The organism is Sphingomonas sp., from assembly GCF_017304635.1.
Lineage (GTDB): Bacteria > Pseudomonadota > Alphaproteobacteria > Sphingomonadales > Sphingomonadaceae > Sphingomonas.
The window spans coordinates 168,450-222,778 of sequence record NZ_JAFKMA010000004.1 but is presented as its reverse complement, the minus strand read 5'-3'; the positions used below and the strand labels follow the sequence as shown (position 1 = coordinate 222,778).

Annotated in this window: 62 protein-coding genes and 1 tRNA gene (2 of these 63 cut by a window edge); 35 read left to right on the top strand and 28 right to left on the bottom strand. The window is 67.5% G+C overall.

The genetic code is table 11. The features are described from left to right. Both J0I47_RS12865 and J0I47_RS12860 read left to right on the top strand, forming a co-directional pair. A protein-coding gene (locus tag J0I47_RS12865; RefSeq protein WP_294047384.1) for a uroporphyrinogen-III synthase crosses the window boundary here: on the top strand, positions 1–273 show its end. 402 nt of this gene lie to the left of the window's left edge; the window shows 273 of its 675 coding nt (coding positions 403–675); its start codon lies beyond the left edge, outside the window; its stop codon occupies positions 271–273. A gap of 31 nt (positions 274–304) precedes the next feature. Next, on the top strand, positions 305–1,150 hold the full coding sequence (locus tag J0I47_RS12860; protein WP_294047383.1) for a hypothetical protein: 846 nt from the start codon (positions 305–307) through the stop codon (positions 1,148–1,150). On the opposite strand, the gene J0I47_RS12855 is transcribed toward J0I47_RS12860, so the two are convergent. From J0I47_RS12855 to J0I47_RS12845, 3 genes are all read right to left on the bottom strand, one after another. After that, positions 1,151–1,954 carry a DUF72 domain-containing protein gene (locus tag J0I47_RS12855; RefSeq protein WP_294047382.1) on the bottom strand — a complete coding sequence of 268 codons (804 nt, stop codon included), beginning with the start codon at positions 1,952–1,954 and terminating at the stop codon, positions 1,151–1,153. Positions 1,955–1,969: 15 nt separating this feature from the next. After that, complete coding sequence (locus tag J0I47_RS12850; RefSeq protein WP_294047381.1) at positions 1,970–2,164, bottom strand: KTSC domain-containing protein; 195 nt, start codon at positions 2,162–2,164, stop codon at positions 1,970–1,972. A gap of 308 nt (positions 2,165–2,472) precedes the next feature. Next, positions 2,473–2,547: transfer RNA gene (locus J0I47_RS12845), tRNA-Gly, on the bottom strand. Positions 2,548–2,718: 171 nt separating this feature from the next. Here J0I47_RS12845 and J0I47_RS12840 point away from each other — a divergent pair. Further along, positions 2,719–3,615 carry a tetratricopeptide repeat protein gene (locus J0I47_RS12840; RefSeq protein ID WP_294047380.1) on the top strand — a complete coding sequence of 299 codons (897 nt, stop codon included), beginning with the start codon at positions 2,719–2,721 and terminating at the stop codon, positions 3,613–3,615. A 13-nt stretch (positions 3,616–3,628) separates the two neighbouring features. Then, positions 3,629–4,252: an LON peptidase substrate-binding domain-containing protein gene (locus J0I47_RS12835; RefSeq protein WP_294047379.1), complete on the top strand. Its 624-nt coding sequence runs from the start codon at positions 3,629–3,631 to the stop codon at positions 4,250–4,252. 105 nt (positions 4,253–4,357) lie between these two features. Here the strand turns inward: J0I47_RS12835 and J0I47_RS12830 are convergent, their stop codons facing one another. Continuing rightward, complete coding sequence (locus J0I47_RS12830) at positions 4,358–5,338, bottom strand: agmatine deiminase family protein (RefSeq protein ID WP_294047378.1); 981 nt, start codon at positions 5,336–5,338, stop codon at positions 4,358–4,360. An 85-nt stretch (positions 5,339–5,423) separates the two neighbouring features. On the opposite strand from J0I47_RS12830, the gene J0I47_RS12825 reads away from it, so the two are divergent. Continuing rightward, positions 5,424–5,591, top strand: a complete 168-nt coding sequence (locus J0I47_RS12825) for a hypothetical protein (RefSeq protein WP_294047377.1) — start codon at positions 5,424–5,426, stop codon at positions 5,589–5,591. Positions 5,592–5,604: 13 nt separating this feature from the next. Here the strand turns inward: J0I47_RS12825 and J0I47_RS12820 are convergent, their stop codons facing one another. Beyond that, positions 5,605–7,242, bottom strand: a complete 1,638-nt coding sequence (locus J0I47_RS12820) for a M28 family metallopeptidase (RefSeq protein ID WP_294047376.1) — start codon at positions 7,240–7,242, stop codon at positions 5,605–5,607. Between the two features lie 124 nt (positions 7,243–7,366). On the opposite strand from J0I47_RS12820, the gene J0I47_RS12815 reads away from it, so the two are divergent. Further along, positions 7,367–9,349: a S9 family peptidase gene (locus J0I47_RS12815; RefSeq protein WP_294047375.1), complete on the top strand. Its 1,983-nt coding sequence runs from the start codon at positions 7,367–7,369 to the stop codon at positions 9,347–9,349. Between the two features lie 141 nt (positions 9,350–9,490). Here J0I47_RS12815 and rpsD read toward each other — a convergent pair whose 3' ends face one another. The 4 genes from rpsD to J0I47_RS12795 all read right to left on the bottom strand — a co-directional run bounded on the left by rpsD (position 9,491) and on the right by J0I47_RS12795 (position 12,944). After that, positions 9,491–10,105, bottom strand: coding sequence for a 30S ribosomal protein S4 (gene rpsD / locus J0I47_RS12810; RefSeq protein ID WP_294047374.1), 615 nt, complete (start codon positions 10,103–10,105; stop codon positions 9,491–9,493). A 141-nt stretch (positions 10,106–10,246) separates the two neighbouring features. After that, a complete protein-coding gene (locus J0I47_RS12805; protein WP_294047373.1) occupies positions 10,247–11,011 on the bottom strand; it encodes an RNA methyltransferase in 765 nt (254 codons plus the stop codon). Further along, positions 10,974–11,618 carry a class I SAM-dependent methyltransferase gene (locus tag J0I47_RS12800; protein ID WP_294047372.1) on the bottom strand — a complete coding sequence of 215 codons (645 nt, stop codon included), beginning with the start codon at positions 11,616–11,618 and terminating at the stop codon, positions 10,974–10,976. The genes J0I47_RS12805 and J0I47_RS12800 overlap by 38 nt, the downstream gene beginning before the upstream one ends. A gap of 96 nt (positions 11,619–11,714) precedes the next feature. Further along, positions 11,715–12,944, bottom strand: coding sequence for a DUF3419 family protein (locus J0I47_RS12795; RefSeq protein WP_294047371.1), 1,230 nt, complete (start codon positions 12,942–12,944; stop codon positions 11,715–11,717). Between the two features lie 172 nt (positions 12,945–13,116). On the opposite strand from J0I47_RS12795, the gene rpiB reads away from it, so the two are divergent. From rpiB to J0I47_RS12770, 5 genes are read left to right on the top strand one after another with little or no spacing between them, the layout of a single operon-like run. After that, positions 13,117–13,569 carry a ribose 5-phosphate isomerase B gene (gene rpiB, locus J0I47_RS12790; RefSeq protein ID WP_294047370.1) on the top strand — a complete coding sequence of 151 codons (453 nt, stop codon included), beginning with the start codon at positions 13,117–13,119 and terminating at the stop codon, positions 13,567–13,569. Next, on the top strand, positions 13,566–14,876 hold the full coding sequence (gene glyA / locus J0I47_RS12785) for a serine hydroxymethyltransferase (protein WP_294047369.1): 1,311 nt from the start codon (positions 13,566–13,568) through the stop codon (positions 14,874–14,876). Before rpiB ends, glyA begins: the two co-directional genes overlap by 4 nt. 1 nt (position 14,877) lies before the next feature. Then, positions 14,878–15,126, top strand: coding sequence for a hypothetical protein (locus J0I47_RS12780; protein ID WP_294047368.1), 249 nt, complete (start codon positions 14,878–14,880; stop codon positions 15,124–15,126). Positions 15,127–15,129: 3 nt separating this feature from the next. After that, entirely contained in the window at positions 15,130–15,591 is a 462-nt protein-coding gene (gene nrdR / locus J0I47_RS12775) for a transcriptional regulator NrdR (protein WP_294047367.1), read from the top strand. 39 nt (positions 15,592–15,630) lie between these two features. After that, positions 15,631–15,939, top strand: a complete 309-nt coding sequence (locus J0I47_RS12770; RefSeq protein ID WP_294047534.1) for a GIY-YIG nuclease family protein — start codon at positions 15,631–15,633, stop codon at positions 15,937–15,939. Between the two features lie 66 nt (positions 15,940–16,005). On the opposite strand, the gene hemA is transcribed toward J0I47_RS12770, so the two are convergent. Beyond that, positions 16,006–17,247 (bottom strand): 5-aminolevulinate synthase, encoded by a 1,242-nt coding sequence (hemA, locus tag J0I47_RS12765; protein WP_294047366.1) that lies wholly within the window; start codon positions 17,245–17,247, stop codon positions 16,006–16,008. Between the two features lie 43 nt (positions 17,248–17,290). After that, positions 17,291–18,082 carry a glutamate racemase gene (murI, locus tag J0I47_RS12760; RefSeq protein ID WP_294047365.1) on the bottom strand — a complete coding sequence of 264 codons (792 nt, stop codon included), beginning with the start codon at positions 18,080–18,082 and terminating at the stop codon, positions 17,291–17,293. 99 nt (positions 18,083–18,181) lie between these two features. Between murI and plsY the strand changes: the two genes are divergently transcribed. From plsY to topA, 3 genes are all read left to right on the top strand, one after another. After that, on the top strand, positions 18,182–18,787 hold the full coding sequence (plsY, locus tag J0I47_RS12755) for a glycerol-3-phosphate 1-O-acyltransferase PlsY (RefSeq protein ID WP_294047364.1): 606 nt from the start codon (positions 18,182–18,184) through the stop codon (positions 18,785–18,787). Continuing rightward, positions 18,784–19,863, top strand: coding sequence for a DNA-processing protein DprA (dprA, locus tag J0I47_RS12750; RefSeq protein WP_294047363.1), 1,080 nt, complete (start codon positions 18,784–18,786; stop codon positions 19,861–19,863). Before plsY ends, dprA begins: the two co-directional genes overlap by 4 nt. A 61-nt stretch (positions 19,864–19,924) precedes the next feature. Beyond that, positions 19,925–22,492: a type I DNA topoisomerase gene (gene topA, locus J0I47_RS12745; RefSeq protein ID WP_294047362.1), complete on the top strand. Its 2,568-nt coding sequence runs from the start codon at positions 19,925–19,927 to the stop codon at positions 22,490–22,492. Positions 22,493–22,622: 130 nt separating this feature from the next. Here the strand turns inward: topA and J0I47_RS12740 are convergent, their stop codons facing one another. Together J0I47_RS12740 and panC are read right to left on the bottom strand one after the other, a co-directional pair. After that, complete coding sequence (locus tag J0I47_RS12740; RefSeq protein WP_294047361.1) at positions 22,623–22,922, bottom strand: hypothetical protein; 300 nt, start codon at positions 22,920–22,922, stop codon at positions 22,623–22,625. A gap of 93 nt (positions 22,923–23,015) precedes the next feature. Next, entirely contained in the window at positions 23,016–23,858 is an 843-nt protein-coding gene (panC, locus tag J0I47_RS12735) for a pantoate--beta-alanine ligase (protein WP_294047360.1), read from the bottom strand. 76 nt (positions 23,859–23,934) lie between these two features. Between panC and J0I47_RS12730 the strand changes: the two genes are divergently transcribed. The 7 genes from J0I47_RS12730 to J0I47_RS12700 all read left to right on the top strand — a co-directional run bounded on the left by J0I47_RS12730 (position 23,935) and on the right by J0I47_RS12700 (position 30,373). Further along, positions 23,935–24,726 (top strand): division plane positioning ATPase MipZ, encoded by a 792-nt coding sequence (locus tag J0I47_RS12730; protein WP_294047359.1) that lies wholly within the window; start codon positions 23,935–23,937, stop codon positions 24,724–24,726. 13 nt (positions 24,727–24,739) lie between these two features. Continuing rightward, positions 24,740–25,045 (top strand): DnaJ domain-containing protein, encoded by a 306-nt coding sequence (locus tag J0I47_RS12725; RefSeq protein ID WP_294047358.1) that lies wholly within the window; start codon positions 24,740–24,742, stop codon positions 25,043–25,045. 52 nt (positions 25,046–25,097) lie between these two features. Beyond that, on the top strand, positions 25,098–26,480 hold the full coding sequence (gene pgmG / locus J0I47_RS12720) for a phosphoglucomutase/phosphomannomutase PgmG (RefSeq protein WP_294047357.1): 1,383 nt from the start codon (positions 25,098–25,100) through the stop codon (positions 26,478–26,480). 75 nt (positions 26,481–26,555) lie between these two features. After that, the gene (locus J0I47_RS12715) at positions 26,556–27,314 is read left to right on the top strand and encodes an exonuclease domain-containing protein (protein WP_294047356.1); all 759 of its coding nucleotides are present in this window, start codon (positions 26,556–26,558) and stop codon (positions 27,312–27,314) included. A 67-nt stretch (positions 27,315–27,381) separates the two neighbouring features. Then, positions 27,382–28,890: a sensor histidine kinase gene (locus J0I47_RS12710; RefSeq protein WP_294047355.1), complete on the top strand. Its 1,509-nt coding sequence runs from the start codon at positions 27,382–27,384 to the stop codon at positions 28,888–28,890. Then, the gene (locus J0I47_RS12705; protein WP_294047354.1) at positions 28,887–29,333 is read left to right on the top strand and encodes a response regulator; all 447 of its coding nucleotides are present in this window, start codon (positions 28,887–28,889) and stop codon (positions 29,331–29,333) included. The genes J0I47_RS12710 and J0I47_RS12705 overlap by 4 nt, the downstream gene beginning before the upstream one ends. Next, entirely contained in the window at positions 29,333–30,373 is a 1,041-nt protein-coding gene (locus tag J0I47_RS12700; RefSeq protein WP_294047353.1) for a histidine kinase dimerization/phosphoacceptor domain -containing protein, read from the top strand. Before J0I47_RS12705 ends, J0I47_RS12700 begins: the two co-directional genes overlap by 1 nt. A gap of 36 nt (positions 30,374–30,409) precedes the next feature. Here the strand turns inward: J0I47_RS12700 and J0I47_RS12695 are convergent, their stop codons facing one another. Then, a complete protein-coding gene (locus J0I47_RS12695) occupies positions 30,410–30,568 on the bottom strand; it encodes a DUF1674 domain-containing protein (protein ID WP_294047352.1) in 159 nt (52 codons plus the stop codon). Between the two features lie 63 nt (positions 30,569–30,631). Between J0I47_RS12695 and J0I47_RS12690 the strand changes: the two genes are divergently transcribed. From J0I47_RS12690 to purH, 4 genes are read left to right on the top strand one after another with little or no spacing between them, the layout of a single operon-like run. Further along, positions 30,632–31,900, top strand: a complete 1,269-nt coding sequence (locus J0I47_RS12690; RefSeq protein WP_294047351.1) for an RsmB/NOP family class I SAM-dependent RNA methyltransferase — start codon at positions 30,632–30,634, stop codon at positions 31,898–31,900. Between the two features lie 10 nt (positions 31,901–31,910). Then, a complete protein-coding gene (rpe, locus tag J0I47_RS12685) occupies positions 31,911–32,573 on the top strand; it encodes a ribulose-phosphate 3-epimerase (RefSeq protein WP_294047350.1) in 663 nt (220 codons plus the stop codon). Then, a complete protein-coding gene (locus tag J0I47_RS12680) occupies positions 32,570–34,291 on the top strand; it encodes a heparinase II/III family protein (RefSeq protein WP_294047349.1) in 1,722 nt (573 codons plus the stop codon). The genes rpe and J0I47_RS12680 overlap by 4 nt, the downstream gene beginning before the upstream one ends. Before the next feature lie 46 nt (positions 34,292–34,337). Beyond that, complete coding sequence (gene purH, locus J0I47_RS12675) at positions 34,338–35,918, top strand: bifunctional phosphoribosylaminoimidazolecarboxamide formyltransferase/IMP cyclohydrolase (RefSeq protein ID WP_294047348.1); 1,581 nt, start codon at positions 34,338–34,340, stop codon at positions 35,916–35,918. Positions 35,919–36,008: 90 nt separating this feature from the next. Here the strand turns inward: purH and J0I47_RS12670 are convergent, their stop codons facing one another. The 11 genes from J0I47_RS12670 to J0I47_RS12620 form a co-directional block, all read right to left on the bottom strand. Next, the gene (locus tag J0I47_RS12670) at positions 36,009–36,509 is read right to left on the bottom strand and encodes an MmcB family DNA repair protein (protein WP_294047347.1); all 501 of its coding nucleotides are present in this window, start codon (positions 36,507–36,509) and stop codon (positions 36,009–36,011) included. Between the two features lie 90 nt (positions 36,510–36,599). Further along, positions 36,600–37,178 carry a cell wall hydrolase gene (locus J0I47_RS12665; RefSeq protein WP_294047346.1) on the bottom strand — a complete coding sequence of 193 codons (579 nt, stop codon included), beginning with the start codon at positions 37,176–37,178 and terminating at the stop codon, positions 36,600–36,602. 156 nt (positions 37,179–37,334) lie between these two features. Continuing rightward, positions 37,335–37,646 (bottom strand): DUF1491 family protein, encoded by a 312-nt coding sequence (locus J0I47_RS12660; protein WP_294047345.1) that lies wholly within the window; start codon positions 37,644–37,646, stop codon positions 37,335–37,337. A 20-nt stretch (positions 37,647–37,666) separates the two neighbouring features. Beyond that, positions 37,667–38,137, bottom strand: a complete 471-nt coding sequence (locus J0I47_RS12655) for a PaaI family thioesterase (protein WP_294047344.1) — start codon at positions 38,135–38,137, stop codon at positions 37,667–37,669. Further along, positions 38,127–38,594, bottom strand: a complete 468-nt coding sequence (locus J0I47_RS12650; protein WP_294047343.1) for a PTS sugar transporter subunit IIA — start codon at positions 38,592–38,594, stop codon at positions 38,127–38,129. Before J0I47_RS12650 ends, J0I47_RS12655 begins: the two co-directional genes overlap by 11 nt. 12 nt (positions 38,595–38,606) lie before the next feature. Then, the gene (gene raiA / locus J0I47_RS12645; protein WP_294047342.1) at positions 38,607–39,191 is read right to left on the bottom strand and encodes a ribosome-associated translation inhibitor RaiA; all 585 of its coding nucleotides are present in this window, start codon (positions 39,189–39,191) and stop codon (positions 38,607–38,609) included. Positions 39,192–39,247: 56 nt separating this feature from the next. After that, a complete protein-coding gene (dnaQ, locus tag J0I47_RS12640; RefSeq protein WP_294047341.1) occupies positions 39,248–39,940 on the bottom strand; it encodes a DNA polymerase III subunit epsilon in 693 nt (230 codons plus the stop codon). A 9-nt stretch (positions 39,941–39,949) separates the two neighbouring features. Then, on the bottom strand, positions 39,950–40,543 hold the full coding sequence (gene coaE, locus J0I47_RS12635) for a dephospho-CoA kinase (protein ID WP_294047340.1): 594 nt from the start codon (positions 40,541–40,543) through the stop codon (positions 39,950–39,952). Continuing rightward, complete coding sequence (locus tag J0I47_RS12630) at positions 40,540–41,349, bottom strand: shikimate dehydrogenase (RefSeq protein ID WP_294047339.1); 810 nt, start codon at positions 41,347–41,349, stop codon at positions 40,540–40,542. Before J0I47_RS12630 ends, coaE begins: the two co-directional genes overlap by 4 nt. After that, a complete protein-coding gene (locus J0I47_RS12625) occupies positions 41,346–41,936 on the bottom strand; it encodes a nucleoside triphosphate pyrophosphatase (RefSeq protein ID WP_294047338.1) in 591 nt (196 codons plus the stop codon). The genes J0I47_RS12630 and J0I47_RS12625 overlap by 4 nt, the downstream gene beginning before the upstream one ends. Continuing rightward, positions 41,933–42,745, bottom strand: coding sequence for a pyruvate, water dikinase regulatory protein (locus J0I47_RS12620; protein WP_294047337.1), 813 nt, complete (start codon positions 42,743–42,745; stop codon positions 41,933–41,935). The genes J0I47_RS12625 and J0I47_RS12620 overlap by 4 nt, the downstream gene beginning before the upstream one ends. Before the next feature lie 310 nt (positions 42,746–43,055). On the opposite strand from J0I47_RS12620, the gene hemE reads away from it, so the two are divergent. The 4 genes from hemE (at position 43,056) to J0I47_RS12600 (ending at position 46,799) form a co-directional block, all read left to right on the top strand. Next, the gene (gene hemE, locus J0I47_RS12615; protein ID WP_294047336.1) at positions 43,056–44,075 is read left to right on the top strand and encodes a uroporphyrinogen decarboxylase; all 1,020 of its coding nucleotides are present in this window, start codon (positions 43,056–43,058) and stop codon (positions 44,073–44,075) included. Continuing rightward, positions 44,075–44,512, top strand: a complete 438-nt coding sequence (locus J0I47_RS12610) for a CopD family protein (protein WP_294047335.1) — start codon at positions 44,075–44,077, stop codon at positions 44,510–44,512. The genes hemE and J0I47_RS12610 overlap by 1 nt, the downstream gene beginning before the upstream one ends. Positions 44,513–44,816: 304 nt before the next feature. Then, positions 44,817–46,073 (top strand): transcription termination factor Rho, encoded by a 1,257-nt coding sequence (gene rho / locus J0I47_RS12605; protein ID WP_294047334.1) that lies wholly within the window; start codon positions 44,817–44,819, stop codon positions 46,071–46,073. Between the two features lie 84 nt (positions 46,074–46,157). Continuing rightward, entirely contained in the window at positions 46,158–46,799 is a 642-nt protein-coding gene (locus J0I47_RS12600; protein WP_294047333.1) for a YjbE family putative metal transport protein, read from the top strand. 4 nt (positions 46,800–46,803) lie between these two features. Here J0I47_RS12600 and J0I47_RS12595 read toward each other — a convergent pair whose 3' ends face one another. Then, complete coding sequence (locus tag J0I47_RS12595) at positions 46,804–47,502, bottom strand: dienelactone hydrolase family protein (protein ID WP_294047332.1); 699 nt, start codon at positions 47,500–47,502, stop codon at positions 46,804–46,806. Between the two features lie 99 nt (positions 47,503–47,601). On the opposite strand from J0I47_RS12595, the gene J0I47_RS12590 reads away from it, so the two are divergent. Genes J0I47_RS12590 through J0I47_RS12565 form a run of 6 tightly spaced genes read left to right on the top strand, consistent with a single transcriptional unit; the run spans position 47,602 to position 53,268 of the window. Continuing rightward, on the top strand, positions 47,602–47,838 hold the full coding sequence (locus tag J0I47_RS12590; protein WP_294047331.1) for a DUF6489 family protein: 237 nt from the start codon (positions 47,602–47,604) through the stop codon (positions 47,836–47,838). 23 nt (positions 47,839–47,861) lie between these two features. After that, positions 47,862–49,142, top strand: coding sequence for a tRNA uridine-5-carboxymethylaminomethyl(34) synthesis GTPase MnmE (gene mnmE, locus J0I47_RS12585; RefSeq protein WP_294047330.1), 1,281 nt, complete (start codon positions 47,862–47,864; stop codon positions 49,140–49,142). A gap of 34 nt (positions 49,143–49,176) precedes the next feature. Then, a complete protein-coding gene (mnmG, locus tag J0I47_RS12580; RefSeq protein ID WP_294047329.1) occupies positions 49,177–51,009 on the top strand; it encodes a tRNA uridine-5-carboxymethylaminomethyl(34) synthesis enzyme MnmG in 1,833 nt (610 codons plus the stop codon). Then, positions 51,006–51,614, top strand: a complete 609-nt coding sequence (locus tag J0I47_RS12575; protein ID WP_294047328.1) for a 16S rRNA (guanine(527)-N(7))-methyltransferase RsmG — start codon at positions 51,006–51,008, stop codon at positions 51,612–51,614. Before mnmG ends, J0I47_RS12575 begins: the two co-directional genes overlap by 4 nt. Continuing rightward, on the top strand, positions 51,611–52,393 hold the full coding sequence (locus J0I47_RS12570; protein ID WP_294047327.1) for an AAA family ATPase: 783 nt from the start codon (positions 51,611–51,613) through the stop codon (positions 52,391–52,393). Before J0I47_RS12575 ends, J0I47_RS12570 begins: the two co-directional genes overlap by 4 nt. Next, on the top strand, positions 52,390–53,268 hold the full coding sequence (locus J0I47_RS12565) for a ParB/RepB/Spo0J family partition protein (protein WP_294047326.1): 879 nt from the start codon (positions 52,390–52,392) through the stop codon (positions 53,266–53,268). Before J0I47_RS12570 ends, J0I47_RS12565 begins: the two co-directional genes overlap by 4 nt. Position 53,269: 1 nt before the next feature. Here J0I47_RS12565 and holA read toward each other — a convergent pair whose 3' ends face one another. Next, the gene (holA, locus tag J0I47_RS12560) at positions 53,270–54,289 is read right to left on the bottom strand and encodes a DNA polymerase III subunit delta (RefSeq protein ID WP_294047325.1); all 1,020 of its coding nucleotides are present in this window, start codon (positions 54,287–54,289) and stop codon (positions 53,270–53,272) included. After that, positions 54,286–54,329, bottom strand: the end of a protein-coding gene (gene lptE, locus J0I47_RS12555) for an LPS assembly lipoprotein LptE (RefSeq protein WP_294047324.1). 448 nt of this gene lie beyond the right edge of the window; only the last 44 of its 492 coding nucleotides appear in the window; the start codon falls outside the window, past its right edge; its stop codon occupies positions 54,286–54,288. Before lptE ends, holA begins: the two co-directional genes overlap by 4 nt.

Sequence of the window (54,329 nt, the reverse complement as noted above, 5' to 3'; positions counted from 1 at the left end):
GCGGAGGCGGTCTATGCGAGCGAGCCGCTGCCCGTCGCGCCCGCCACCGTCGCGCGGCTCGATGGCGCCGTCGCCCTGCTTCACTCAGCCCGCGCCGCATCGCGCCTCGCCGAACTGATCGACGCCGCCGCGATCGACCGCGCCGCCCTCCGCCTCGCCGCGATCAGCCGAGCGGTGGCCGATGCCGCCGGCCCCGGCTGGGCCGACATCGCCACCGCCGACGTCCCGACCGACGACGCGCTCGTGGCGTGCGCCGCCGCGCTCGCCGATTGACGGTGCCCGCCGCGGCGCGGATAAGGACCGCATGAGCGACGTCGTCCCGTCCGCCCCGCTGCCGCCGCGCCGCATCTCGCTGACGGTGGGACTCGCGATCGCCTGCGCGGTCGCGGTGCTGAGCATCCTGCTGACCGTCTGGGCGATGAACCGCTTCCACGGCGATACCACGACGACGACTCAGCCCGCCGCCGCGCCGACCGCCGCCGCCCCGGCGACCAAGGTGATCGTCACCCCGCCGGTCGCGACCGATCCCGCGACATTGTCGGCGCGCGAGGAACTGCTCGGCGCGCAATTGACCGCGCTCGAACAGCGCACCTCGGCGGTAACCGGCGCCGCCGCCACCGCTTATGGCAATGCGACGCGCGCCGAAGCGCTGATGGTCGCGTTCGCCGCGCGCCGCGCGATCGATCGCGGGCTCGGGCTCGGCTATCTCGAACAGCAGTTGCGCGACCGTTTCGGCACCAGCCAGCCGAGCGAGGTCGCCGCGATCGTCGATGCCGGGCGCAACCCGCTGACGATCGAGGATCTGCGCGCCGGGATCGACCGGATCGGCCCACAACTGGCGCTCGGCCCGACCGACAGCGGCGGCTGGGGCGGTGCGGTGTGGCGGATGCTGACCAGCCTGATCGTGATCCACCCCAAGGACACGCCGTCGCCCGTTCCGGGCGAACGGCTGAACCGCGTCAAGCGGCTGCTCGATGCCGGGCAGGTCGAGGCCGCGGTGGAAGAACTCGCGCGCATGCCCGGTGCGAGCCAGGCCTCGTCGTGGCTGACCGGCGCGCGACGCTACGTGACGGCGCGGCGCGCGCTCGACACGTTGGATGCGGCGGCGATCGGCGGCCGCGCCGCCAACCCCGCGCCCGCGATCCGATAGTCAGCGCGTCCGCTCGATCAGCGCCATCGCCGCCACCGGCGCGCGCACCTTGGCGCCGTTTATCATGAACACGAACGTGTCGCGCGGGGTCGTCGGCGCGGGCGGCGCGACATAAGGCAGTCCCTCGGGGGGCAGTCCCTCGGGCGATCCGCCCGCCGCCCACTCCTTCGCCACGCCGGCCCAGCGATCGAGCGCGGCGGGCGGGTAGCCGAGCGGCTCGTCCTCCACCGCATTCTCCAGCCGGGCATAGACGAAATCGCCGCTCACATCGGCGATCGCCGGATAGTCCGCCGATTCGGCATAGACGATCGCCACCCCGGCGGCGCGGCACAAGGCGACGAACGCCGGCACATGAAAGCTGTCGTGCCGCACCTGCACCGCGTGGCGCAGCGGGACGCCGTCCTGGCTGGCAGGCAAGAGTTTCAGGAACGCCCCGAAATCGTCCGCGTCGAACTTCTTGGTCGCCATGAACTGCCACAGGATCGGCCCGAGCTTGGCGCCCAGTTCGACGATACCTTGCCCAACGAACCGCGCGACCGACTCGCCGGCCTCCGCCAGCACCTTGCGGTTGGTGCAGAAGCGCGAGGCCTTCAGCGTGAACACGAAGTCGTCTGGCACGACTTTCGCCCAGCCCGCGAAGGTCGCAGGCTTGAACCCCGAATAATAGGTGCCGTTGACCTCGATCGCGGTCAGCTTGCCCGCCGCATATTCGAGCTCGCGCTTGTGCGGCCATTTGTCGGGGAAGAACGACCCGCGCCACGGCTCGTACGTCCACCCCCCGATGCCGATTCGTATCGCTGCCATCGGGCGACGATAGCGTCAGCGGCGGACGAAGCGATAGCGGTTGCGGATGCGGCGATTGAAGAATCCGCCCTTCGACGCGGCGCGGTGCAACGCGGCGACCTCGTCTTCCGGCACATCGAGATAGGCGTAGCGGAGCCCAGAGACGAACTGGACGTCGAGCCGGTGCGCGGCGGGGTCGTAGGCGAAGGTGCGGATGACCGTGGAGGGCATGCGGTGGGAACGATCGGGGGAATCGTAGGGTCCGCTGTCGAAGCGCCGCGGCAAAGCCGCGTCGTCAGCCCTCGCTGCGCGAGGCTGGTCGGGTTTCTTGCTGTTCGTGAAATAGCGCCACTATTTCACGGCAAGAAACGGGAGCGGGCGAAGGGATTCGGACCCCGCGCGGAGCCCGGCAGGGCGGAGCGCCAACAAAGACTCGAGGGTTCCGACGCGGCAAAGCCGCGTCGTCGGTCATCGCCACGGGCGATGCCGTCCGAACTGCCGCTGAGCACGATTTAGCGCAGCTAAATCGCTGCGGCAGTTGGAGCGGGCGAAGGGATTCGAACCCTCGACCCCAACCTTGGCAAGGTTGTGCTCTACCCCTGAGCTACGCCCGCTCTGGCGCCGGCCCGCAACGTGTGCGGGCGGGTAAGGAGGGGCGCCACTAGCATCGCCGCTCGGGGTCCGCAACCCCCCGTTGCCATGCCGCGAAAAGCCTTGGCTTCCACGGGCCCGCGCCCACATAAGGGCGGCACCAATACGGAGTATCGGCTTTGGCCACGCTAGGAATGAGCCCCCAGGAAAAGGACGCCGTCGAGGCGTTCCGTCGCGACGTCGTCGAACCGTCGATGACGAAGCTGGTGATGATCGACTTCTGGGCCGAATGGTGCGGGCCGTGCAAGGCGCTGTCGCCGGTGATCGAGAAGGTCGCGGCGGATTATGCCGACAAGGGCGTCGTGCTGGCCAAGATCGACACCGACAAGAACCAGTTCATCGCCGCGCAATTCCAGATCAAGTCGATCCCGACCGTCTATGCGATGTTCCAGGGGCAACTGGTCGCCGACCTGACCAATGCGCGCACCGAATCGCAGCTGAAGAAGATGCTCGACCAGATCCTGGCGCAATTGCCGGTCGACAGCGCCGACGCGCGGACCGAGGCGGAGATCGAGCCGCTGATCGCGATGGGCGAGCAGGTGCTGGCCGAGGGCGATGCGGCGCGCGCGCTGTCCATCTTCGACCAGATCGCCGAGATCGCGCCCGATCATCCCGAGGTCATCGCCGGGCGCGTCCGCGCGCTGGTCGCGGGCGGGCGGCTCGACGAGGCGGACGCCGCGCTGGCCGCCGTGCCCGACGAGGCCACCAAGGCACCCGAACTCGACCGCGCACGCGCGGCGCTCGACCTTGCCCGGTCGGCGCCAGCCGCCGCCGATCTCGCCCCGCTGGTCGCCGCCGCCGATGCCGATCCGGAGAATCTGCAAGCGCGGTTCGACCTTGCCAATGCGCAGATGGCGGCGGGCGAGCGTGATGCCGCCGCCGATTCGCTGCTCGCGATCGTCGCCAAGGACCGCGACTGGAACGAGGGCGCGGCGCGGGCACAGTTCCTCAAGCTGCTCGAAGTGGTCGGGCTGGAGGATCCGTGGGTGTCGGCGCAGCGCCGGCGGCTGTCGGCGATATTGTTCACGTGAGCGGACGGGTCCGGTGACGACGCGGCTCTCGATCTTCCCGTTGCCGGGGGCATTGCTGTTCCCGCGCATGCATCTGCCGCTGCACATCTTCGAGCCGCGTTATCGCGCGCTGGTCAGCGACGCGATGGCGCGCGACCGGCGGATCGGGATGATCCAGCCGCGCGGGCCGCACGATTCGGGTAGTCGCGAGCCGGTGTTGTTCGACCTGGGCTGCGTCGGGCGGATCGCCGAGATCGAGGCGCATGACGACGGCCGCTTCGACATCGTGCTGGAGGGCGTCGCGCTGTTCCGCACCATCCGCGAACTGACCGTGACCACGCCGTTCCGCCAGGTCGAGGCCGAACTGCTCCCCCAACCCGACGAGCCAGAGGCGCTGTCGATCGCGCATCGCGCCAGCCTGGAAAGCGAATCGCGCCGCTTCGCCGACCGCCAGGGCTATGCGGTCGACTGGGACTCGGTCGCGCGGCTCGACGACGAAGCGCTGGTCAACGGCATCGCCCAGATCGCGCCGTTCGATTCGGCGGCGAAGCAGGCGTTGCTCGAAGCGACCGGCCTGACCGAACGCGCCGACCTGATCGTCCAGCTGATGCAATTCTTCGGCCGCCACGACGGTGAGGAACGCGTGACGTTGCAATAGTCCGTCGCGGTGCCGGCCCGCTCCCCCACCCGACCGCCCGATCAGTTTATGCTATGGGCGGTCGGGTGGGGGAGCGGGCCGGTGCCGCCCATCGGCGAAAGCCGATCAGATCACCGGGATTTGCTGCGAGATGCAGTGAAAGCTCCCGCCGCCGGTCAGGATATGGTCCGCGCGCAGGCCCACCGTCTCGCGTCCCGGGAACAGTGCCGCGATCGCCGCGACTGCCGCCGCGTCGTTGTCGGTGCCATATAGCGGCACGACGACGCTCGCATTGCCGATATAGAAGTTCATGTAGCTCGCCGGCACGATCTCCTCGTCGCGCAGCACGCGGCCGGGCGAAGGCACCGTCACCACGGTCACGTCGTCATGTTCGCGCGCGCGTTGCGCCGCTCGCTGATAGACCTGCCAGTTGGGGTCGTTGTCGCTCGCCGCGGGCATCGCCAGCGTGCGCGGCGCGACGAAGCGGGCGAGGTTGTCGACATGCCCGTCGGTATGGTCGTTGAGCAGCCCGTCGCCCAGCCACAGCACCTCGTCATACCCCAGGTCGCGATAGAGCAGATCCTCGATCTCGCTGCGCGACATCATGCCGTTGCGGTTGCGGTTGAGCAGGCATTGTTCGGTGGTGACGACCAGGCCGGTGCCGTCGCCGTCGATCGCGCCGCCTTCGAGCACCCAGGGGAAGCTCTCGACCGTCTTGTGCCGCGCATGTGCCAGCCGCGCCCCGACATCGTCGTCGCCGGGCAGGTCGTACTTGCCGCCCCAGCCGTTGAACTGGAAGTCGGCCGCGACGCCGTCGCCGCGGATGATCGCCCCGGTATCGCGCAGCCAGATGTCGCCGAACGGCTGCACCACCACCTTGGCGAAATCGCCGGCGCGCCGCGTCGCCGCCGCCGCCGCTTCGGCATCGGCCGCGACCAGCAGCACCTGCTCGCCGCGCCCGTCGGCATGGACGGCGCGCGCGAACGCCACGACCTCGTCCCGCGCCGGCTCGAGGTCGAGTTGCCACAAATCGGGATGGCTGGGAAAGCCGATCCACACCGCCTTGTGCGGCGCCCATTCGGGCTTGGGCGGGGGCAGGCGAGTCATGCGGGGAAGCTAGGCGCAGCGGTCATGCCCACGCCATATCGCCGGTTTGGCGAAATGTTAACGGCGCGCGGCGTAGCGATCGGCGATGGCACTCTTCCTGCCTCGCCTGCTCCGCACCCTGTTCGCCGGTCCGGCACCGGCGGTCACGACGAGCGACGCGCCGTTCGACACCGAAGCGGCGATCGCCCGCTACCTCACCCAACGCGAGGGCCGCGCGATCGACCGGCCCGCCGCGCACCCGACCGGACGCTGATCGCCTTCGCGGATTATCGGCCGGCGCTCGCCCGGCTCTTGTCGCGGATCGCGCGGAATTCGGCGCTCGGATACCAGTTCGGCCAGGCGGTCCCGTCCGCCAGCTGGCGCCCGAGCCGGTAATAGACGTCGAGATCCTGCACCGCACCGCCCCAGTTCCATGCCGGGTCATATTCGTCCTGCGGCTTGTGATAGCGGTTGGCGTTGTAATCCTCCGCCGCCGCCTTGCCCGCCGCTTCGCCGCCCTTGACCTGGTCTAGGCCGCTGCCGGCCGCCAGCATCGGCACGCCGAGCTTGGCGAAGCTGAAATGGTCTGAGCGATAGTAATGCCCGCGCTCCGGCGTCGCCTCGGGCGTCTCGTGCCGCCCTTGCGCGGCGAACAAAGGCCGCGCCATGTCCTCGATCTCGGACTTGCCGGCACCGGTGATCTCGTAATCGCGCACCGGCCCGACGACGTTGAGCACGTCCATGTTGACCCCGCCCGCGGTCAGCGCGAGCGGATAGACCGGGTGCTCGGCATAATAACGCGACCCCAGCAACCCCGATTCCTCGGCGGTCACCGCCATGAACACCATCGATCGCCTGGCCGGCCCGGTCTTCACCTGCGCCTCGGCCAGCGCGATCAGCCCGGCGACCCCGCTCGCATTGTCGACCGCGCCGTTGCAGATGCCGTCGCCCTTGACCGGCGTGCAGTGGCCGAGATGGTCCCAGTGCGCGGTATACAGCACCGTCTCCTGCGGCCGCGCGGTGCCGGGCAGGATGCCGATCACGTTGTGCGACACTTGCCGCCGGATCGAATTGGCGAAGCCGACCGACGCCTTGATGCCCAGCGGCACCGCGCGGAACCCCTTGACCTTCGCCGCCGCCGACAGCGCGGCAAAGTCCTTGCCGGCGCTGGCGAACACTTCCTTTGCCTTGGCCAGTTGCATCCAGCCGACCGCCTGGCTCTGGTCCAAATGGTCGCCGCGTTCGTCGAGCTCGATCTGCGGCCCTGACCAGCTCGACGCGACCACGCCCCAGCCATAGGCGGCGGGTTCGGTATCGTGGACGATCAGCACCGCCGCCGCGCCCTGCCGCGCCGCTTCCTCGAACTTGTAGGTCCAGCGGCCGTAATAGGTCATCGCCTTGCCGTCGAAGAGGCCCGTGCGGTCGGGCGTCTGCCAGTCGGGATCGTTGATGAGGACGACCACGGTCTTCCCGCGGACGTCGATCCCGGCATAATCGTTCCAGCCCTTTTCGGGCGCGTTGATGCCGTAACCGACGAACACGACGTCCGAATCCCTGATCGCGACCTGCGGCGTCACGCGATAGGTGCCGAGCACCATGTCGGTGCGATAGGCCAGGCTGACCGGCGTCTTGCCCCCGCTAAAGGTCAGCGGCGTCATGTCGTGCGCGGTGATCTCGACCATCGGCACGTCCTGGTACCAGCCGCCGTGATTGCCGGGCTTGAGCCCCGCCGCCTTCATCCGCTCGACGATATAGGCGATCGTCTTGTCCTCCCCCGCCGACACCGGCGCCCGCCCCTCGAACGCATCGGACGACAGGGTTTTCGTGACCTCCTTCAAAGTATCGATGGAGATGGCCGGCGGCGCGGATTGGGCGAGGAGCGGCGTGGCACTCAAAGCAGCAAAAAGGAGGATAAAGCGGCGCATCGACGGGCTTTCGACAAGAGAAAGTCGAAGTCTGACAGTTCGTCGCACCCCAGACAAGCCGCGCCTTGTATGCTCATCGAGGTACCGTATTGTTCGGGCAAAGATCGACGCGGGAGGGAAGTGAATGCGGACGGCGACGGTATCAATGCTGGGTTGGACCTTGTTCAGCGCGACGAGCGCGGCGGCCCAAGCCGATCCCGCCAATCTCTCCGCGGCATTTGGCGCGCGCGAATATGTCGAGCAGATCAGCCTTTCCCCCGACGGCAACAAAGTGGCATTTATCAGCCCCACCGCCGGCCGCGGCGAAGCGCTGCTCGTTGCGGATCTGGTCGCTGGCGGCACGCCCAAAATGATCCTGAGGTCGACCAACGATCCGGAACGATTGAACGACTGCCACTGGGCTACCGATACTCGGCTGATTTGTTCGATCTACATGAATGTCGAGACGGATACCGGTCGTGCCAGCTATTCGCGGATCGTTGCCATTAACGCCGATGGCGGCGGGCTCAAAATGCTGAGCGAACGCACGTCGAGCCGTGCACTCGGCGTGGCGCAGAACGGCGGAACGCTACTCGACTGGGGATCGGGCAACGGGTCGGCACTGATAACGCGATTCGCGGTGCCGGAAAGTTCGATGGGTACCCACCTCAGCAGTTCCGCGGAAGGACTTGGCGTCGATCTCGTCAACACCTCCACCTTGGCGCGGCGGCAGGTCGAGCAGCCGGGACTGACCGCGGTCGACTATGTCAGCGACGGGCAGGGAACGGTGCGGATTATGGCTACTCGTTCCCGCAACGACGCGGGCTACGACCGCAGCCGTATCAGCTATTCGTATCGTATGGCGGGCAGCCGCCAATGGAAGCCGTTGACCACCGTCATCGATCAAGGTGACGGCTTGGTGGGTTTCGTACCATATGCCGTCGATCCCGACCTGAACGTGGTCTACGGTCTGGAATCGAAATCGGGCCGTCAGGCACTGTACAGTCTGTCGCTCGACGGCAATCTTACGCGCAAACTGGTATTCGACCGCCCCGATGTCGATGTCGACGACCTCATCCGCATCGGTCGCCGTAATCGCGTGGTCGGCGTGTCCTACATCACCGACCGGCGTGAGACGGTTTTCTTCGATCCGGACCTTCAGGCGTTGCGTGCCGCGCTGCCCAAGGCGCTGCCGGGCAAGCTGATTTCGTTCATCGACTCGAGTGCCGATGAGAAGCGCCTCCTGTTATTCGCCGGAAGCGACACCGATCCCGGCACCTACTACGTCTTCGATCGAGGAAAACGTTCGCTGGAGGAAGTAATACCGTCGCGTCCTGATCTAGCCAAAACGGCGCTGGCGGCGGTGCGACCGATCACCTACCGGGCTGCTGATGGCACCGATATCCCCGCCTATTTGACGTTGCCCGTCGGTAGTACCGGAAAGAACCTGCCTGCCATCGTGATGCCGCACGGCGGCCCGGGTGCGCGCGACGAATGGGGGTTCGACTGGTTGTCGCAATTCTTCGCCGCTCGCGGTTATGCCGTAATCCAGCCAAACTTTCGCGGCTCGACCGGATATGGCGACAGTTGGTATCAGAAGAACGGTTTCCAATCGTGGCGGACGTCGATCGGCGATGTCGATGACGCCGGTCGTTGGCTGGTCAAGACGGGGATCGCCGATCCCGGCAAGCTGGCGATCGTCGGTTGGTCCTATGGCGGCTATGCGGCATTGCAGGGCTCGGTCCTCGATCCAGCGCTTTTCAAAGCCGTCGTCGGAATCGCCCCGGTCACCGATCTCGAGACTTTGCGGAACGAATCGGCAAACTTCACCAATTTTCCGCAGGTCGATGCTTTCATCGGTCACGGACCATGGGTCGTAGAGGGATCGCCAGCTCGCGCCGCCGCCCGGATAAAAGCACCGGTGTTGTTGTTTCACGGCGACCGCGACCTCAATGTCGGTGTCGGCGAATCACGAATGATGGTCAGCCGTCTTCGGGCCGCCGGCGGAACAGCGGAGCTAGTCGAATTCAAAGGGCTGGATCACCAGCTCGATGACAATCAGATACGGACCCAGATGCTGACGCGGATCGACACCTTTCTCCGCGGATCGATGGGCATGCGACAGTAACCGCCAAACGAAAGAGGGCGGCCCCGCGGGACCGCCCTTCATCAGTCCTGCAAGCCGACGCGGGAGTGAATCCCGCGTCGTCGGACGGCGTTTGAGCGCCGCCGGCCGGCCCAATCTCTTCAAGTTGCGAATTTTACTCGCTTAGCGCGAGTAAAATTCGACAACGAGATTGGGCTCCATCTTCACCGGGTAGGGCACTTCGTCGAGCGTTGGGACGCGGGTGAAGGTCACCTTCGCGTTGCCGTCGGGCGCGACGTAATCGGGGATTTCGCGCTCGGCGAGGCCCTGCGCTTCCATCACCAGCGCCATTTCCTTGGCCTTCGAACCCAGCGTGATCTCGTCGCCGACGAAGCAGCGGCGGCTGGCGATGTTGCACTTCACGCCGTTGACGCGAATGTGGCCGTGGCTGACCAGCTGGCGCGCGGCGAAGATCGTCGGCGCGAACTTCGCGCGATAGACGATCATGTCGAGCCGCTGCTCGAGCAGGCCGATCAGGTTCTGGCTGGTATCGCCCTTCATGCGGGCCGCTTCCTGGTAACAGTGCTTGAACTGCTTCTCGGTCACGTCGCCGTAATAGCCCTTCAGCTTCTGCTTGGCGCGCAGCTGCAGACCGAAGTCGGAGACCTTGCCCTTGCGGCGCTGGCCGTGCTGGCCGGGGCCGTATTCGCGCTTGTTCACTGGGGACTTGGGACGGCCCCAGATGTTCTCGCCCATCCGGCGGTCGAGCTTGTGCTTGGCGCTGGTGCGCTTCGTCATATTCTGTCCTTCAATCGCTAAGACGTTGGTTCCGGTATCGCTCTGCTGGGATCGAGGGATCGGCAGGGCCACCGCTTCACCGGAATGCGGGGCCGATTGCGAAGGCGTGGCGCCTAGACGGGTGCCAGCCCCGAGTCAAGGTCAGCGCTGTCGCGGATTGGCCAGCGCCGACAGTACGCCGCGCAGGGTGCGTACTTCCTGGCTCGACCAGCCGGGCTTGGTCAGGAGCGTGCGCAGCGTCCGCTTCGATGCGGGCACGCGGTCGGGCGGGAAGTAGAAGCCGGCGGCGTCGAGCATCGTGTCGAGCTGGTCGATCATCCCGTCGAGCTCGCCCTGCGACGCCACCTCGGGCAGCTCGACCTCGGGCGGTTGCGCCAGCGCGACGTGCTTCGACCATTCGTACGCGACCAGGATCACGGCCTGCGCCAGGTTGAGGCTGCCGAACTCGGGATTGATCGGCACGGTCACGATCGTCCGCGCGACGGCGACGTCGTCGGTCTCGAGCCCCGATCGCTCCGGCCCGAACAAGATCGCGGCGCGACCCGGCCCGGCGTGGATGTCGCGCGCCGCCTGTTCCGGCGTCACCACCGGCTTGGTGATCCCGCGCTTGCGCACCGTCGTCGCATAGACGTGCGTGCAATCGGCGACCGCGTCGGCGACGCTGTCGAACACACGCGCCCGCTCCAGCACGACATCCGCCCCCGACGCCGCCGGCCCGGCCTGCGGGTTGGGCCAGCCGTCGCGCGGGGCGACGAGACGCAGCTCGGTCAGCCCGAAATTGAGCATCGCGCGCGCCGCCTTGCCGATATTCTCGCCCAGTTGGGGCCGCACGAGGACGATGACGGGCTGGGGGACGGGTTGGTGAGTGTCAGGATTCGGCACGAGTAAGCGACGCGCTCCAGGCATAGCCACGATAGAGCGCGCCGTGTTGCGCCTTCAGCCCCTGCCTGTCCACCACCGCGAACAGGTCGGCGCGCGGGCTCACGTCGAATTTGCCCAGCCACGCGAACAATGCGGCGCGGAACCAGCGCGGCAACCCTTCCTGCTGGCCGAAATCGACGATGTCGAGGCGGCCGCCCGGCGCCACCTTCGCCGCGCCCTCGCGCAGCGCACCGCGCCAGTCGGGGATCATCGACAGCGTGTAGCTCTGGAACACCCGATCGAAATCGGCGCGGCCGAACAGCGTCATGGCGTCGAATGCCGTCGCGTCGCCTTCCGCGAACACGATCCGGCCGGCCAGCCCGGCCCTGGCGACGTTGGCGCGCGCGGTCTCCAGCATCGCGGCCGAGATGTCGACGCCGTAATAGTGCGCGTCGGGCCAGCGCCGTGCCGCGACGATCAGGTTGCGCCCGGTGCCGCACCCCGCCTCCAGCACATGCCCGCTCGGCGGCGGCGCCAGCCGCTCGATCAACGCGTCGCGGCCTAGCAGATAATATTTGCGCGTGAGGTCGTAGAAATGGCGCTGGGTGCGATAGATCGCATCCATTTGCGCTGCGTGGGGCTGGGCGCTCATCGTACGTACCGCGCCGGCCCAGCATCGGGTGGACAGCGCTGGGCGCTGTCCACCCGATGCTGGGCCGGCGCCGTGACCTGAACAATGTCGCTCAGGTCATGCTCCCAGCACGTAGAGGTGCACGCCGCCGTAGATCGAGGAGCGGTCGCGCCGGGTGTAATCGAGCGACTCCTCCGCCCGATACGTCCATCGGCCCAGGATCGCGTCCGGCACGCGGCTCGGCAGGATCGTCTCGATGCCCGCCGTGCGGAACAGGACGCGCGAACCGGGGCGGGCGGTCCGCGTGATCTCGGTCCAGATATCGGTCAGTTGCGCGTCGGTCATCCAGTCCTGCGCGTCGAGCAGGATGTAGCGGTCGAGCGAGGCATCGGGCTGGCGGCGCAGGAAATCGATATAATTGGCGTGCAGCACCTCGATCCGGTCGAGCCGGTCGACCACGTCGCGGTAATTGTCCGCCTGGAGATAGGGCGGCAACGGCGCCGCCGACCCCTTGGCATAGCCGCGTCCGAACGCCTGCCACGCGAAATAATTGTCCTTCAGGTCGAAATCGCACGCGAGCTTCTGCAACCGCTGCTTCAGCACCGTCGCCATCTTCGCGTCACCGGCCAGCGCCTCGTATTGCGCGGGCGGGATGCCGAGCCCGAACAGCGACGCCGGCTGGTCGGTCAGCCAGCGGACGAACGCCTTGTCGAAGAACGGCGCATAGTCGCGGTCGAAGATCGCGCGCTGTTCCTCGATCGTCCGGGCCTTCAGGATCGCGCGCGGGTCGACGCCGTGGAGCCGCGCGAGCATGTGGGCCGCGCCGATGAACCCGCCCAGCAGACCGCGCTTGTACAGCCCCTTGGCGAACCCGCCGATCCGCCGCCGGCCGATCAGGTCGCGACTTTCCCAATAGGTGCGCGTCGGCTGGTCGAGCCGGTCGCGGATATGCGCCTTGTACGCGGCGAGATTCGCCTTCGTGTCGGCATCGGCGAAGAACAGGTGAAACGCGTCGTAATCGGGCAGGTGGCGCGCCGCCGCGAGCTTCAGCTTGTTGAGCGCGACATGCGCGGTGTTGAGATCGACCGCGGTGACCCGGCGCGGGTTCGCCGTCAGGTACGACAGCGCGTTGCACCCGCCCGAGGCGATGGTCACGACATGGTTGTCCGGCTGAATCGCCAGCGCTTCCATGTCGATCGCGGGATCTTCCCAGATCTGCGCATAGACCAGCCCGCGGAACGCGAACGTGAAGGCGCGTTCGAGCAGACCCTGTCGCGTCAGGTGATCGTGGCGGTGGACGGCATCCGCGACGGCGCGGTTCTTCTTGGGAGCAGGGGCTGTGGCCATGCCCGGACCCGCTAGGCGAACGTGGTGACGGTTGAATGACGATTGCGCGAAGCATGTGTGACGATCGGACGGCGATGCGGCAAAAAGCCCGCGAGCGGGGTGGCGCAACGCGGTGCGGATCGTTAAAGGCGCCGGCACAGCCGCCAGCTTGCCAAGGACCGCTGCCCCGAACATGCGCATCGCCATCGCGTCCGACCACGCCGCCGTCGCCCTCAAGGCCATGTTGACCGAGTGGCTGCGCGGGCTGGGACACAATGTCCTCGATCTCGGCCCGGCGACCGACGCCCGGGTCGACTATCCCGATTACGGCTATGCCCTGGCCGAGGCGATGGCCGCCGGCCAGGCCGATCGCGGCATCGCCTTGTGCGGGTCGGGGATCGGCATCTCGATCGCGGTCAACCGTCACCCCGCCGTCCGTTGCGCGCTGGTCGGCGACCCCTACGCCGCCGCGCTGGCGCGCGAGCATAACGACGCCGACGTGCTGGCGATGGGCGCCCGCCTGATCGGCGAGGACATGGCGAAGGCCTGCGTCCAGTCGTTCCTGGTCGGCGACTTCGCCGGCGGCCGCCATGCCGGCCGCGTCGACAAATTGAGCAACCCGCCCTTCGCCGAGGAGCCCCGATGAGCACGAACCCGACCGCCCTGACCGACGTCCAGCCGAGTGGCTTTTTCACCCGCGGCCTTGCCGAGGCCGATCCCGCGGTGTTCAAGGGCGTCGAGCACGAACTCGACCGCGAGCGCCACCAGATCGAGCTGATCGCCAGCGAGAACATCGTGTCGAAGGCCGTGCTCGAAGCGCAAGGCTCTGTATTCACCAACAAATATGCCGAAGGGTATCCCGGCAAGCGCTACTACCAGGGCTGCCACCCGTCCGACGAGGTCGAGCAGCTCGCGATCGACCGCGCCAGGCAGCTGTTCGGCTGCGGCTTCGCCAACGTCCAGCCGCATTCGGGCGCGCAGGCCAACGGCGCGGTGATGCTCGCGCTGACCAGGCCCGGCGACACGATCATGGGGCTCAGCCTCGATGCCGGCGGCCACCTGACTCACGGCGCCAGGGCCGCGATGTCGGGCAAGTGGTTCAACGCCGTCCAGTACGGCGTGACGCCCGACACCCACCTGATCGACTTCGACCAGGTCGAGGCGCTGGCCAAGGAGCATCGCCCCAAGCTCATCATCACCGGCGGCAGCGCCTACCCCCGTACACTCGACTTCGCGAAGTTCCGCGCGATCGCCGACGAGGTCGGTGCGCTGTTCATGGTCGACATGGCGCACTTCGCCGGCCTCGTCGCCAGCGGCCATCACCCGACCCCGTTCGGCCACGCCCATGTCGTCACCACCACCACGCACAAGACGCTGCGCGGCCCGCGCGGCGGCATGGTGATGACCGACGACGAGGGAATCGCGAAGAAGATCAACTCGGCGGTGTTCCCGGGCTTGCAGGGCGGCCCGCTGATGCACGTCATCGCCGCCAAGGCGGTCGCGTTCGGCGAAGCGCTCCAGCCCGATTTCACGACGTACATCGCCGCCGTGGTCGAGAATGCCAAGGTGCTGGCGGCGACGTTGAAGGAGCGCGGCTGCAACCTCGTCTCGGGCGGGACCGACACGCACCTCGCGCTGGTCGACCTGACCCCGCTCGGCGTGACCGGCAAGGATGCCGACGAAGCGCTCGAGCGCGCGGGCATCACCTGCAACAAGAACGGCATCCCCAACGACCCGCTGCCCCCGGTCAAGACCAGCGGCATCCGCGTCGGCTCGCCGGCCGGCACGACCCGTGGTTTCGGCGCGGCGGAGTTCCGCGAGATCGGCAACATGGTCGCCGACGTGCTCGACGGACTCGCCAAAAATGGTGAACTGGGCGACGCGCAGGTAGAAAATGCTGTGCGTGAGCGTGTTAATTCACTATGTCACCGCTTCCCGATCTATGGAGGCTAGGATGGACGAGTCGAACGAGCAGAAGACCGGCACGCGCTTCGAGGATACCGTGCGCGCGGTGGGCGAGGACGTGGTCGAGGCGCTCGACGCCGCGGTCGATCACACCGCCAAGTTCATCGGCGGCGACAACGGCAACAAGGTCGTCGGCGGGGCCGCGGTCGGCGCGCTGGCGGCGGTGGTGCTGCCGATCTCGCTGGTCGGCGGGGCGATCCTGGGCGCGGGCTACGCGCTGCTGCGAAAGAACCGGTAACGGATGCGCTGCCCCTTCTGCGGACACGAGGACAGCCAGGTCAAGGATTCGCGGCCGACCGACGACGGCGCCGCGATCCGCCGGCGGCGGCAGTGCGAGGGGTGCGCAGCGCGCTTCACCACGTTCGAGCGGATCCAGCTCCGCGAGCTGACCGTGACCAAGAGCGAGGGGCGGCGCGAGCCGTTCGAGCGCGAGAAACTGATGCGATCGATCGAGATCGCGACGCGCAAGCGCTCGATCGATCCGGTCCGTATCGAGAAACTGGTGTCGGGCATCCAGCGCCAGCTCGAGACGTCGGGCGATGCCGAGGTGTCGTCGAAGCGGATCGGCGAACTGGTGATGGACGGGCTGAAGGGCCTCGACTCGGTCGCGTACATCCGCTTCGCCAGCGTGTACCGCGACTTCAGCGAGGCGCGCGACTTTGAGGAATTCGCCGGCAACGTCAGCGAGATGGGGAAGCCGTAACCCGCCCCCCAGCCGTCATCCCCGCGAAAGCGGGGACCCATCTCCTGCAGGAGAACCAAGCTAGGCGGCTGTGTCTATATCCTGACCAACCGCAGGAACGGCGCGCTCTACACGGGTGTTTGCGTCAATATCCGATTACGAATGGTCGAACACAAAGCCGGGACTGGCAGCAAATTCTGTGCAGAATATGGGATCGACAAGCTCGTCTACGTAGAATTTGCCGACGACATACGGGACGCCATTGCTCGCGAAAAGGCCATCAAGAAATGGCGGCGTGTATGGAAAGTCGAGTTGATCGAACGCGCCAATCCAGACTGGCGTGACTTGTGGTTCGACCTCAACCGCTGACTGCGTGGCGCGTCCAGGAGATGGGTCCCCGCTTCCGCGGGGATGACGGTGTTATTCAAGCGGCTCTCAAGCCGCCTTGCGCAACTCCAGCCGGCCCCAGATCTCGACCAGCGCGTCGGTCAGGTCGCGCATCATCGCCTCGTCGTGCGCGGGGCCGGGCGTGAAGCGCAGCCGTTCGGTGCCGCGGGGGACGGTCGGGTAATTGATCGGCTGGACGTAGACGCCGTATTCGGCGAGCAGGATGTCGCTGATCTTCTTGGCCTTGACCGGATCGCCGACCATCAGCGGGACGATGTGCGTCTCGCCGGCCAGCACCGGCAGTCCGGCCTCGGCCATCATCGCCTTCAGCGTCGCCGCCGCCGCCTGCTGCCCGTCGCGCTCGACGCTCGACGCCTTCAGGTGCCGCACGCTCGCCAGCACGCCGGCGACCAGCACCGGCGACAGCGAGGTCGTGAAGATGAAGCCCGGCGCGTAGGAACGGATGACGTCGATGATCGTCTGGTCGGCCGCGATATAACCGCCCATCACCCCGAACGCCTTGCCCAGCGTCCCCTCGATGATGGTGATGCGGTCGGCCAGCCCCTCGCGTTCGGTGATGCCGCCGCCGCGCGGTCCGTACATCCCGACCGCGTGGACCTCGTCGCAATAGGTCAGCGCATTGTATTTGTCGGCAAGGTCGCACACGCCGGCGATCGGGGCGATGTCGCCCTCCATCGAATAGACGCTCTCGAACGCGATCAGCTTCGGCGCGGCAGGATTCTCGGCCGCCAGCAATTCCTCGAGATGCGCCAGGTCGTTGTGCCGGAACACGCGCTTCTCGCAGCCCGAATTGCGGATGCCCGCGATCATCGAGGCGTGGTTGAGCTCGTCCGAAAAGACGATGCAGCCGGGCAGCAGCTTGGCCAGCGTCGCCAGCGTCGCCTCGTTGGAGACGTAGCCGGAGGTGAACAGCAGCGCGCCCTGCTTGCCGTGCAGATCGGCGAGCTCGGCCTCCAGATCGACGTGATAATGCGTGTTGCCGCCGATGTTGCGGGTGCCGCCGGAGCCGGCGCCGACGTCGTGCAGCGCCTCCTCCATCGCCGCGATCACCTTCGGGTGCTGGCCCATCGCGAGATAGTCGTTCGAGCACCACACGGTGATCGGCTTCGGCCCGTTATGCCCGGCGAAGCAGCGCGCGTTGGGGAAGGCGCCCTTGTTGCGCAGGATGTCGATGAACACGCGATAGCGACCCTCGGCATGCAGCCGGTCGATCGCCTGGGTGAAGATCCGCGAGTAATCGACGGGACGCGCGGTGGCGGTATCGGTCATGGACCCGCCCGATAGCGCGGAAAGCGACGCTTTTCCATGGCAATCACAACGCCTCGCTGCGGTCGATCCCGAATCGCGCCAGCGCCGACGCCAGCGCACGCTCCGCCTCGGTCAGTCGCGTGAAGACGGCGCGGTGTTCGGGGGCGACAGGCCAGTCCTGGCCCTGTGTCAGATGCGCGACTCGCCGGGCGATGCCGGGGGCGCCGTCGACGAACGTGACCGGGTGGGGCACGACCTCCACCAGTTCGTCGACCACCAGCGGAAAATGGGTGCAGGCGTTGACGACGACATCGATCCGCTCGCCATCCGGCTGGCCGAACAGTCCGGCGATCGCGGTGCGATAGGCGGAAAGGTCGATCGGTTCGCCGCGCAGCTTCGCTTCGGCCAGTTCGACCAGCGCCGCCGAGCCGTGCCGCAGCACCGTGCAATCGCCGGCGAAACGCGCGGCGAGATCGTCGACATAAGGCTGGCGCACCGTCGCATCGGTGCCGAGCACGCCGATCACCCGCGTGCGACTCATCTCCGCGGCGGGCTTGATCGCGGGAACGGTGCCGACGACGTCCAGGTCGAGCGCCGAGCGGACATGGCTCAGCGCGATCGTCGAGGCGGTGTTGCAGGCGATCACGATCAGCCGCGGGTCGTAGCGTTCGGCCAGCCGCCCGAGCAGCGCCGGTACGCGCGCCGCGATCTCGGCTTCACTCTTGGTGCCGTAGGGAAAGCCGGCCGAATCGGCGACATATACCAGGCTCGCCCGGGGCAGCGCCGCGCGCACCGCGGCCAGCACCGACAGGCCGCCCACCCCCGAATCGAACAACAGGATCGGTCGCGCGTCCATGCGGGCGCTGTGGCGCGCGACGAAACGGCGATCAAGCGGCGGTTGGCGCGAGGAAGCGCTTCCGCCTATAGACGAACCCGCGAACAAGGGGGACGCAGCGTGCCGATCGAACATCTCTGGGCAGCACCGGCGGCGGCGATCGTGCTCGGCTATCTGCTCGGGTCGATTCCGTTCGGGGTGATCCTGACCCGCGTGTTCGGCGCGGGCGACCTGCGCACCATCGGATCGGGCAATATCGGCGCGACCAACGTGCTGCGCACCGGGCGCAAGGAGCTGGCGGCGGCGACGCTGGTGCTCGACGGCGCGAAGGGGGCGGTGGCGGTGCTGATCGCCGGCGCGCTGTTCCCGGGACACGAGGTGCCGGCAGCAGCGGCGGCGTTCCTCGGCCATCTCTATCCGGTGTGGCTCAGGTTCCGCGGCGGCAAGGGCGTCGCGACCCTGCTCGGCATCGCGCTGGCGCTGTATTGGCCGATCGGACTGGTGTTCGCGGTCGTGTGGCTGGCGATGCTGGCGATCCTGCGGTTCTCGTCGGTGTCGGGGATCGCCGCGGCCGTGTCGACGCCGATCTCGGCGGCGATATTCGGCAAGCTCGACCTGACCGTCCTGTTCCTCGCGCTCGCCTTGCTGGTGGTGTGGAAGCATCGCGCGAACCTGTCGCGGCTGTTCGCCGGCACCGAACCGCGCGTCGGAGCCAGGCGCGCTTGAGCGACCATCGCGTCGCGCGATTGCGGCTGATCCGCACGCCCGGGATCGGGCCGATCACCTATCGCCAGTTGCTCGCACGCTTCGGTAGGGCCGAGGCGGCGATCGACGCGCTGCCCGGCCTCGCCACACGCGGCGGCGGGCGCTCGCCGAACGTCGTCGAGGCAAAGGTCGTCGAGCGCGAGATCGCCACGGTCGAGAAGCTCGGCGCGCACTACCTCTTTCTCGACGATCCCGCTTACCCGCCGCTGCTCGCCGAACTCGACAATGCGCCGGCCGTGTTCACCTATCGCGGCGACCTCGGCCTGACCGAGCGCACCGTCGTCGCGATGGTCGGCGCGCGCAACGCCTCGGCCGCCGCGTGCCGCTTCGCGCGGGGGCTGGCAGTGGAGCTGGGCCGTGAGGGCGTGGTGGTCGCGTCCGGCCTGGCGCGCGGGCTCGATACCGCGGCGCATAGCGGCGCGCTCGCGACCGGTACGATCGGCGTGATCGCGAGTGGGATCGACATCGCCTTCCCGCCCGAGAATCGCGAGTTGCAGGAGGCGGTCGCGACACAGGGCCTGCTGATCGCCGAACAGTCGCCCGGTATGGAGCCGCTGGCGCGCAATTTCCCGCACCGCAACCGCATTATCGCAGGGTTGGCGGTCGGCACGGTAGTGGTCGAAGCGGCCCCACGCTCGGGCTCGCTCATCACCGCGCGGCTCGCCAACGAAGCCGGGCGTGACGTCATGGCGGTGCCGGGCAGCCCGCTCGACCCGCGCGCGCAAGGGTGCAACCAGCTGATCCGCGACGGCGCGACTTTGGTCCAGTCGGCCGCCGACATCCTGGAGACCGTCCGCCCGATCGACGCGCGCATGGTACGCTCCCCCACCGTCGGCTTCGGCGCCGCCCCGGCGGCCGAGCCCGACGATAGCGACCGCCGCCGCCTCGCCGATCTGCTCGGCCCCGTACCGGTCGCGATCGACGAGCTGATCCGCCAGTCGGCCCTGCCCCCCGCCGCCGTCGCGACGATCCTGCTCGAACTCGAACTGGCCGGCCGACTCGACCGCCACGCCGGCGGCCGCGTCAGCCTGGCTTGACGCCGCTCGCCGAGCATCCCCACCTTACACGCGTACGCGAGAGGGAAATTTTCGTAGCGTTATGAAGTTAGTCATCGTCGAATCGCCGGCCAAGGCGAAGACCATCGAGAAATATCTGGGCAGCGATTATCGCGTGCTCGCGAGCTACGGCCATGTCCGCGACCTGCCGCCCAAGGACGGGTCGGTCGATCCCGAGGCCGGCTTCGCGATGGATTGGGAGAATTATCCCGACAAGGCCAAGCAGCTGAAGGCGATCACCGACGAGGCGAAGAAAGCCGACCGCCTGATCCTGGCGACCGACCCCGACCGCGAGGGCGAGGCGATTTCGTGGCACGTGCAGGAGGTGCTGCGGGGCCGGAAAGCGCTGCCCAAGGCGGTCGAGCGCGTGACCTTCAATGCGATCACCAAGGCGACCGTGACCGAGGCGATGCGGCATCCGCGCGAGTTGGACGAGGATCTGATCGACGCGTACCGCGCCCGCCGCGCGCTCGATTATCTGGTCGGGTTCACGCTCAGCCCGGTACTGTGGCGCAAGCTGCCCGGCGCCAAGTCGGCCGGCCGCGTGCAGTCGGTCGCGCTGCGCCTGATCGTCGATCGCGAGCGCGAGATCGAAGCGTTCGTGCCGCAGGAATATTGGTCGGTCGCAGCACTCATGGAGCAGGACGGCACGCCGTTCACCGCGCGGCTGGTCAAATGGAACGGCGACAAGATCGACCGCCTGACGATCGGTAACGAAGCTGACGCCATGAAGGCGAAGGCGGATGTCGAGAACGGCCGCTTCACGGTGCAGTCGGTCGAGACCAGGCCGGCGACGCGCAATCCGCCGCCGCCGTTCACCACCTCGACGTTGCAGCAGGAGGCCGCGCGCAAACTCGGTTTCTCGGCCAGCCACACGATGCGGATCGCGCAAGCGCTCTACGAGGACGGCGCGATCACCTACATGCGCACCGATGGCGTCCAGATGGACGGCAGCGCGATCTCGGCCGCGCGCAAGGCGATCACCGATCGCTATGCCGCGAACTACGTCCCCGACAAGCCGCGGATGTACCAGACCAAGGCCAAGAACGCGCAGGAAGCGCACGAGGCGATCCGCCCGACCGATTTCACCAGGGATCGCGCCGGATCGGGCGACCATGCCCGGCTCTACGACCTGATCTGGAAGCGCGCGATGGCGAGCCAGATGGCGTCGGCGCAGCTGGAGCGCACCACGATCGACCTGGCCGATGGCACCGGCCGCCACGGCTTGCGCGCGACCGGGCAGGTGGTGATGTTCCCCGGCTATCTCGCGCTGTACGAGGAAGGTCGCGACGACGTTTTCGTTGGCGGCTCCGGCAAAAATGCCGACGCCGATGCGGACGAGGAGTCCCGCCGCCTGCCGCGCCTGCGCGACGGCGACGTGCCGGCCAAGCGCGACGTGACCGCGGAACAGCACTTCACCCAGCCGCCGCCGCGCTTTTCCGAAGCGTCACTGGTCAAGCGGCTGGAGGAACTCGGCATCGGCCGCCCCTCGACCTATGCATCGATCATCCAGACGCTGAAGGATCGCGCGTACGTCCGCGTCGAGAAGAACCGCTTCTTCGCCGAGGAGAGCGGCCGGCTGGTGACGGCGTTCCTGGAACGCTTCTTCGAACGCTATGTCAGCTTCGACTTCACCGCCGGGCTGGAGGACGAGCTCGACGAGATTTCGGGCGGCCGCGCGCAGTGGCAGGCGGTGCTCGAGGCGTTCTGGCGCGATTTCAAGCCGCGCACGTCGGAGGTGATGGAGTTCAAGCCGTCCGAAGTCACCGAACAGCTCGACCAGTTCCTCGCGCCCTATCTGTTCCCCGACAAGGCGGACGGCGGCGATCCTCGGCTGTGCCCCAATTGCGGCGAAGGGCGGCTGTCCCTGCGCGGCGGCCGGTTCGGCGCGTTCATCGCCTGCTCGAACTATCCCGAATGCAAATACACCCGCCGCTTCGCCCAGGCCGGCGCGGCTGGTGAGGACACGGGCCCCGAATCGCTCGGCAAGGACCCGGAGACCGGCCTCGAAGTCGAGCGCAAAGCGGGGCGGTTCGGCCCGTACATCCAGCTCGGCGAGGGCAAGGACGCCAAGCGCGCGTCGATCCCGAAGGACGTCGAGCTCGACCTGGAAATGGCGCTCAAGCTGCTGAGCCTGCCGCGCGAAATCGGCACGCATCCGGAAAGCGGCAACCCGATCACCGCGTCGATCGGCCGCTACGGCCCCTATCTCGCGCATGACGGCAAGTACGCGCGGCTGCAATCGACGGCGGAGGTGTTCGAGACCGGCATGAACGCCGCGGTGGTCAAGCTGGCCGAGGCGGCGGCGGGCGGCGGACGGCCGCAGCGCGGTGCGCAGGCGCCGCTCAAGGTGCTGGGCGCGCATCCGCGGACAGAGACGGAGATCAAACTGATGGAGGGCCGCTACGGCGCCTACGTCACCGACGGCACGACCAACGCGACCTTGCCCAAGACGATCGACAAGGACGCGCTGACGCTGGAGGAAGCCGCCCAATTGATCGACGCGCGCGCGGCGGCGGCTCCGGCGAAGGGCAAGCGCAAGACGGCAAAGAAGGCGCCGGCGAAGAAGAAAGCGGCGCCGAAGAAGGCGGCGCCTGCCAAGAAAGACTGACCGTCACCCCGGCCTCGTGCCGGGGTGACGGTGCCGCGAACACTGGACTAAAAAATCAAGGCACGGACCAAGCCGCCTGGTGGATGCCGAGACGAACCCGGCATGACGTCGGTCGGGGCTGAGGTCCGGCCTAAGCCGCCCGCCGCACGCTGTCGCTCAGCCACGCCCGCGCGCGGGTCTGTGCTTCGGCGATCTCGCGCGCGGTCATCTCGTCGGCGACTTCGGCGCGGCAGCAGCGGGCGCTTTCATGCCCGCCACGTGACGCGGCGATGTTGAACCATTTGTGCGCCTCGACCAGATCGAGCCCGACGCCGTTGACGCCGGTCGAATAGTCGACTCCCAGGTCGTAACACGCATCCCAATTGCCGCGCGCGGCATCGCGCATCCGGCTTTCGATCAGAAACTGCGCACTCTTCAGGCTGCTGCCCATCGTGCCAACCCCTTTTCCCTTTTTGGCGTGGGCAGATTGGCGCGCGAACGGTCAACAAATGGTTAACGCGATTTAACCACGTTTATCCGTGCGTTAGACTTTGGTCGCAGCCGCAACGGGCAGGTTGTCGATCAGCCGCGTCGTGCCGATCCGCGCGGCGGCGAGCAGCCGGCGGGGATGACCCGCGCGCGGCGCCTCCAGCGTTTCGGCATCGACCAGCGCGACATAATCGGTGACGAACCCCGCCGCCTGCAACGTCGCCAGCGCGGCGTCGATCGCGCCCGGCTCGTCGGCTTCGATCGCGCGCTTCGCCTCGGCCAGCGCCCGTGGCAGAGCGACCGCGCGCGTCCGCTCGTCGGCCGACAGGTATGCATTGCGCGACGACAGCGCGAGACCGTCGCGCTCTCGCACGGTCGGCACGCCGACAATCGCCAGATCGAGGTCGAGATCGGCGACCATCCGCCGGATCACCGCGAGTTGCTGGAAATCCTTCTCGCCGAAGAACGCCGTGTCGGGCCGAACCTGGTTGAACAGCTTCGTCACCACCGTCGCGACGCCGTCGAAATGCCCGGGCCGCGCCGCGCCGTCGAGCCCCGCGCTCACGCCCGCCACCGCCACGTTGGTCGCGAAGCCCGCCGGGTACATCGTCTCGACCGACGGCATCCACAGCAGGTCGCATTCGTGCGCGATCAGCAGCGCGATGTCCGCCGCCGCCGGCCGCGGGTAGCGCGCCAGATCCTCGCCCGGCCCGAACTGCTTCGGGTTGACGAAGATCGACGCGACCACTTTCGCCCCCGTCGCGCGCGCCGCATCGACCAGCGCCATGTGCCCGGCATGGAGCGCCCCCATCGTCGGGACGAGCGCGACCGGGCTGCCGCCGTCGCGCAATCCGGCGACCGCGAGTCTCAGATCGGACAATCGATGGACGACCTGCACGGCATTTGACCCTTCGACAGTGGCGGTTTCGCCTGTAAGGGTCGCGGAACGTTCAGCGCAACCAGGGTCTTGTTACGTGGCGGACATCCGCAAACCCCACATCATCGTCTTCGCCAACGAAAAGGGCGGCACCGGCAAGTCGACCACCGCGGTCCATGTCGCGATCGCGCTGCAATCGCGCGGCAGCCGTGTCGCCGCGCTCGACCTCGACCATCGCCAGCGCACCATGGCGCGCTATTTCGAGAATCGCGAGGAAACGCAGAAGCGGACCGGCCGCGACCTGCCGACCCCGGTGTTCGAGGCGCATGACGGCGAGAACCTCGCGCGTTTTACCGAGGCGATGGAGCGGCTGGAGCAGAATGCCGATTTCCTGGTGATCGACACGCCGGGCCGTGATGATCGCTTTGGCCGGATGGCGGCGGCGCGCGCCGACACGCTCGTCACGCCGATGAACGACAGCTTCGTCGATTTCGACCTGATCGGCCAGGTCGATCCCGATACCTTCAAGGTCACCCGCCCGAGCTTCTACGCCGAGCTGATCTGGGACGCGCGCAAGGCCCGCGCCAAGGCCGATGGCGCGACGATCGACTGGGTCGTGCTGCGTAACCGCCTCCAGCATATCGAGGCGCGCAACATGCGCCGCGTGTCGGAAGCGCTGGGCCAGCTGGCGAAGCGCGTCGGGTTCCGCATCATCCCGGGTCTCGGCGAGCGCGTCATCTATCGCGAGCTGTTTCCCAAGGGCCTGACGATGATCGACAGCCGCGAGTTCGGCGAGATGGGTCTCAGCCACGTCGCCGCGCGGCAGGAACTGCGCGAGATGATGGCGGCGCTGGCGCTGCCCGAACCGGCGCTGCCGCTGTTCGCATGACGATGCCGCGCTGATGCCCAAGCTGCTGCTGGCGCTCGCGATCGCGTGGTTCGGCTGGTGGCTGTGGCAGGGGCCGAAGCGCGTCCACACGTCGGGCCGCCGTCCCAACGCTCCGCCGCGCCCGCCCGCGCCGGTCCGGCCGACCGACCAGGCGAGCGCACTCGCGATCCTCGGCCTCGACGGCCACGCCAGCGACGACGACATCCGCGCCGCGCACCGCCGGCTTCTGCGATCGGTCCATCCCGACCATGGCGGCTCGGCCGACCTGGCCCAGCGCGTCAACGCCGCGCGCGACACGCTGCTGAGGCGGCCCGATTGAACTTTTCACTCACCTCGCCGATTGGGCGGGACATCATTTTGACGGAGCCGACATGACTCATCGTTTCGATCCCACCTCCCTGCGCGAGTACGACATTCGCGGCGTCGTCGGCAAAACGCTGTCGACCGACGATGCCCGCGCGATCGGGCGCAGCTTCGCGACCGTGGTGCGCCGGGCCGGCGGCACCCGCGTCGCGGTCGGGCGCGACGGGCGCACCTCGTCGCCGGCGATGGAGGAGGCGTTGATCGCTGGCCTGGTCGCGTCGGGCGTCGATGTGGTGCGCACCGGCATGGGACCGACGCCCCAATTATATTATGCCGAGGCCGAACTGGAGGTGGATGGCGGCATCCAGATAACCGGCAGCCATAACCCCGCCGAGTATAACGGCTTCAAGATGGTGCTGCAGCATCGTCCGTTCTTCGGCCAGGACATTCAGGACCTGGGCAAGATGGCGGCGGACGGCGACTGGGAGGAAGGCGCGGGGCAGGTCACCGACGCCGATATCGTCGACGACTATGTCGGGCGCCTGCTGGCGGGTTATGCCGGCGGCGCGTACCGGATCGGCTGGGACGCGGGCAACGGTGCGGCGGGCCCGGTGATCGAGAAGCTCACCAAGCTGCTGCCGGGTGAGCATCACCTGCTGTTCACCGATGTGGACGGCAATTTCCCCAACCATCATCCCGACCCGACCGAGGAAAAGAACCTCGAGCACCTGAAGGCGCTTGTCGCCGAGAAGAACCTCGATTTCGGACTGGCTTTCGACGGCGACGGCGACCGCATCGGCGCGATCGATGGCGAGGGCCGCGTGATCTGGGGCGACCAGATCCTGTCCATTCTGGCGGTACCGGTACTGAAGGAACTGCCCGGCGCGACGATCATCGGCGACGTGAAGGCGAGCCAGGCGCTGTACGATCGCATCGCCGAGCTCGGCGGCAAGCCGCTGATGTGGAAGACCGGCCACAGCCTCATCAAGACCAAGATGAAGGAAACCGGCGCGCCGCTCGCCGGCGAGATGTCGGGCCACATCTTCTTCGCGCACGATTTCTACGGCTTCGACGATGCGCAATATGCCGCCGTCCGGCTGATCCGCGCGGTCCACATGATCGGCCAGTCGATGACCGAGATCCGCGGATCGATGCCGGCGATGGTCAACACGCCCGAGATGCGGTTCCAGGTCGACGAGTCCCGCAAGTTCTCGGTGATCGACGAAGTGCTCGACCGGCTGGAGACCGAGGGTGCCGACGTCGATCGCACCGACGGCGCCCGCGTCAACACGCCCGACGGCTGGTGGCTGCTCCGCGCGTCGAACACGCAGGACGTGCTGGTCGCCCGCGCCGAAGCGAAGGATCAGGCGGCGCTCGACCGCCTGCTCTCCCAGATCGACGCGCAACTGGCGGCGAGCGGCCTTGTGCGCGGGCCGCAAGCGGGGCACTGACCGCATGGGCCGCCCCGGCCTCGGCCGGGGCGGCTTTAGCTGGCAATCGAGCCCCGTCGCGCCCATCTAGGATCGATGCCTCCCCCGCCTTCGATCATTCGTGTCATCGACCTCGAGACCACCGGCAGCGCGCCGCCGCAGCATGGCGTGCTCGAGATCGGGTGGCAGGACGTCGCGCTCGGTGCCGACGGGCGCTGGGAATTGCAGGGTGACGGCGGCAACCGCATGGTCAATCCCGGCCGGCCGATCCCGCCGGTCACCCAGGCGATCCACCATATCCTCGACGAGCAGGTCGCCGACGCGCCGTACTGGATCGACATCGCGCGGCCGGTGCTCGATCCCTATCCGCGGCGGATCGCGCTCGCCGCGCATCGCGCCGATTTCGAGATGCAGTTCTGCACCCCCGCGCTCAGCCACGGCGCCGAGTGGATCTGCACGTGGAAATGCGCGCTGCGGCTGTGGCCCGATTCCCCCAGTTTCTCCAACCAGGTGCTGCGCTATTGGCGCAAGCCGGCGGGGCTGGTTCACGAGCGCGGCCTGCCGGCGCACCGCGCCTTTCCCGACGCCTACGTCACCGCCCATCATCTGCGCGACATGCTCAACGAGGCATCGGTCGAGCAATTGCTCGACTGGTCGCGCCAGCCCGGGCTGCTGCCGCGCGTGCGTTTCGGGCCGGATCGCGGCAAGGACTGGCGCGAGATCGCCGAGGACAGCCTGATGAGTTTCCTGACCGATCGCGACATCGACGTCCGCTTCACCGCCGAGACCGAACTGGCGCGGCGTCGGGGTGGCGGCGCGGTCGGACGCCCGAACCTGCAAGGGCTGTTGCTCTAGCGCGTTTGATCTCCGTCAAGTCAGCATTGCTGGCATTTCGTTTCGCCCCCGGCTAGAACGCGCCGCGATGTCCGGCGTAATCCTGCAGCGGCTCGGCGCCCCGGAGGGCATCGCGCGCCGTTTCCTCGTCACATGCATGATCGTCGGGTTCGCCGCCCTTATGCTGGCGGGCGTCGCCGCGGTGTGGGTGAACGGCAAGACCGCGGAGCATACGCGCTGGGTCAACCACACCTACGACGTCGAACTGGCGATCGATCACACGCGCGTCCTGATCGAGCAGGCGGAAACGACGCGTCGCGGCTATCTGCTCACCGGCCTTCAGCCGTATCTCGATGCCGAGCGCGAGACGGTGGTGCAGATCGACCCCGCGATCGACCGGCTGGCGGCGATGACGACCGACAATCCGCGCCAGAATGCGCGGATCGCCGCGCTCCGCCACAATCTCGCGACGATCCGCCAGTTGCAGGATACCTCGATCTCGCAGGTCGGCACCGGGCAACGCGATGCCGCGATCGCCGCCTTCACCGCGGAGACGACCAACCGTCGCATGCGCGCGGTCCGCAACCTGTTCGCCACGATGAGCGACGACGAACGCGCGCTGCTCCGGGTGCGCGACGCGGCGCAAAGCGACAGCATCCACACCTTCTACCTCGTCCTCGCCGCGGCGGGCGCGCTGATCCTGTTCGTCGCGTTGATCTCGCTGATGACGGTGCTGCGCTACATGCGCGATCTCGACGCCGCGCGCGATCGGTTGCAGCGGCTCAACAGCAATCTGGAAGGCGCCGTCGCCGAGCGGACCGCCGACCTGACGCGCGCCAACGAGGAAATCCAGCGCTTCGCCTATATCGTCAGTCACGACCTGCGGTCGCCGCTGGTCAACGTGATGGGCTTCACCGCCGAACTCGACGCGGCGCGCGGCACGCTTGCCGATTTCATCGCCCGCACCGAGGCGGAAGCGCCGCACTTGGTCGATGCCGATGCGCGGATCGCCGCGACCGAGGACTTGCCCGAAGCGATCGGGTTCATCCGCACCTCGACCCAGAAAATGGACCGCCTCATCAACGCGATCCTGCGATTGTCGCGGGAGGGGCGGCGCGTGCTGGTGCCGGAACGCCTCGCGCTGGCCGATGTCGCGGGGACCGTGCGCGACACGCTCCGCCACCTCGCCGACGATCGCGGGGCGGAGATCGTCATCGACTCGCCGCTGCCGACCCTGGTTAGCGATCGAGTCGCGATAGAGCAGGTCCTGTCCAACCTCATCGAGAACGCGGTCAAATATCTGTCGTCCGATCGCGCGGGCCGCATCGTCGTCCGCGCGCGGGCGCAGGGCGCGCGGCGCATCGTCGAGGTCGCCGACAACGGCCGCGGCATCGCCGAACAGGACCATGCGCGCATCTTCGACCTGTTCCGCCGCTCCGGCGCGCAGGACCAGCCGGGCGAGGGCATCGGCCTCGCGCACGTCCGCGCCTTGGTCTATCGTCTCGGCGGGACGATCGACGTGACATCGATCCTGGGGCAGGGATCGACCTTCCGCGTCAATCTGCCCGAAACCCTGGATACGGGAACCACCGCATGAACGACCATCGCAGCGTCTCCATCGTGATGATCGAGGACGACGAGGGCCATGCCCGGCTGATCGAAAAGAACATCCGCCGCGCCGGCATCCTCAACGACATCACGCATTTCACCGACGGGACCAGCGCGCTGGCCTATCTGTTTCACGACCAGCACGGCCCGGCGCTCAACGGCCCGGCGTTGGTCCTGCTCGATCTCAACCTGCCCGACATGTCGGGGACCGACATCCTGGCCCGGATCAAGGCCGAGGACAGTCCGCTCAAGCGGACGCCGGTCGTCGTGCTGACCACCACCGACGACAAGGTCGAGATCCAGCGCTGCTACGACCTCGGCTGCAACGTCTACATTACCAAGCCGGTCAATTACGAAAGCTTCGCGCAGGCGATCCGGCAGCTCGGGCTTTTCCTGTCGGTGATCCAGGTGCCGGAGGCGGACGCCAGCTGATGCCGCAATCGATTCGCCGCTTGCTGTATATCGACGACGATGCCGGGCTGTGCCGGCTGGCGCAGCGCAATTTGTCGCGGCGCGGATTCGACGTGACCAGCGTACATAGCGGCGAAGAGGGCGTGGCGCTGGCCACGCGCGAGAAATTCGATCTGATCGCGGTCGACCATTACATGCCGGGGATGAACGGGCTGGAGACGCTGGCCGCGCTCCGGGCGCTGCCGTCGCCGCCGCCGGTCGTCTACGTCACCGGGTCGGAGGAAGGGCCGGTCGCGGTCGCCGCCCTCCGCGCCGGTGCTGCTGATTATGTCGTGAAGACGGTCGGCGAGGATTTCTTCGACCTGCTCGGCGCCGCGCTCGACCAGGTGCGCGAGCGGGCCGCGCTCGAACGCGACAAGGCGCTGGCCGAGGAGCAGTTGCGCGCCTCCAACGCCCGGCTCGAGGCGTTGCTGCGCGAGGTCAATCACCGCGTCGCCAACTCGCTCCAGCTGGTCACCGCGATGGTGCGGCTCCAGTCCAATTCGCTCGCCGATCCCGCCGCGCGCGAGATCCTGGCCAATACCGAGCGGCGGATCGAGGCGATCGCGCAGGTCCACCGCAACCTCTACGCCAGCGACGACGCGTCGGGGGTGGACATGAAGGATTACCTCCAGGCGCTGGTCGCCGAACTCGGCGAAGCGTGGGCGAGCGACGAGCCGAAGCGGTCGCTGCACCTGAGCGCCGAGTCGATCCGCCTGCCCGCCGACCGCGCCGTGTCGCTCGGCGTGATCGTCAACGAGCTCGTCTCGAACGCGTTCAAATACGCCTATGGGCCGACCGACGCCGGCGAGGTGCGCGTGTCGTTGCAGCGCGAAAGCGAGCATGGTTTCGTGCTGGCGGTCGAGGATGACGGCGTCGGGCTGGGCGCGGTGCCGCGGACGCAAGGGTCCGGGCTCGGCAGCCGCTTGATCGGCGCGATGGCGAAGAGCCTGCGCGGCGCCGTCGAATACGATTCGGGCGGCCAGGGCGTCCGCGCGACGTTGCGCGCGGGAATCGTTTGATCGGCTATCGCCCATAGGCGCCGCCGCCGACCTGCTTCAAAAATCGACCGCGATCCCCTTCAGCGTCCAGTCGCCGTAGCGCGTCGGGTCGTCGCCGAGCGGATCGTCCTCGGGCGCTGTCACCTTTTCCGGTTCCGGCACCGGCGGGTTGGGCGACAGATGAGCGGGCGGCTTGACGTGCGGCGGGCGGGGCATGGCGGTCCTTGGACGATCTTCGGGCGTTGCGGCGCGGCGGGTTAGTCGCCAGATGGGCGCGCGATGAGCAGCCCGCAACCCCGAACCACGTCCGCACCCCCCGGTGTTCCCGCGCGCCAGGCGGCGCTGCGCCTGCTCGACGCGGTGCTGCGCCGGGGCGAGACGATCGAGCAGGCCGCGCCGCGCGCCACCGGTGCTTTGCGCGCCGACAATGACCGCGCGCTGGCCCGCGCGATCGCCGCCGAAGTGCTGCGCCACCTGCCCGATCTCGACGACCTGATCGATTCGGCGACGCGCCAGCGCCTGCCCGACGATGCGAAGGCGCGGTTCGCGCTACGCATCGCCCTCGCGCAGATGCTTGCGCTGGGTACGCCGCCGCATGCCGCGATCGCGACCGTGCTGCCGCTGGTCGATGGCGGCCCGCGCAAGCTGGTCCACGGCGTGTTCGGCACGTTGGGTCGACAAGGCGTGACATTACCCGATCCGCCTGCGCTCCCCGGGGAGACGGTGGCGCGTTGGGCCGAGCAATGGGGTGACGCGATGGTCGAGGCGGCGCGTCACGCGCTGGCGACGCCGCCGCCGCTCGACCTGACGTTGAAGAGCGACGACGGCCCCGACGGCACCGCGCTCCTGCCCGGCCATCGCCGCCTGCCGCGCGGGACGGCGATCCCCGAACTGCCTGGTTTCGCCGAGGGTGCCTGGTGGGTGCAGGACGTCGCGGCCTCGCTCCCGGCGCGCCTGCTCGGTCGTGGCCCCGGCGTCGCGATCGACGCGTGCGCCGCGCCCGGCGGCAAGACGATGCAGCTCGCCGCCGCCGGCTGGACCGTCACCGCGATCGACATCGCGGAAAGTCGTCTGGCACGACTTCGCGCCAATCTCGATCGCACGCATCTCGCCGCCGACGTCATCGCCGCCGACGCGACTCAGTGGCGACCGGCCGCGCCGGCCGATGCCGTCCTGCTCGACGCGCCGTGCAGCGCGACCGGCATCTTCCGCCGCCATCCGGACGTGATCCACCGCGTCCACTCCGCGCTGATCGACCAGATGGCCGACCTCCAGCGCCACCTGCTCGCGCACGCCGCCGGCTGGGTGAAAGCGGGCGGACAGCTGATCTACGCGACCTGCTCGCTCGAACGCGCTGAGGGCGAGGACCAGGCCGCCGCCTTCCTGTCCGCCAATCGCGATTTCACGACTCGGCCGATCCGCGCCGACGAGCTTCCCCCCGGCCTGGCGCCGTCGCCCGAAGGCTGGCTGCGCATCCTGCCCGGTGCGATCGCCGATCCGGGCGGGTGCGACGGCTTCTTCATTGCCCGATTCGTGCGGGCTAGGTAGAGCCCGCGCCATGCAGCAGCCGGTCCGCATCGCCCCCTCGATCCTCAGCGCCGATTTCACGCGGCTGGGCGAGGAAGTCCGTGCGATCGACGCCGCCGGGGCCGACTGGATCCATATCGACGTGATGGACGGCCATTTCGTCCCCAACATCACCTTCGGCCCGCCGGTGGTGAAGGCGATCCGCCCGCTGACGACGAAGCCGCTCGACGTCCACCTGATGATCGCGCCGGTCGATCCGTATCTCGACGCGTTCGCGGAAGCCGGCGCCGACACCATCTCGATCCATGTCGAGGCGGGACCGCACACACACCGCAGCCTGTCGCACATCCGCAGCCTGGGCAAGCGCGCCGGCGTCGTGCTGACCCCGCAGACCCCGGCCAAGGCGCTCGATTACCTGCTCGAAGCGGCCGACCTGGTGCTGGTGATGAGCGTCAATCCCGGGTTCGGCGGGCAGAGCTTCATCGATTCGTCGCTGCGCAAGATCGCCGCGATCCGCACGATGATCGACAAGGCCGGGCTCGCCATCGACCTGGAGGTCGACGGCGGCATCGACGCCGACACCGCGCCGCGCGCCATCGCCGCCGGCGCCGACGCGCTGGTCGCCGGCACCGCGACGTTCCGGGGCGGACCCGACGCCTATGCCGCCAATATCGCGCGGTTGAGGGGCGCGTGAGCGACGAGGCCGGCGACGGCATCGATCCGGGCAAGCGGCTGATCCGCCACGGCGGCGCCGGCGGCCTCTCGCTCGCCGAGCGGCTGGCCGAACGCTTCCACCGGCTGGCGTGGCGCACGCCGCTCCATTCGTTCCGCCTGCGCGGCCGTCATCCGCTCAAGCTGATCGCGGTGCCGGAGGATCCGTTCCTCGGCGATCCGCGTCGCGGCAACGCGCTGCTGGAGGGCCGCGTGACGTGGCGCGGCGAAAGTGTCGCGATCGCCGATCTCGATTTCGCCAAGCCGAGCTGGTCGCCCGCGTTCGGCGAACATCTCCACAGCTTCGCCTGGCTGCGCGACCTGTCGACCGTCGCGACGCGCGCGCAAGGAGTGCCGGTCGCCGAGACGCTGATGCGCGGCTGGCTGGACGCGCATGCCGACAAGGTCAGCGCGCCGGCATGGGACGCGGAGGCGTGGGGGCGCCGCATCCTGCACTGGATGGCGCACGCCCCGCTGATCCTGTCGTCGACCGACCTCGTCTATCGCAGCAAGGTCCTGAATACGCTGGCGCGCGGGGCGCGGCACCTCGACCGCACCGCCGACAAGGCGTCGCTCGGCCCGGCACGCGTCGCGGCGTGGTGCGGGGTGATCGCGGCCGGCCTGCTGATCCCGGGCGGCGATCCGCGGCGGCAGATCGGCGAGGATGCGCTGATCCGCGCGCTCGACGGCGCGGTGCTGGGCGACGGCGGCGTCGCGGCGCGCTCGCCGCTCGCACAGCTCGACATCGTCATGCTGCTGACGATGCTGCGCGACGCCTATGCCGCGCGCCGGATGGCGCCGCCCGCCGCGCTGGCCGACGTGCTCGGCCGCATGGTGCCGGCGTTGCAGGGCGTGTGTCACGCCGATCATGGCCTGTCGAGCTGGCAGGGCGGCGGCCCGGTCCGGCCGGAACGGATCGAGGAAGTGATCGTCGCCACCGGCGTCCGCGCGCGTCCGCTGCGCCAGGCGCGCGACTGGGGCTATCAGCGACTCGTCCAGGGCGATGCGGTGGTGATCGTCGATGCCGCGCCGCCGCCGGTCGCGCGACTGGCCGCGGGCGGGTGCGCCTCGACCCTGGCGTTCGAGATGTCGGCGGGACCCGACCGGCTGATCGTCAATTGCGGCGGCGCGCGGACGGCGGTCGTCCAGATTCCGCCGAGCCTGGTCGATGGCCTGCGCACCACCGCCGCGCATTCGACCTTGGTCGTCGGCGACAGCAACTCGACCGCGATCCATCCCGACGGTACGCTGGGCCGTGGCGTCGCCGAGGTCGAGCAGGCACGCCACGAAAGCACCGGGGGCAGCCGGATCGAGGCGAGCCATGACGGCTATGCCCGCCGCTTCGGCTTCGTCCATCGCCGCCAGCTGACCCTGACCGCCGATGGCCGCGAATTGCGCGGCGACGACATGCTGCTGCCCGCCGGCAAGAAGCGGCGGTCGGGCGCGACACCGTTCGTCATTCGCTTCCATCTGGGGCCGGGGGTCGAGGCTGCGCCGACCGCCGATGGCATGGCCGCATTGCTGCGCCTGCCCTCGGGCAAGCTGTGGCAGTTCCGCTGTCGCGGCGGCAGCCTCGCGATCGACGAGAGCCTGTGGATCGACGCCGACGGCCGCCCGGTCGCGACGCGCCAGCTTGTCGTGAGCGGCGAGGCGACCGCGGGCGGCGCCACGATCGGCTGGGCCTTGAAGCGCGCGACCTGAGCGGCCATGGGGGCGCCATCGTCCCCTTGTCCAGGAACCGCTTCCCATGCCGACCGATATCGTCCCGATCAGGCGCGCCTTGCTGTCGGTGTCGGACAAGACCGGCATCGTCGATCTCGCGCAGGCGCTGGCGGCGCAGGGCGTCGAGCTGGTCTCGACCGGGGGCACCGCGAAGGCGCTGCGCGAGGCGGGGCTGAGCGTGCGCGACGTGTCCGACCTGACCGGTTTCCCGGAGATGATGGACGGGCGGGTGAAAACGCTTCACCCGATGGTGCATGGCGGACTGCTTAGCGTTCGCGACGATCCCGAACATGCGGCGGCGATGACCGAGCATGCGATCGGCGCGATCGATCTGGTCGTCGTCAACCTCTACCCCTTCGCGGCGACCGTCGCGCGCGGGGCGAGTCGCGAGGACATTATCGAGAATATCGACATCGGCGGTCCGTCGATGGTGCGGTCGGCGGCGAAGAACCACGCCTTCGTCGCGATCGTCACCGATCCGGCCGACTATCCGCGCGTCGCGCGCGGCGAGACGACGCTCGACGAGCGCCGGACCTTCGCCGCCAAGGCATTCGCCGCGACCGCGACCTACGATTCGATGATCGCCAGCTGGTTCGCCTTCGCCGATCAGGGCGAGCGTTTCCCGCAGACGCTGCCGCTGGTGCTGCAACGCGCGGGCGAGGATCTGCGCTACGGCGAGAATCCGCACCAGGCCGCCGCCTTCTACGCCGCCACCGGCCCGGCGGCGCGCGGCATCGGCCAGGCGCGGCAGGTGCAGGGCAAGGCGCTGAGCTACAACAATTACAACGACGCCGACGCGGCGCTCGAACTGGTGTCGGAGTTCCGCTCGGGCCCGCCGACCTGCGTCATTGTCAAGCACGCCAATCCGTGCGGCGTCGCCAGCGCGTCGACGCTGGCCGAGGCGTACGGCGCGGCGTTTGCGTGCGATACGGTGTCGGCGTTCGGCGGGATCATCGCGGTCAACCGCCCGCTCGACGCCGCGACCGCCGCCGCGATCACCGGCATCTTCACCGAGGTCGTGATCGCCCCCGACGCCGATGCCGAAGCGGTGGCGCTGTTCGCTGCCAAGAAGAACCTGCGCCTGCTGCTGACCGGCGAACTGCCCGATCCGCGCCGCGCCGGCCTTACCGCCAAGTCGATCGTCGGCGGCTGGCTGGTGCAGAGCCGCGACAACGGCTCGATCGACGAAAGCGCATTGCAGATCGTGACGAAACGCCAGCCGACGCCGCAGGAATTCGCCGATTGCCGCTTCGCCTGGACCGTCGCCAAGCACGTCAAGTCGAACGCGATCGTCTATGCCAGGGACGGCGCCACCGCCGGGATCGGCGCGGGCCAGATGAACCGGCTCGAATCGGCGCGGATCGCGGCATGGAAGGCGAAGGACGCGGCGGACAAGGCCGGCTGGCCGCAGCCGCGCACGATCGGGTCGGCGGTCGCGTCGGACGCGTTCTTCCCGTTCGCAGACGGCTTGCTCGCGGCGGTCGAGGCCGGCGCGACCGCGGTGATCCAGCCGGGCGGCTCGATCCGCGACGACGAAGTGATCGCCGCCGCCGACGCGGCCGGGCTGGCGATGATCTTCACCGGGATGCGGCATTTCAGGCACTGAGCGGGCGCACGCGGATTGCGAGAGCAATCCGCGAGACGCCACGGCGGGCAGCGGGCGAGCGCAGCTCGTCCCGTCTGACGGCGTGGCGCCCTACGCCCCCTGCAACAGAAACCCCAGTTCCGGATCCGCCAGCCCGCTCGCCCGGCGGGCCGCGCGTCGGGCAAACGCCAGCGTGCACTTCTTCCGCCCCGGCGCGCTCAGCGGATGCGTCGCCGCCTCGCGCAGGATCGCGGCGTCGTAGCGATCGGCGATGATGATGCCCGACCGCGCCGGCAGGAACGCCTCGCCGGCCAGCGGACCGTGATCGAACCCCGCCGGCACCGCCCAGAAGAAGCGGTCGCAATGATCGAGATAGTCGAACCACTTGCCGTCGCCGAGCAGGTCGGCGCGCGACACCTTGATCTCGACGATGACGATCTGGCCGCGGCCGTCGATCGCCATGATGTCGGCGCGGCGCCCGCCGTCGAGCGGCACTTCGGTCATCGCCGCCAGATCGTGCCGCGCCAGCATCCGGATCACGCCGCGCGCAACGTCGCGGGCGCACAGCGCTTCGTCACCGACGGGCGGGCAGCGGGGAGCGGTATCGAGCATCCGCCCCGTCTAGAACATTAAGCGAACGTCGCCAAGGCTGGCGGTCGTTTTGTCGCGGCACTGGCCCGCAGCCTGAGCCCGGAAACCGGCTCAGCGATAGAAGATGTGGTTGCCGATCGTCTTGACGCGCTTCATCGCCCAGCCCGGCGATACGCGGCGCGCATGGAACGACAACGCGCCCTCGCTCGGATCTTCCCAGATATTGGTCAGCGCGACCTGCGCGATCGCCAGCGCCGTGCGGTAATGCGCGTTGGCGGGCGCGGTCGGCATCGCCCCGCCATGGACGAACGAGAACTGGCTCCGCTGCGTGACGACGCCGCAGATCGACGTCGGGTAGCGGCCCGACCGGGTGCGGTTGAGGATGACCTTCGCCACCGCCAGCTGGCCGAGCAGCGGCTCGCCATGCGATTCGAAATACACCGCGCCGGCCAGGCACGCGAGGTCCTTGTCGCTGGCGTCGGGAATGACCTGCGCCGACACGGCCGCGGCGAGGCTGGAGAAAACGAGGGTGGAAGCGGCCGGTCCGCCGGCCAGCGTCATCTGAGTCGTGGCACCGAGCGCCGGTACGGCGTGGATCGGCAGATCGGACGCCGCGGCGGGCGCGGCAAGACCGAAAATCGCGACGAGCGAGAGGATCGCGGACGCCACGGCGCGGACCAGAGAATGCATCGACCACTATTCTGTGCGGTTGGTGCGTGGCCGCGGCGACCGAAGCCCCGTTGCCAAGCTGTCCCCCCGACTGCGTCACCGCGCGCGATGCTCGATCGCCGCCACGGCCCAACGCCCCTATACCGATATTGCTGCTGGATTTTGGGTCGTGGGGAGTCAATCGCCGAGCAGGGTTTCAGCGGCGAGTCGTTGGGCATCCGCGACGTCCAGTTCGATCACCCAGAGATCGGGGTCGGATCGCCGCCGCTTCGCCCAATAGTCGCCGACCGCCAGGGGATCGTCGGCCGGGCCGACCGCGATCAGGTCGGTGCGTCCGTCGGGGCCGATGCCGCGCTCGAATATCTGTGCGCCGAGCCCCCGATCCTGCGTCACCACCAGGATCGCCCCCGCGCTGTCGTCGCCGCGCGCCAGCACCGCGGCGAACCCGCCCGCCGCGCCGACCCGCCGGACGAGCGCCGTGACCAGCATCGCACTCGTCAGCCGCGCACTCAGGCCGAATATCCCGGCAGTCCGGCCAGCGCGATGCCGGAGCGCATGAAGGTGCCGGTCCCCCGCGCCGCTTCCTCGCCATCCGCGTCGATCAGCCGCGCCTCGCCGACGAACACGCGCCGCTGCCCGCTGATCCAGCGCCCTTCGGCCACGACCGGCCCGGCCTTGAGCGGCCGCGTGAACAGCAGGTTGAACGCGGTGGTCAGCAGGAAGCGGTCGGTGACCAGGCTGTTGCACGCATAGAAAGCGGCATCGTCGAGCATCTTGAAATAGGCCGTGCCGTGAACCGCGCCGCCGGCATGGTAATGCCGCTCGTCCACCGCGAACCGGATTCGCGCGACGCCGCTGTCGACGATCTCGAGCGTCGAATCGAACAACCGGTTGATCGGCGCGGCGGCGTAGAGCGATTCGAGCGCGCGGAAATGCGCCGCCGCGCCGCCGCCCGACACGACATGTGTGTCAGCCGGCATCGTTGACCGACTGGCCGGCGATCAGCACGTACATCGCATCGCGCGACGCGGCACCGCGCAGCTTCGCGACCAGCGCGGAATCGCGCAGCGCGCGCGACACGCGGGCCAGCGCCTTCAGATGATCCTGCCCCGCATCGCTCGGCGAGAACAAGGCGACGACCAGGTCGACCGGGAGGTCGTCGACCGCGGCCAGATCAAGCGGCTTGGCGAGCGTCGCGATCACGCCGTGGATCGCGTCGAGCCCGTCGATCCGCGCATGCGGAATCGCGATGCCGGCGCCGAATGCGGTCGAGCCGATCTTCTCGCGCTCGGCCAGCGCATTCTCCGCGACCTTGGCGTCCAGCCCGTAGGTATCGGCGGCGAGCGCGGCGAGCTGATGGAACAGCGCCTTGCGGCTCGCAGCGCTCAACCGATGACCCGTCGCCGCGGGCCGGATCAGGTCCGACAGGTCGTCCATCGTCGGTGTCGGTCAGCCCGCGCGCTGCGGTTCGACCCAGCCAATCGTCCCGTCGCCGCGACGATAGACCATGTTGTACGCGCCCGTGCCCGAATTGCGGAACATCAGCGCCTGGGTGTTGCGCAGGTCGAGCATCATCACCGCGTCCGACACCGATGCGTCGGGCACGTCGACTCGCGTCTCGGCGATGATGAGCGGGGCGTCGCCGACATCCTCCTCGGTCGATTCCTGGAACAGGGTGTAGCCGGCATTGTCGTAGCCGTTGGCCTCACCGCCATCGGCACCCTCGCCCGACGCCTTGCGATCGTTCAGCCGGCGCATGTAGCGGCGCAGCTGCTTCTCGATCTTGTCCGCCGCGCCGACGAACGCGCCCGGCGCGTCATAGCCGTCGTTGCGCGCCTTCAGCACCAGCCCGCGCATCACGTGCGCGACGACGTCGCAGGTGAAGCCGGCATCGTGCGGCCCCTTGCCGAAGGTGACCTGCGCCGAGATCGCGCGCGCGAAATACTTGTCCGCAATCCCCTGGAGACGATCCTGCACCTGCCCCTGCAGGGCGTCGCCGGTTTCGACCTGATGTCCAGAGACACGGATATCCATCATTCTTCTCCAACTTTGATCGGGGTGGCGCTGCTACGCTCGCCCCGGGACACGCGTCAACCGGACGCGTCGGCCCCCCATAACGGGTTCTTGAGTTTCGCGACGAACGCGGCGTGGCGCGCGAGTTCGGCTTCGGGAACGGCGAAGACGCGCATCGGGCGAGCTGGCGCCGCATGGCGAACGATCTCGACCGATGCGGCGACCTCGACGTCGTCGCTCACCAGGGTCAGCCCGATCTGGCGCCCGCCGGTCAGTTCGACATAGACCTGGCACAGCAGTTGCGCGTCGAGCAACGCGCCGTGCAGCACGCGGTGGCTGCGATCGATCCCGTAGCGGCCGCACAGGGCGTCGAGCGAATGCTTGGCCCCCGGATGCCGCTGGCGCGCCATCGCCACCGTATCGATCATCCGCTCGAGCGAGATGATCTCCCGCCCCAGCCGGTTGAGCTCGCCGTTCAGGAAGCCGAAGTCGAACGTCGCATTGTGCGCCACCAGCTTGGCGTCGCCGATGAAGGCGAGCAGCTCCTCGACCTTCTCGTGGAATTTGGGCTTGTCCGACAGGAACGCGTCCGACAGGCCGTGGATGCGCTGCGCCTCCGCCGGCATCGACCGCTCGGGATGGAAATAGGCGTGATAGGTGCGCCCGGTCTCGACTCGATTGACCATCTCGACGCAGCCGATCTCGACCAGGCGGTCCCCGTTCGAAAAGGACAGGCCGGTGGTTTCGGTATCGAAGATGATCTCGCGCATCGGGTCCTATTATCGGTCTTGGCTCGCGCGGACGCAAGCAATCACCCTACGCACGGCGGCGCGGGTTTGCTCCAGGGGAATGTCGGTCGGGACGACATAATCGGCCCGCGCCCGCTTGTCGGCATCGGGCATCTGGCGCGCGAGGATGTCGGCGAGGCGTTCGCGAGTCATGCCGGGGCGAGCGAGCACGCGCGCCGCCTGCGTCGCGGCGTCGGCGGACACGACGACGGTCGTATCGACGTTGCGGTCGCCCCCGGTCTCGAACAGCAGTGGCACGTCGAACACGACCATGTCGGTATCGGCATGGCGCGCGAGGAAGGCGGCGCGCTCTTCGCCCACCGCGGGATGGACGATCGCCTCGAGCCGCTTGAGCGCCGCCGGATCGCCGAACACCTGCGCACCCAGCGTCGCGCGATCGACCCCCGCCGGCCCGGTCGTCCCCGGAAACGCCGCCTCGATCGCCGGCAACAACCGCCCGCCCGGCCCTTGCAGCGCTCGCACCGCGGCATCGGCGTCGAACACGGGCACGCCCTCGTCGGCGAACATCGCGGCGACGGTCGACTTGCCCATCCCGATCGAGCCGGTCAGGCCGATCGTCCTCATGCCGTGAGCAGCGCGCGCAACGCGTCGTCGCGCTCGCGCGGGGGTGCGGCGTCGAAGAACAGTTCGAACGCCGCCGCCGCCTGGCCGATCAGCATCTCCAGCCCGTCGACCGTCGCCAGATCGCGCGCGCGCGCCGCCTTCAGCAATCCGGTCTCCAGCGGCGCGTAGACGATGTCGTAGACCACCGCGTCGTCGGGCAAGGCCGACAGATCGAGGTCGAGCGGCGGCTGCCCCGCCATCCCGAGCGGACTGGTATTGACCAACAGCGCGGCCGGCGGGAGCGCGGCGTCGAGCGGCAGGGCATCGCCCCTGAGACCGAACTTCGCGAGCAACGCCGCGCCTTTGAGCGGGCTGCGATTGAGCAGGGTCACGCGCCCCGCCCCCACCCGCGACAGCGCGAACAGCACGGCACGCGCCGCCCCGCCCGCGCCGACCACCACGACCGGCTGCCCGTCCAGATCGAGATCGGCGATCGGCGCGTAGAAGCCGGCGGCGTCGGTGTTGGTCCCGATCGTCGCATCGCCATCGCGAAAGACGGTGTTGATCGCGCCGATCGAACTGCGCACGTCGCCGCGATCCTCGACGAAGGCGAGTGCGCTCTCCTTGTGCGGGATCGTGATGTTGCACCCGCGCCAGGCGGGATCCGCGCCACGAGCGGCGAAATAGTCGCCCAGGCCCTCGGTGCTCACCTGGGTCTTGCGATATTCCGCGTCGATGCCGAGCGCATCCAGCCAGAAATTGTGGATCGCCGGCGATTTCGAATGCGCGATCGGATCGCCGATCACCTCGGCATAGGGACGCGTCATGCCATCATCTCTCCGCGCACGCGCAGATAGTCGAGCACCGGCAGCAGCGGCATGCCGAGGATGGTGAACTGGCTCCCGTCGAGCCGCGAGAACAGTTGCACGCCGATCCCCTCGATCCGGAAACAGCCGACACACCCCGCGATCGCCGGCCATTCGGCATCGAGATAGGCGGCGATGAAATCATCCGACAATGGCCGAACGTGCAACCGCGCGCGCTCGACGTGCCGCCATACGGGGTGCCCACCCTCGACGATCACCGCCGCGCTCCACAGATCGTGCGTTCCGCTCGACATCGCGCGCAGATGCGCGGTCGCCTCCTCCCGACTGACCGGCTTGTCGAGCAACGTCCCGTCCGCCAGCGCGACGATCGAATCGCTGCCCAGCACCAGCGCGGTCGGATGCGCCTGCGACACCTTCAACGCCTTCAGCTCGGCGAGCGCGTCGGCGACGTCGCGCGCCGGCTGGCCGGCCATCGCCGCCTTGACGCCATCCTCGTCGACATGCGCCGGTTCCGCGACGTACGCGACTCCCGCGGCGTCGAGCATCGCCCGCCGCGACGCGCTTTGCGAGGCCAGGACCAGCGTCATTCGTCGCTCGCCTGTTCGCTGATGAGCGCGACGATCGCCGCCGCCGTCTCCTCGATCGACCGCCGCGTCACGTCGATCACCGGCCAGTCATTGTCGGCGAACATCCGGCGGGCATAGGCGACCTCACGCGCGACCGCATCCTGCTCGACATAGGCGGTCTCCGCCGACTGGTTGAGCGACAGCAGGCGGTTGCGGCGCACCTGGATCAGCCGGTCGGCGCTGGTCGTGAGGCCGACCACCAGCGGATGCTTGAGCTCGAACAGCTTCTGCGGCGGCGGGCTTTCGGGGACGATCGGGATGTTGGCGGTCTTGTACCCGCGATTGGCGAGATAGATCGAGGTCGGCGTCTTCGAGGTGCGCGACACGCCCGCCAGGACGATGTCCGCCTCCTCCCAATTCTCCCAATTGACCCCGTCGTCGTGCGCGATGGTGAACTGGATCGCATCGACCCGGGCAAAATAGGCGGCGTCGAGCATATGCTGGCGGCCGGGCCGCGCCTTCGCCTGCTGGCCGAGCAACCCCGACAGCGCGTCGTTGACCGGATCGAGCGGCGCCACCGCGGGCAAACCGAGCGCACGGCACCGTGCCTCCAGCGCATCGCGCATCTCGGTCGAGACGAGCGTGAACAGCACCAGCCCGGGATTGTGCGCGATCTCCTGCAGGATCCGCTCGAGATGCGGTTCGCTCCGCACCATCGGCCAGAAATGGCGGATCGTCTCGACATCGTCATATTGCGCGAGCGCCGCCTTGGCGATGTTCTCCAGCGTCTCGCCGGTGGAATCCGAAAGGAGATGCAGATGAAGCCGCATTTTTCAGCGATCCGGAAAGCCTGTGGGCAACATCGGCAAAACCGCTAGCGCAACTCGCGAGCCCGGCCAAGCGACACGCGGCCGTGGATAAACGTGCGTGTCGTCCACAGCGCCGCCAACACCCCTCGATTCCCCGCACAGCCTGTGGAAAGCGAGAATGGCGATACCGGAATCGTCGGGAATCCACGGCCCCGGCCACGTCAAGCTGTTGGCATTTGCGGGACGGGCGCATAAGCCCCGGCATCCACGTGCCAACCACTACAACAACCTTCTTCTATATTCTTCTATGACTCTTGGGATCGACGAACCGGTGGAAAAACCCCTCCTCGCGACGCTCCGTGGCGAGCGTCGCGCCGTGCCGCCGATGTGGCTGATGCGGCAGGCGGGGCGCTACCTGCCCGAGTATCGTGAGCTGCGCGCGGCGAAGGGCGGCTTCCTCGATCTGGCGACCGACAGCGGAACGGCGGCGGAGGTCACGCTCCAGCCGATCCGGCGGTTCGGGTTCGACGGGGCGATCCTGTTCTCCGACATCCTGATGGTGCCCTGGGCGCTCGGCCAGCATCTGTGGTTCGAAACCGGCGAAGGTCCGCGTCTCGCCCCGCCGCTGGTCGATGCCGCGCTGGCGGCGCTGCAACCGGCGCCGGAGCGGCTCGATCCGGTGTACGACACCGTGCGGCGCGTGGTCGCGGACTTGCCGCCTGCAACGACGATGCTGGGGTTCGCCGGCAGCCCGTGGACCGTCGCCACCTACATGGTCGCTGGCCAAGGTAGCCGCGACCAGGGCGCGACCCGGCGCATGGCCTATCGCGATCCTGCCGCCTTCCAGGCGATCGTCACGGCAATCGAGGCGATGACGGTCGATTACCTCTCGGGCCAGATCGCAGCCGGGGTCGAAGCTGTGCAATTGTTCGATAGCTGGTCGGGCAGTCTGGCGCCGGCCGAGTTCGAGCGCTGGGTGATAGCCCCCACCGCCCGGATCGTCGCGGCGTTGCGCGAACGGCACCTCGACACGCCGGTGATCGGCTTTCCCAAGGGTGCAGGGGCCAAGCTCGCCGGCTATGCGCGCGAAACCGGTATCACTGCGGTCGGCGTCGACGAGACGATCGATCCGGCCTGGGCGAACGACGCGCTGCCCGTCGGCATGCCGGTCCAGGGCAACCTCGATCCGCTGGCGTTGATTACCGGCGGCGCAGCGATGCGCGGCGCGGTCGACCGCATCCTCGCCGCCTTCGCCGGTCGCCCGCATGTCTTCAACCTCGGCCACGGCATCCTGCCCGACACGCCGATCGCCCATGTCGAGGCGCTGATTTCCATGATACGAGGGCGGTGATGGAATTCCTCGCGTCGATCTATCTGTGGCTGAAGGCGGCGCACGTCATCTTCGTGATCTTCTGGATGGCGGGACTGTTCATCCTGCCGCGCTACCTCGTCCATCATCAGGAGGCGCTGGGCACGCCCGAGGCGGCGAAGTGGGTCGAGCGCGAGGGCAAGCTGCGCCGGATCATCCTGACGCCGTCGCTGGTATTGGTGTGGGTGTTCGGCCTCGCGATCGCGACGGTGGGCCAGCATTGGCAGGAGGGCTGGCTGCACGCCAAGTTGCTGCTGGTGCTGCTGCTGACGGGCTATCACGGCTGGATGGTCGGCTATGCGAGGAAACTGGCGGCGGGGACGGCGACGCTGACCTCCAAGCAACTGCGGATGGTCAACGAGCTACCCGCCTTGTTCGTCGCGCTGATCGTGATCCTGGTGGTCGTCAAACCGTTCTGATCGCTTGCAATGTCGGATTTGCGTCGTCAGCCTGTGACCGACGCTCTTTGACATGGCGATATCACCATCCCTGGATGACCGGCCCGGCGAACGCCGGACCAGGCGGCGCGGCGGGTCGTACCCCCGTCAAGTTTGTCAAGTTTGACCGCGATGGATCGCCTTGACTTGAATCATCCGCATCCATAAATCGCATCGGCAAGGCAGTCGCGTCCGCGGCGCCTTCCCTCCTCTCCAGCATCGTCGCGGTCCCTTCGCAGACAGACGCTCGAAAACCTCCCCCACCTTTTCCCGGAATACACCCGAAATGCATCTCAAGGACCTCAAGAAGAAAGCCCCCGCCGACCTGGTCGCGATGGCGGAGGAGCTCGGCGTCGAAGGCGCGTCGACCCTGCGCAAGCAGGACCTGTTGTTCGCCATCCTGAAGGAGCAGGCGGAACAGGGCGACCAGATCATGGGCGAAGGTACGATCGAAGTGCTGCCCGACGGCTTCGGTTTCCTGCGGAGTGCCCAGGCCAATTACCTCGCCGGCCCCGACGACATCTACATCTCGCCCAACCAGGTCCGGAAGTTCGGCCTGCGCACCGGCGACACGGTCGAGGGCGAGATCCGCGCGCCGAAGGACGGCGAGCGCTATTTCGCGCTGACACGGCTCACCAGCGTCAATTTCGACGATCCCGATGTCGTCCGCCATCGCGTTAATTTCGACAATTTGACGCCGCTCTATCCCGAGCAGAAGCTGACGCTCGACCAGCTCGATCCGACCCAGAAGGACAAGAGCGCGCGCGTCATCGACATCGTCAGCCCGCAGGGCAAGGGCCAGCGCACGCTGATCGTCGCCCCGCCGCGCGTCGGCAAGACGGTGATGTTGCAGAACATCGCCAAGGCGATCACCGACAACCATCCCGAAGTCTTCCTGATCGTTCTGCTGATCGACGAGCGCCCGGAAGAAGTCACCGACATGCAGCGTTCGGTCAAGGGCGAGGTCGTCTCCTCGACCTTCGACGAACCGGCGACGCGTCACGTCCAGGTCGCCGAGATGGTGATCGAAAAAGCGAAGCGCCTGGTCGAGCACAAGAAGGACGTGGTGATCCTGCTCGACTCGATTACGCGCCTCGGCCGCGCCTACAACACCGTCGTGCCGTCGTCGGGCAAGGTGTTGACCGGCGGTGTCGACGCCAATGCGTTGCAGCGGCCGAAGCGTTTCTTCGGCGCCGCGCGTAATATCGAGGAAGGCGGCTCGCTGTCGATCATCGCCACCGCGCTGATCGATACCGGCAGCCGCATGGACGAAGTGATCTTCGAAGAGTTCAAGGGCACCGGCAACTCCGAAATCGTGCTCGACCGCAAGGTCGCCGACAAGCGCATCTTCCCGGCGATGGACGTCGGCAAGTCGGGCACCCGCAAGGAAGAGCTGCTGGTCGACCAGGGCAAGCTGTCGAAGATGTGGGTGCTGCGCCGCATCCTGATGCAGATGGGTACCGTCGATGCGATGGAATTCCTGCTCGACAAGATGAAGAACTCGAAGACCAACGAGGACTTCTTCGATAGTATGAATCAGTGATCGAGCGCGGACGGGATCAGCGTCGCTGATCCCGTCCGCGCCTTTTCGTTTGCCCCATCCTCTCCCCCTGCTACCGCCTCGCCTATGGCCGACTTTAGTTTTGCCGACGTCTTCACCGCGGGCGGTCTCGCCGCGCTCGGCCAGGTCATCCTGATCGACCTGACGCTGGCGAGCGACAACGTGCTGGTGCTCGGCACGCTCGCCTCCGGTCTGCCCGCCGACCAGCGCAAGCGGGTGCTGATGATCGGGGTCGGCGTCGCGCTGGTATTCCTGGTCGGGTTCGCGCTGATCGCGACGCAGTTGCTCCAATTGGTCGGGTTGTTGTTCGCCGGCGGGCTGCTGCTCGCCTGGGTCGCGTTCAAGCTCGCGCTCGAACTATGGTCGTCGCATCGCCACGCCGAGGCAGCCGATACCGTCAAGCCGGCCAAGACGTTCGGCCGCGCCGCGCTCCAGATCGCCGCGGCCGACTTGTCGATGAGCCTCGACAACGTACTCGCGGTCGCCGGCACCGCGCGCAATCACCCAGCGGTATTGCTGTTCGGTCTCGCGCTGTCGGTCACGCTGATGGCGGTCGCCGCCAACTTCATGGCCCGCGTGATCGAACGGTATCGCTGGATCGCCTATATCGGCGTGGTCGTGCTCTGCTACGTTGCCGGCAACATGATCTATCACGGCCTGACCGATCAAGCCGTCGGCGTGATCCCCGCGGTCCAGAACGTCACCTGACGCGTCAGAGGTTCGCCGCGAAGAAGGCCATCGTGCGCTCGTCGGCCAGGCGGGCGGCGTCCTCGACCCGGCGCTGGCCGATCTCGGTCGCGAAGCCGTGATCGACGCCCGGATAGTCGTGCAGCGTGACTTTCGGATGGTCGTCGAGCCCGGCGTGCATCTTGGCGCGGACGTCGGCCGTGACGAAATGGTCGTTGCCGGCGATGTGGAGCATCAGCGAATGCGCGATTGCGTGCTTTTCGCCGAGCAGACCGTCGATGCCGACCGCGTAATAGCCGACGCTGGCGTCGATATCGGTGCGCGCCGCCGTCATGTAGGCCAGCCGCCCGCCGAGACAGTACCCCACCGCGCCGACCTTGCCGCCATCGGCGCGCGCACGGGCGGCATGGATCGTCGCTTCGATATCGCGGATACCGAGGTCCTGGTCGAACTTGCCCATCCAGTCGAGTGCCTGCTGCATCTGGTCCGGGATATCGGGATCGAGTTCAATGCCGGGCTCCAGTCGCCAGAACAGATCGGGCGCGATCGCCAGATAGCCAGCCGCCGCGAGTTGATCGCACTTGCGGCGGATGCCCGGATTGACCCCGAAAATCTCCTGGATGACGATGATCGCCGCACGAGCGCCTCCGCCGTTGGGCTCGGCGATGTAGGCGTCGAACGTCGCGTCGCCGGCGAGCGTCGTGATCTGGATCGTGTCGGTCATGCGGTCGCTCCGTCCTCGCCCGTTGCGGACGCTGCCGCATCGTGGTCATAAGGGCGACGGTAGCAGCGCAGTCGGCCTGCTCAAGCGGAAGGTTCGCGGATGAAGATCAATCTCGAGGTCGATTGCACCCCCGAAGAGGCGCGCCGCGCGGTGGGCTTGCCCGACCTGACGCCGATCCACGATAAGTATATCCAGGCGATGCTGGGCGCGATGGACGGCACGGCGATCAAGCCGGAACTCATTGAAAACATGATGAAAAGCTGGAATCCGTTGGGAGATGCCGGGATCGCGTTCTGGCGCGGCCTGTTCGAGAATTCGATCGGCAAGAAGGACTAGATCGAGCCTCCCGAGCGATTGCGATGACGACGATTTTCGCCCCGTCGACCGGCTTGCCTCCCGCCGCCATCGCGATCGTGCGGATCAGCGGGCCAGCCGCCTTCGCGGCCGCTCGAACGCTTGCGGGTACCTTGCCTCCATCGCGCGAGGCGCGAGTACGGGCGCTTCGCGATCCGAATACCGGCGACTTGCTCGATCGTGCGATGGTGCTGACCTTTCGTGGACCGGCGACGGCAACGGGAGAGGATCTGGTCGAACTGCATCTTCATGGCGGTCGCGCGGTCGTGGCGGCGGTCGAGTCGGCGCTTGCGAACCTCCCCGATGTGCGACGCGCGGAAGCGGGTGAGTTTACCCGGCGCGCGCTCGCCAACGGACGCATCGATCTGGCGGAAGCCGAGGGGCTCGGCGACCTGTTGACCGCGGAAACCGAATTGCAGCGGCGGGCGGCGATCCGCCAGGCTGACGGAACGTTGTCGCGGCAAATCGCCGCATGGCGCGATCGTCTGGTCCAGCTTGCCGCTCAGGTCGAAGCGGCATTGGACTTCGCCGACGAAGCCGATGTGCCGCAGCTGTTGATCGATCGTGTTCGCGGCGATGCGGCGGAGATTGCGCGTGAGATCGCTGCAACGTTGTCGGCGCCGACCGTCGAACGGCTACGCGACGGAATCCACGTGGTCATTGCCGGGCCGCCGAACAGCGGAAAGTCGACGCTGTTGAATGCTCTGGTTCGAAGAGAGGCGGCAATCGTTTCGCCGATCGCCGGCACCACGCGTGACCGAATCGAAGTGGCCATCGCGCGACAAGGCATTCCGTTCGTGATGACCGACACCGCCGGCCTTCGCGCTGACACAGACGATATCATCGAAAAGACCGGTATCGATCGTGCGAAGACGGCAATCGCCACGGCAGACGCCGTTCTATGGCTGGGCGACAGCGAGCCACCGGACACCAGCATGCTGTGGGTGCATGCGCGAAGTGACCTACCGGATCGGCAAGTGAGGCCGGCTGGAGCGGTAGCGGCAGTGTCAGCGATGGATGCGACGACCATTGAGAATCTTTGGCGCGTCATCGTTGACCGCTGTCGAACCCTTTTGCCGGTCGTCAATGAGATCGCGCTAAATCACCGCCAAGCCCAGCACTGTCGTCGCGCGCTTGAGGCACTGAACATTGGCGACGTAACCGATGAACTTGTCCTCGCCGAGGCATTGAGGGCGGCACATAATGCGCTCGGCGCAGTGACCGGGCATGTGGGTGTCGAAGCGATGCTCGACGCGCTATTTCGAAATTTCTGCATCGGAAAGTGAGTGTTCCACGTGGAACAAGTGGCTAACAAGCGACATGCAACGCTTTGATGTTATCGTGATCGGCGGCGGCCATGCCGGCGTGGAGGCGGCCGCAGCGGCGGCGCGGCGCGGCGCAACCGTCGCGATCGTCACGTTCGCGCCTTCAAATATCGGCGTGATGTCGTGCAACCCCAGCATCGGGGGGCTGGGCAAAGGCCATCTGGTGCGTGAAATCGACGCATGTGACGGCATCATGGCTAGAGCCGCAGATGCGGCGGCGATCCATTATCGCATGCTCAATCGGAGTAAGGGAGCAGCGGTACGAGGGCCGCGGGTTCAAGCCGATCGTCGACGGTTCGCCGATGCCGTTCGCAACTTGCTGGAACGGTGTGGCAATATCTCGATCGCAGCGGGCGAAGTAAGTGGCCTGCGGATAGTCGGCGGTTCGATCGCAGGTGTCGTCCTTGCGGACGGCTCACAGCTCGGCGCAAGGGCCGTGATATTGGCAACGGGCACCTTTCTCGGTGCTCGCATGTTCAGAGGCGACGAACGCGAAGCTGGCGGTCGTTTGGGCGAGCGTGCCGCGACATCGATGGCCGATCAACTGCGAGTGTCGGGGCTTCCCATAGCCAGGCTCAAGACTGGCACACCTCCGCGCCTCGACGGACGTACGATCGATTGGGCGCGTCTTGAGCCGCAACCGTCGGACGACGATCCCTGGACGATGTCGCCGCTATCCAACGGCCGCGCCTTACCTCAGCTGGCGTGTGCGGTCACGCGGACGACCGAGCAGACCCACGACATTATCCGGTCATCGCTCGATCGATCTCCCTTATTCGGTGGCGCGATTGCGGGCGCCGGGCCGCGTTATTGCCCCTCGATCGAAGATAAGGTCGCCCGGTTCGGCGATCGTGACGGACACCAGGTTTTCCTGGAGCCGGAGGGCCTTGACGATCCGACCATCTATCCCAACGGCATTTCCACATCGCTGCCGACTGATACGCAACAGGCGATCATCAGGTCGATTCCCGGCTTGGAGGACGCGCGGATCACGGCCTATGGTTACGCCGTCGAATACGATCATATCGATCCCCGAATCCTCGACCATCGCCTGGAAGTATCGACCGTTCCCGGGCTTTTTTGTGCCGGACAGATCAACGGGACGACCGGATATGAGGAAGCGGCGGCGCAGGGGCTGGTGGCCGGCGCCAACGCCGCAGGTACGGCGCTGGAACTGGAGCCCTTTTTGCCAGATCGGGCCGACAGTTATATCGGCGTGTTGATCGACGATCTGGTTCTGCAAGGCGTAACCGAACCCTATCGCATGCTGACAGCGCGCGCAGAGTTCAGACTCAGGTTGCGCGCCGATAATACGGAAACGCGGTTGGGCACTTGTGCGGAGGCGGCCGGGTTGCTCGGGGAAGTCAGGCAGCGGCATTTGGACTCGCGCCGCGCCCGTCGGGATGCGGTCGATGCGGCACTGTCGGTGTCGTTTACCTCGAACCGTCTTGCCGAGATGGGTGTCGATGTCTCGCAAGACGGGTCGCGGCGCACGGCGGCGGAATGGCTTCGATTTCCGGCAGTGCAAGTTCATCATGTCGCGCCGGACTTGCCCTTATCTGACGTTTTGCTGGAAGCGGTAGAGGATGCCCGATACGCGCCGTATGTCGAACGCCAGAATGAGGAAGTCGCGCAATTGCGAGCGAGCGAGAAGATCGACATCACCCCCGACCTCGACTTCGCGGCGATCCCTGGGCTGTCAGTAGAGATGATCGAAAGGTTGACGGCCGCGAGACCGACGACGCTGGCGGCGGCCGGGCGTATTCGGGGGATAACCCCAGCGGCACTGACCGCGATCCTGTTGCAAGCGACTCGAAAAGCGGCGTGACTGAAGAAGAAGCTCGCGACTGGGTCGCCAACCATTTCGATCCCGCCACGGTGCGCCGGCTCGCCGCGTTGGCCGACTTGGTCGTAGCCGCCAATGCGCAACAGAATTTGATTGCGCCCTCGACGGTAGATCAAATCTGGTCGCGTCACATCGTTGACTCCCTCCAACTCCTGCATCTCGCGCAGCCGGGTAGATGGCTGGACGTCGGGACGGGGGCGGGCTTCCCGGGACTGGTGATTGCTGCGGCCGAGCCTGATCGCGAAGTAGTGATGATCGAGCCGCGGCGGCTACGAGTTGACCATCTGCGACAGTGTTCTGAGGTTTTGGATTTGCGAGTCGCTTCGGTCATCCACGGTAAGGCCGATACCCAGTCAATCATCAGCGCCGTGATTTCTGCACGAGCCGTTGCAACATTGGCCTCGGTGTTCGGCATGGCAAAGGGTTGTGCCGATTTATCCACGGCCTGGTTGCTGCCAAAGGGCCGCAATGCCGAAAGCGAACTGGCGGAAGCCAGGCGAAAATGGCATGGCGTGTTTCACGTGGAACAGAGCATCACGAGTCCTGATTCAAGCATCATCGTCGCGCGCGAGGTGAAAGCGCGATGACGGTCATCGCTGTGGCCAACCAAAAGGGTGGTGTCGGCAAGACCACGACCGCGATCAATCTCGGCACGGCATTGGCCGCGACCGGTATACGCGTGCTGATCGTCGACCTCGATCCACAAGGAAATGCGTCGACAGGTCTCGGCATCCATCGCGCCGCACGTGCGGTTTCGAGCTATGAAGTCCTGATCGGTAACGCATCGATCAACGATGCGGCTATGCCGACGCAGGTGCCGAAACTCGATATCGTTCCAGCCACGGTCGACCTGTCAGGGGCGGAGATCGAACTAGTCGAATATGAGGAGCGAACGCACCGGCTCGATCGCGCACTTGAGTCGTCTAGCGATCGCTGGGATGTGGTGTTGATCGATTGCCCACCGTCGCTCGGTTTGCTGACGATCAACGCGATGGTGGCGTCAGATTCGCTGCTCGTGCCTCTGCAATGCGAGTTTTTCGCTCTCGAAGGGCTCAGCCAGCTACTGACGACGGTCGAACGCATCCGTTCACGATTCAATCCCGGGTTGGCGATCATCGGCGTGGCGTTGACGATGTACGATCGCCGCAACCGCTTGACCGAACAAGTATCGTCGGACGTTCGCGCGGTGCTGGGCAAGGTCGTGTTCGACACCGTCATTCCTCGTAACGTTCGGCTGTCCGAAGCGCCGAGCCATGGTGTGCCGGCCCTGATCTACGATCATCGCTGTTCGGGATCCGAAGCCTATATGGCGTTGGCGAGCGAATTGATCGGTCGATTGAAACCAAAGTCGGCGTTGGCGGCATGAGCGAAGTCCGCCGTACCCGATCCGGTCTGGGCCGTGGCCTGAATGCGCTGCTCGGCGACATCGCGGCCGAACCGGTGGTAGCAGGTGGTGAACTGCCCAACGGCGTACGAATGATGCCGGTGGGTGCCCTGAGCCCTCAACCCGGACAGCCTCGCCGGGTGTTCGATGACCAGGCGCTCGACGAATTGTCGCAGTCGATCGCGACACGCGGTGTTCTTCAGCCGATCCTCGTCCGCCCGCATGGTCATAATTACCAGATCATCGCCGGCGAACGCCGCTGGCGAGCCGCGCAGCGCGCGCGCTTGCACGAAGTGCCAGTGATCGTCCGCGATTTCGACGACGCCGACACGTTCGAGATCGCGCTGCTCGAAAACATCCAGCGGCGTGATCTCAACGCGATCGAGGAAGCGGACGCATATCATCGGCTGATCGGCGAGTTCGGGCATACCCAGGAAGCGCTGGCGAAGCTCGTTCACAAGTCGCGAAGCCATATCGCTAACCTATTGAGATTGTTAGACCTTCCTGAAAGCGTGCGGGCGTTGCTGGTCGACGGTCGGATCGACATGGGGCACGCGCGCGCATTGCTCGGCGCGCCCGATATCGAGCGGCTGGCCGGCGAAGTCGTCGCCAAGGGACTGTCGGTTCGCGACACCGAGCGGCTGGCAAAGGCCGCGAAGAGCGAGCGGAGCGGATCAAGCGGTGGCGGTGGTGATCGCAACGCCGATATCGCCGCGCTCGAACGCCAACTGACCGACGTGATCGGCCTGGGTGTGCGGATCACATATAGCGCCAAGGGCGGCACCCTGACCGTCAGCTATTCGACGCTCGACCAGCTCGACATGGTGTGTCAGCGGCTGACCGGAGAACCGCTCTAGTCTAGCGCAACCGTGCCGCGCGGCGCGTCGTTTCCGCCAAGGCGAACTCGGCAAGCACGTCCCCTGCCCCGCCCGGTGCCATCAGCGCACGTTCAGTACGGCGCAGGCGGTCGATCGCGGCGGCGATGTCCGGCGCTCGCCAGCGTTGGACGAGCCGGATCATCCCCGCCTCCTCCCGCCAATGCACGCGCCGCGCCTTGACCGCGGCGGCGACGGGCTTGCCGTCATCGACCTCGGCGCGCGTCGCGGCCAGCGTCATCAGCTTGCGGACGACCTGGCGCAGGAGCGGGATCGCGGCCGCACCCGATCCGGCGAATTGCGCCAGTTCGACCGCGACGTCCTGAACTCGCCCCTCGAGGACGGTATCGACGATTTCCGACATTTGCGCATCGCCGAGCTCGGCACCCAACATATCGAGCGTATCGTCGTCGAGCTCGCGCGGGCGATCGGTAGCGGCATCGAGGTAGAGCGCCAGCTTTTCCACTTCGCGCGCGATCACCGCGCGATCGCCGTTGGCGGCGGCCATCAGCCGGCGGGCGGCACTCGGGGTCGGACGCAGGCCGTGCTCGCGAGCGATCCCCGCCACCATCCGGTCGGCCGCCGCACCGTCGGGGATGTAGCACGCGAAGGTCATCGCCGCCGGCTGGGCGACCGCGAACTGGAGCAGCTTGGAGCTGCTGCGCAACCCAGGTCCGATCATCACCACCGGATGCTCGACCTGCGCCTCGGCGAGCAACAGCTGCGCCGTCTCCAGGGCGTCATCGCCGACATTGCTGACCAGGATCCACCGACGCCCGCCGAACAGCGCCAGCGACCGCGCTTCGTCGAGCACGCGGCCGGGATTGCTCTTGAGCGTGTTGCCTTCGACCGCAACGCGCTCGGCATCGGTGCCCAACGCTCGACCGAGCCGGGCGGCGTGGTCGGCCGCCCCGGCTTCGTCGGGACCGTGGAACAGGTAAAGTCGGATCGACGGCGACGCCGCATCGAGCGCAGCGATCAGCTGGTTTTCCGACGCTTTCACTGGGCGGGGTTGCGCCGCATGAACAAGGCGACGCGCGTCA

Coding starts and splice junctions, on each gene's coding strand:
- J0I47_RS12860 (WP_294047383.1), top strand. CDS start 305: ATGAGCGACGTCGTCCCGTCCGCCCCGCTGCCGCCGCGCCGCATCTCG.
- J0I47_RS12855 (WP_294047382.1), bottom strand. CDS start 1,954: ATGGCAGCGATACGAATCGGCATCGGGGGGTGGACGTACGAGCCGTGG.
- J0I47_RS12850 (WP_294047381.1), bottom strand. CDS start 2,164: ATGCCCTCCACGGTCATCCGCACCTTCGCCTACGACCCCGCCGCGCAC.
- J0I47_RS12840 (WP_294047380.1), top strand. CDS start 2,719: ATGAGCCCCCAGGAAAAGGACGCCGTCGAGGCGTTCCGTCGCGACGTC.
- J0I47_RS12830 (WP_294047378.1), bottom strand. CDS start 5,338: ATGACTCGCCTGCCCCCGCCCAAGCCCGAATGGGCGCCGCACAAGGCG.
- J0I47_RS12825 (WP_294047377.1), top strand. CDS start 5,424: ATGGCACTCTTCCTGCCTCGCCTGCTCCGCACCCTGTTCGCCGGTCCG.
- J0I47_RS12820 (WP_294047376.1), bottom strand. CDS start 7,242: ATGCGCCGCTTTATCCTCCTTTTTGCTGCTTTGAGTGCCACGCCGCTC.
- J0I47_RS12815 (WP_294047375.1), top strand. CDS start 7,367: ATGCGGACGGCGACGGTATCAATGCTGGGTTGGACCTTGTTCAGCGCG.
- rpsD (WP_294047374.1), bottom strand. CDS start 10,105: ATGACGAAGCGCACCAGCGCCAAGCACAAGCTCGACCGCCGGATGGGC.
- J0I47_RS12805 (WP_294047373.1), bottom strand. CDS start 11,011: ATGCCTGGAGCGCGTCGCTTACTCGTGCCGAATCCTGACACTCACCAA.
- J0I47_RS12800 (WP_294047372.1), bottom strand. CDS start 11,618: ATGAGCGCCCAGCCCCACGCAGCGCAAATGGATGCGATCTATCGCACC.
- J0I47_RS12795 (WP_294047371.1), bottom strand. CDS start 12,944: ATGGCCACAGCCCCTGCTCCCAAGAAGAACCGCGCCGTCGCGGATGCC.
- rpiB (WP_294047370.1), top strand. CDS start 13,117: ATGCGCATCGCCATCGCGTCCGACCACGCCGCCGTCGCCCTCAAGGCC.
- glyA (WP_294047369.1), top strand. CDS start 13,566: ATGAGCACGAACCCGACCGCCCTGACCGACGTCCAGCCGAGTGGCTTT.
- J0I47_RS12780 (WP_294047368.1), top strand. CDS start 14,878: ATGGACGAGTCGAACGAGCAGAAGACCGGCACGCGCTTCGAGGATACC.
- nrdR (WP_294047367.1), top strand. CDS start 15,130: ATGCGCTGCCCCTTCTGCGGACACGAGGACAGCCAGGTCAAGGATTCG.
- hemA (WP_294047366.1), bottom strand. CDS start 17,247: ATGACCGATACCGCCACCGCGCGTCCCGTCGATTACTCGCGGATCTTC.
- murI (WP_294047365.1), bottom strand. CDS start 18,082: ATGGACGCGCGACCGATCCTGTTGTTCGATTCGGGGGTGGGCGGCCTG.
- topA (WP_294047362.1), top strand. CDS start 19,925: ATGAAGTTAGTCATCGTCGAATCGCCGGCCAAGGCGAAGACCATCGAG.
- J0I47_RS12740 (WP_294047361.1), bottom strand. CDS start 22,922: ATGGGCAGCAGCCTGAAGAGTGCGCAGTTTCTGATCGAAAGCCGGATG.
- J0I47_RS12725 (WP_294047358.1), top strand. CDS start 24,740: ATGCCCAAGCTGCTGCTGGCGCTCGCGATCGCGTGGTTCGGCTGGTGG.
- pgmG (WP_294047357.1), top strand. CDS start 25,098: ATGACTCATCGTTTCGATCCCACCTCCCTGCGCGAGTACGACATTCGC.
- J0I47_RS12715 (WP_294047356.1), top strand. CDS start 26,556: ATGCCTCCCCCGCCTTCGATCATTCGTGTCATCGACCTCGAGACCACC.
- J0I47_RS12710 (WP_294047355.1), top strand. CDS start 27,382: ATGTCCGGCGTAATCCTGCAGCGGCTCGGCGCCCCGGAGGGCATCGCG.
- J0I47_RS12705 (WP_294047354.1), top strand. CDS start 28,887: ATGAACGACCATCGCAGCGTCTCCATCGTGATGATCGAGGACGACGAG.
- J0I47_RS12700 (WP_294047353.1), top strand. CDS start 29,333: ATGCCGCAATCGATTCGCCGCTTGCTGTATATCGACGACGATGCCGGG.
- J0I47_RS12695 (WP_294047352.1), bottom strand. CDS start 30,568: ATGCCCCGCCCGCCGCACGTCAAGCCGCCCGCTCATCTGTCGCCCAAC.
- J0I47_RS12690 (WP_294047351.1), top strand. CDS start 30,632: ATGAGCAGCCCGCAACCCCGAACCACGTCCGCACCCCCCGGTGTTCCC.
- rpe (WP_294047350.1), top strand. CDS start 31,911: ATGCAGCAGCCGGTCCGCATCGCCCCCTCGATCCTCAGCGCCGATTTC.
- purH (WP_294047348.1), top strand. CDS start 34,338: ATGCCGACCGATATCGTCCCGATCAGGCGCGCCTTGCTGTCGGTGTCG.
- J0I47_RS12670 (WP_294047347.1), bottom strand. CDS start 36,509: ATGCTCGATACCGCTCCCCGCTGCCCGCCCGTCGGTGACGAAGCGCTG.
- J0I47_RS12665 (WP_294047346.1), bottom strand. CDS start 37,178: ATGCATTCTCTGGTCCGCGCCGTGGCGTCCGCGATCCTCTCGCTCGTC.
- J0I47_RS12660 (WP_294047345.1), bottom strand. CDS start 37,646: ATGCTGGTCACGGCGCTCGTCCGGCGGGTCGGCGCGGCGGGCGGGTTC.
- J0I47_RS12655 (WP_294047344.1), bottom strand. CDS start 38,137: ATGCCGGCTGACACACATGTCGTGTCGGGCGGCGGCGCGGCGGCGCAT.
- J0I47_RS12650 (WP_294047343.1), bottom strand. CDS start 38,594: ATGGACGACCTGTCGGACCTGATCCGGCCCGCGGCGACGGGTCATCGG.
- raiA (WP_294047342.1), bottom strand. CDS start 39,191: ATGGATATCCGTGTCTCTGGACATCAGGTCGAAACCGGCGACGCCCTG.
- dnaQ (WP_294047341.1), bottom strand. CDS start 39,940: ATGCGCGAGATCATCTTCGATACCGAAACCACCGGCCTGTCCTTTTCG.
- coaE (WP_294047340.1), bottom strand. CDS start 40,543: ATGAGGACGATCGGCCTGACCGGCTCGATCGGGATGGGCAAGTCGACC.
- J0I47_RS12630 (WP_294047339.1), bottom strand. CDS start 41,349: ATGACGCGTCCCTATGCCGAGGTGATCGGCGATCCGATCGCGCATTCG.
- J0I47_RS12625 (WP_294047338.1), bottom strand. CDS start 41,936: ATGACGCTGGTCCTGGCCTCGCAAAGCGCGTCGCGGCGGGCGATGCTC.
- J0I47_RS12620 (WP_294047337.1), bottom strand. CDS start 42,745: ATGCGGCTTCATCTGCATCTCCTTTCGGATTCCACCGGCGAGACGCTG.
- J0I47_RS12610 (WP_294047335.1), top strand. CDS start 44,075: ATGGAATTCCTCGCGTCGATCTATCTGTGGCTGAAGGCGGCGCACGTC.
- rho (WP_294047334.1), top strand. CDS start 44,817: ATGCATCTCAAGGACCTCAAGAAGAAAGCCCCCGCCGACCTGGTCGCG.
- J0I47_RS12600 (WP_294047333.1), top strand. CDS start 46,158: ATGGCCGACTTTAGTTTTGCCGACGTCTTCACCGCGGGCGGTCTCGCC.
- J0I47_RS12595 (WP_294047332.1), bottom strand. CDS start 47,502: ATGACCGACACGATCCAGATCACGACGCTCGCCGGCGACGCGACGTTC.
- J0I47_RS12590 (WP_294047331.1), top strand. CDS start 47,602: ATGAAGATCAATCTCGAGGTCGATTGCACCCCCGAAGAGGCGCGCCGC.
- mnmE (WP_294047330.1), top strand. CDS start 47,862: ATGACGACGATTTTCGCCCCGTCGACCGGCTTGCCTCCCGCCGCCATC.
- mnmG (WP_294047329.1), top strand. CDS start 49,177: ATGCAACGCTTTGATGTTATCGTGATCGGCGGCGGCCATGCCGGCGTG.
- J0I47_RS12570 (WP_294047327.1), top strand. CDS start 51,611: ATGACGGTCATCGCTGTGGCCAACCAAAAGGGTGGTGTCGGCAAGACC.
- J0I47_RS12565 (WP_294047326.1), top strand. CDS start 52,390: ATGAGCGAAGTCCGCCGTACCCGATCCGGTCTGGGCCGTGGCCTGAAT.